This is a genomic window from Streptomyces sp. NPDC058701 (assembly GCF_042715295.1).
In the GTDB taxonomy this organism is placed as follows: Bacteria; Actinomycetota; Actinomycetes; order Streptomycetales; family Streptomycetaceae; genus Streptomyces.
On record NZ_JBHXSY010000016.1, the window covers coordinates 107,791 to 158,162 of the forward strand.

Annotated in this window: 45 protein-coding genes and 2 pseudogenes (1 of these 47 running past the window's edge); 21 read left to right on the plus strand and 26 right to left on the minus strand. The window is 73.0% G+C overall.

Annotated features, from left to right (window positions below; genetic code table 11):
- On the plus strand, positions 1 to 959 hold the 3' end of the coding sequence (locus tag ACFWW8_RS19380) for an AAA family ATPase (protein WP_386530184.1). 1,810 nt of this gene lie to the left of the window's left edge; the window shows 959 of its 2,769 coding nt (coding positions 1,811-2,769); its start codon lies off the left edge, out of view; its stop codon occupies positions 957 to 959.
- Positions 960 to 1,004: 45 nt separating this feature from the next.
- Here ACFWW8_RS19380 and ACFWW8_RS19385 read toward each other — a convergent pair whose 3' ends face one another.
- Positions 1,005 to 1,649 (minus strand): CatB-related O-acetyltransferase, encoded by a 645-nt coding sequence (locus ACFWW8_RS19385; protein ID WP_386530185.1) that lies wholly within the window; start codon positions 1,647 to 1,649, stop codon positions 1,005 to 1,007.
- A 126-nt stretch (positions 1,650 to 1,775) separates the two neighbouring features.
- Positions 1,776 to 2,612 carry an alpha/beta fold hydrolase gene (locus ACFWW8_RS19390; protein WP_386530186.1) on the minus strand — a complete coding sequence of 279 codons (837 nt, stop codon included), beginning with the start codon at positions 2,610 to 2,612 and terminating at the stop codon, positions 1,776 to 1,778.
- Between the two features lie 149 nt (positions 2,613 to 2,761).
- On the opposite strand from ACFWW8_RS19390, the gene ACFWW8_RS19395 reads away from it, so the two are divergent.
- The 4 genes from ACFWW8_RS19395 to ACFWW8_RS19410 all read left to right on the plus strand — a co-directional run bounded on the left by ACFWW8_RS19395 (position 2,762) and on the right by ACFWW8_RS19410 (position 6,034).
- On the plus strand, positions 2,762 to 3,538 hold the full coding sequence (locus tag ACFWW8_RS19395) for a TetR-like C-terminal domain-containing protein (RefSeq protein WP_386530187.1): 777 nt from the start codon (positions 2,762 to 2,764) through the stop codon (positions 3,536 to 3,538).
- Positions 3,535 to 4,707, plus strand: a complete 1,173-nt coding sequence (locus tag ACFWW8_RS19400; protein WP_386530188.1) for an MAB_1171c family putative transporter — start codon at positions 3,535 to 3,537, stop codon at positions 4,705 to 4,707. Before ACFWW8_RS19395 ends, ACFWW8_RS19400 begins: the two co-directional genes overlap by 4 nt.
- Before the next feature lie 296 nt (positions 4,708 to 5,003).
- Positions 5,004 to 5,456, plus strand: coding sequence for a helix-turn-helix domain-containing protein (locus tag ACFWW8_RS19405; protein ID WP_386530189.1), 453 nt, complete (start codon positions 5,004 to 5,006; stop codon positions 5,454 to 5,456).
- Positions 5,453 to 6,034: a toxin gene (locus tag ACFWW8_RS19410; protein ID WP_386530190.1), complete on the plus strand. Its 582-nt coding sequence runs from the start codon at positions 5,453 to 5,455 to the stop codon at positions 6,032 to 6,034. The genes ACFWW8_RS19405 and ACFWW8_RS19410 overlap by 4 nt, the downstream gene beginning before the upstream one ends.
- A gap of 13 nt (positions 6,035 to 6,047) precedes the next feature.
- Here ACFWW8_RS19410 and ACFWW8_RS19415 read toward each other — a convergent pair whose 3' ends face one another.
- The 5 genes from ACFWW8_RS19415 to ACFWW8_RS19435 all read right to left on the minus strand — a co-directional run bounded on the left by ACFWW8_RS19415 (position 6,048) and on the right by ACFWW8_RS19435 (position 14,514).
- Complete coding sequence (locus tag ACFWW8_RS19415) at positions 6,048 to 9,698, minus strand: aminotransferase class I/II-fold pyridoxal phosphate-dependent enzyme (protein ID WP_386530191.1); 3,651 nt, start codon at positions 9,696 to 9,698, stop codon at positions 6,048 to 6,050.
- The gene (locus ACFWW8_RS19420) at positions 9,695 to 10,633 is read right to left on the minus strand and encodes an NAD-dependent epimerase/dehydratase family protein (protein WP_386530192.1); all 939 of its coding nucleotides are present in this window, start codon (positions 10,631 to 10,633) and stop codon (positions 9,695 to 9,697) included. The genes ACFWW8_RS19415 and ACFWW8_RS19420 overlap by 4 nt, the downstream gene beginning before the upstream one ends.
- Before the next feature lie 440 nt (positions 10,634 to 11,073).
- Positions 11,074 to 11,922: an endo alpha-1,4 polygalactosaminidase gene (locus ACFWW8_RS19425; protein ID WP_386530193.1), complete on the minus strand. Its 849-nt coding sequence runs from the start codon at positions 11,920 to 11,922 to the stop codon at positions 11,074 to 11,076.
- A gap of 419 nt (positions 11,923 to 12,341) precedes the next feature.
- Positions 12,342 to 13,109: an NPP1 family protein gene (locus tag ACFWW8_RS19430; protein WP_386530194.1), complete on the minus strand. Its 768-nt coding sequence runs from the start codon at positions 13,107 to 13,109 to the stop codon at positions 12,342 to 12,344.
- Between the two features lie 772 nt (positions 13,110 to 13,881).
- Positions 13,882 to 14,514, minus strand: coding sequence for a TetR/AcrR family transcriptional regulator (locus tag ACFWW8_RS19435; protein WP_386530195.1), 633 nt, complete (start codon positions 14,512 to 14,514; stop codon positions 13,882 to 13,884).
- A gap of 64 nt (positions 14,515 to 14,578) precedes the next feature.
- Between ACFWW8_RS19435 and ACFWW8_RS19440 the strand changes: the two genes are divergently transcribed.
- The 6 genes from ACFWW8_RS19440 (at position 14,579) to ACFWW8_RS19465 (ending at position 21,325) form a co-directional block, all read left to right on the plus strand.
- A complete protein-coding gene (locus ACFWW8_RS19440; RefSeq protein ID WP_386530196.1) occupies positions 14,579 to 16,198 on the plus strand; it encodes an FAD-binding oxidoreductase in 1,620 nt (539 codons plus the stop codon).
- 207 nt (positions 16,199 to 16,405) lie between these two features.
- Positions 16,406 to 18,127 (plus strand): PP2C family protein-serine/threonine phosphatase, encoded by a 1,722-nt coding sequence (locus ACFWW8_RS19445; RefSeq protein WP_386530197.1) that lies wholly within the window; start codon positions 16,406 to 16,408, stop codon positions 18,125 to 18,127.
- 140 nt (positions 18,128 to 18,267) lie between these two features.
- Positions 18,268 to 18,555, plus strand: a complete 288-nt coding sequence (locus ACFWW8_RS19450) for a WhiB family transcriptional regulator (RefSeq protein ID WP_386530229.1) — start codon at positions 18,268 to 18,270, stop codon at positions 18,553 to 18,555.
- A gap of 232 nt (positions 18,556 to 18,787) precedes the next feature.
- Positions 18,788 to 19,162, plus strand: a complete 375-nt coding sequence (locus ACFWW8_RS19455; protein WP_386530198.1) for an STAS domain-containing protein — start codon at positions 18,788 to 18,790, stop codon at positions 19,160 to 19,162.
- 179 nt (positions 19,163 to 19,341) lie between these two features.
- Complete coding sequence (locus tag ACFWW8_RS19460; RefSeq protein WP_386530199.1) at positions 19,342 to 20,661, plus strand: aldehyde dehydrogenase family protein; 1,320 nt, start codon at positions 19,342 to 19,344, stop codon at positions 20,659 to 20,661.
- Between the two features lie 124 nt (positions 20,662 to 20,785).
- Entirely contained in the window at positions 20,786 to 21,325 is a 540-nt protein-coding gene (locus tag ACFWW8_RS19465; protein WP_386530200.1) for a DoxX family protein, read from the plus strand.
- A gap of 97 nt (positions 21,326 to 21,422) precedes the next feature.
- Here the strand turns inward: ACFWW8_RS19465 and ACFWW8_RS19470 are convergent, their stop codons facing one another.
- Complete coding sequence (locus ACFWW8_RS19470) at positions 21,423 to 21,770, minus strand: PRC-barrel domain-containing protein (RefSeq protein ID WP_386530201.1); 348 nt, start codon at positions 21,768 to 21,770, stop codon at positions 21,423 to 21,425.
- A 183-nt stretch (positions 21,771 to 21,953) separates the two neighbouring features.
- Positions 21,954 to 23,684 (minus strand): thiamine pyrophosphate-dependent enzyme, encoded by a 1,731-nt coding sequence (locus ACFWW8_RS19475; protein WP_386530202.1) that lies wholly within the window; start codon positions 23,682 to 23,684, stop codon positions 21,954 to 21,956.
- 365 nt (positions 23,685 to 24,049) lie between these two features.
- Between ACFWW8_RS19475 and ACFWW8_RS19480 the strand changes: the two genes are divergently transcribed.
- Entirely contained in the window at positions 24,050 to 24,874 is an 825-nt protein-coding gene (locus ACFWW8_RS19480; protein ID WP_386530203.1) for a DUF2382 domain-containing protein, read from the plus strand.
- 329 nt (positions 24,875 to 25,203) lie between these two features.
- Here the strand turns inward: ACFWW8_RS19480 and ACFWW8_RS19485 are convergent, their stop codons facing one another.
- From ACFWW8_RS19485 to ACFWW8_RS19495, 3 genes are all read right to left on the minus strand, one after another.
- A complete protein-coding gene (locus ACFWW8_RS19485) occupies positions 25,204 to 26,310 on the minus strand; it encodes a glutamate--cysteine ligase (protein ID WP_386530204.1) in 1,107 nt (368 codons plus the stop codon).
- Between the two features lie 64 nt (positions 26,311 to 26,374).
- Complete coding sequence (locus ACFWW8_RS19490; protein ID WP_386530205.1) at positions 26,375 to 27,049, minus strand: HAD family hydrolase; 675 nt, start codon at positions 27,047 to 27,049, stop codon at positions 26,375 to 26,377.
- A gap of 13 nt (positions 27,050 to 27,062) precedes the next feature.
- Complete coding sequence (locus ACFWW8_RS19495) at positions 27,063 to 28,028, minus strand: LLM class F420-dependent oxidoreductase (RefSeq protein ID WP_386530206.1); 966 nt, start codon at positions 28,026 to 28,028, stop codon at positions 27,063 to 27,065.
- Positions 28,029 to 28,648: 620 nt separating this feature from the next.
- Between ACFWW8_RS19495 and ACFWW8_RS19500 the strand changes: the two genes are divergently transcribed.
- The 6 genes from ACFWW8_RS19500 (at position 28,649) to ACFWW8_RS19525 (ending at position 33,964) form a co-directional block, all read left to right on the plus strand.
- The gene (locus tag ACFWW8_RS19500) at positions 28,649 to 29,815 is read left to right on the plus strand and encodes an ATP-binding protein (RefSeq protein ID WP_386530207.1); all 1,167 of its coding nucleotides are present in this window, start codon (positions 28,649 to 28,651) and stop codon (positions 29,813 to 29,815) included.
- Entirely contained in the window at positions 29,812 to 30,213 is a 402-nt protein-coding gene (locus tag ACFWW8_RS19505) for a roadblock/LC7 domain-containing protein (RefSeq protein WP_383932434.1), read from the plus strand. Before ACFWW8_RS19500 ends, ACFWW8_RS19505 begins: the two co-directional genes overlap by 4 nt.
- Positions 30,210 to 30,587: a DUF742 domain-containing protein gene (locus tag ACFWW8_RS19510; protein ID WP_386530208.1), complete on the plus strand. Its 378-nt coding sequence runs from the start codon at positions 30,210 to 30,212 to the stop codon at positions 30,585 to 30,587. Before ACFWW8_RS19505 ends, ACFWW8_RS19510 begins: the two co-directional genes overlap by 4 nt.
- Positions 30,562 to 31,155, plus strand: coding sequence for an ATP/GTP-binding protein (locus ACFWW8_RS19515; protein WP_386530209.1), 594 nt, complete (start codon positions 30,562 to 30,564; stop codon positions 31,153 to 31,155). Before ACFWW8_RS19510 ends, ACFWW8_RS19515 begins: the two co-directional genes overlap by 26 nt.
- Positions 31,156 to 31,163: 8 nt before the next feature.
- Complete coding sequence (locus tag ACFWW8_RS19520) at positions 31,164 to 32,507, plus strand: cytochrome P450 (protein ID WP_386530210.1); 1,344 nt, start codon at positions 31,164 to 31,166, stop codon at positions 32,505 to 32,507.
- A 104-nt stretch (positions 32,508 to 32,611) separates the two neighbouring features.
- Positions 32,612 to 33,964, plus strand: coding sequence for a tryptophan dimethylallyltransferase family protein (locus ACFWW8_RS19525; protein WP_386530211.1), 1,353 nt, complete (start codon positions 32,612 to 32,614; stop codon positions 33,962 to 33,964).
- An 85-nt stretch (positions 33,965 to 34,049) separates the two neighbouring features.
- On the opposite strand, the gene ACFWW8_RS19530 is transcribed toward ACFWW8_RS19525, so the two are convergent.
- The 10 genes from ACFWW8_RS19530 to ACFWW8_RS19575 all read right to left on the minus strand — a co-directional run bounded on the left by ACFWW8_RS19530 (position 34,050) and on the right by ACFWW8_RS19575 (position 46,184).
- Positions 34,050 to 35,387, minus strand: a complete 1,338-nt coding sequence (locus ACFWW8_RS19530) for a flavin-containing monooxygenase (RefSeq protein WP_386530212.1) — start codon at positions 35,385 to 35,387, stop codon at positions 34,050 to 34,052.
- Positions 35,388 to 35,963: 576 nt separating this feature from the next.
- Entirely contained in the window at positions 35,964 to 36,830 is an 867-nt protein-coding gene (locus ACFWW8_RS19535) for an NAD(P)H-binding protein (RefSeq protein WP_386530213.1), read from the minus strand.
- Positions 36,827 to 37,441 (minus strand): hypothetical protein, encoded by a 615-nt coding sequence (locus ACFWW8_RS19540; RefSeq protein ID WP_386530214.1) that lies wholly within the window; start codon positions 37,439 to 37,441, stop codon positions 36,827 to 36,829. The genes ACFWW8_RS19535 and ACFWW8_RS19540 overlap by 4 nt, the downstream gene beginning before the upstream one ends.
- A 125-nt stretch (positions 37,442 to 37,566) precedes the next feature.
- Positions 37,567 to 38,088, minus strand: a complete 522-nt coding sequence (locus ACFWW8_RS19545; protein WP_386530215.1) for a MarR family winged helix-turn-helix transcriptional regulator — start codon at positions 38,086 to 38,088, stop codon at positions 37,567 to 37,569.
- 16 nt (positions 38,089 to 38,104) lie between these two features.
- The gene (locus tag ACFWW8_RS19550) at positions 38,105 to 40,084 is read right to left on the minus strand and encodes a helix-turn-helix domain-containing protein (RefSeq protein ID WP_386530216.1); all 1,980 of its coding nucleotides are present in this window, start codon (positions 40,082 to 40,084) and stop codon (positions 38,105 to 38,107) included.
- A gap of 59 nt (positions 40,085 to 40,143) precedes the next feature.
- Positions 40,144 to 41,568, minus strand: a complete 1,425-nt coding sequence (locus ACFWW8_RS19555; RefSeq protein WP_386530217.1) for an MFS transporter — start codon at positions 41,566 to 41,568, stop codon at positions 40,144 to 40,146.
- Between the two features lie 156 nt (positions 41,569 to 41,724).
- Positions 41,725 to 42,510 carry a 3-hydroxybutyrate dehydrogenase gene (locus ACFWW8_RS19560; RefSeq protein WP_386530218.1) on the minus strand — a complete coding sequence of 262 codons (786 nt, stop codon included), beginning with the start codon at positions 42,508 to 42,510 and terminating at the stop codon, positions 41,725 to 41,727.
- A gap of 82 nt (positions 42,511 to 42,592) precedes the next feature.
- Positions 42,593 to 42,943, minus strand: a complete 351-nt coding sequence (locus tag ACFWW8_RS19565; protein WP_386530219.1) for a UBP-type zinc finger domain-containing protein — start codon at positions 42,941 to 42,943, stop codon at positions 42,593 to 42,595.
- On the minus strand, positions 42,940 to 44,496 hold the full coding sequence (locus ACFWW8_RS19570) for an ATP-binding protein (RefSeq protein ID WP_386530230.1): 1,557 nt from the start codon (positions 44,494 to 44,496) through the stop codon (positions 42,940 to 42,942). Before ACFWW8_RS19570 ends, ACFWW8_RS19565 begins: the two co-directional genes overlap by 4 nt.
- An 11-nt stretch (positions 44,497 to 44,507) precedes the next feature.
- On the minus strand, positions 44,508 to 46,184 hold the full coding sequence (locus ACFWW8_RS19575) for an FAD-dependent oxidoreductase (RefSeq protein ID WP_386530220.1): 1,677 nt from the start codon (positions 46,182 to 46,184) through the stop codon (positions 44,508 to 44,510).
- A 234-nt stretch (positions 46,185 to 46,418) separates the two neighbouring features.
- Here ACFWW8_RS19575 and ACFWW8_RS19580 point away from each other — a divergent pair, with 234 nt between their 5' ends.
- Entirely contained in the window at positions 46,419 to 46,823 is a 405-nt protein-coding gene (locus ACFWW8_RS19580) for a hypothetical protein (protein WP_386530221.1), read from the plus strand.
- 231 nt (positions 46,824 to 47,054) lie between these two features.
- Positions 47,055 to 47,576 (plus strand): hypothetical protein, encoded by a 522-nt coding sequence (locus ACFWW8_RS19585; RefSeq protein WP_386530222.1) that lies wholly within the window; start codon positions 47,055 to 47,057, stop codon positions 47,574 to 47,576.
- Between the two features lie 22 nt (positions 47,577 to 47,598).
- On the opposite strand, the gene ACFWW8_RS19590 is transcribed toward ACFWW8_RS19585, so the two are convergent.
- From ACFWW8_RS19590 to ACFWW8_RS19600, 3 genes are all read right to left on the minus strand, one after another.
- Complete coding sequence (locus tag ACFWW8_RS19590; protein WP_386530223.1) at positions 47,599 to 48,687, minus strand: agmatine/peptidylarginine deiminase; 1,089 nt, start codon at positions 48,685 to 48,687, stop codon at positions 47,599 to 47,601.
- Positions 48,688 to 48,890: 203 nt separating this feature from the next.
- Complete coding sequence (locus ACFWW8_RS19595; protein ID WP_386530224.1) at positions 48,891 to 49,226, minus strand: agmatine deiminase family protein; 336 nt, start codon at positions 49,224 to 49,226, stop codon at positions 48,891 to 48,893.
- 301 nt (positions 49,227 to 49,527) lie between these two features.
- Complete coding sequence (locus ACFWW8_RS19600; protein ID WP_386530231.1) at positions 49,528 to 49,680, minus strand: hypothetical protein; 153 nt, start codon at positions 49,678 to 49,680, stop codon at positions 49,528 to 49,530.
- On the opposite strand from ACFWW8_RS19600, the pseudogene ACFWW8_RS19605 reads away from it, so the two are divergent.
- A pseudogene (locus ACFWW8_RS19605) lies at positions 49,678 to 49,863 on the plus strand (transposase); the annotation flags it as partial. The gene ACFWW8_RS19600 and the pseudogene ACFWW8_RS19605 overlap by 3 nt on opposite strands.
- Before the next feature lie 288 nt (positions 49,864 to 50,151).
- On the opposite strand, the pseudogene ACFWW8_RS19610 reads toward ACFWW8_RS19605, so the two are convergent.
- Positions 50,152 to 50,372 (minus strand): annotated as a pseudogene (locus ACFWW8_RS19610) (MerR family transcriptional regulator); the annotation flags it as partial.

Below are 50,372 nucleotides of genomic sequence, written 5' to 3' on the forward strand. Positions count from 1 at the left end.
GGCGCAGCCTGGCCGAGGTGGAGGCCCGCAGCGGCGCGTGCTCCCGGTCCCTCGCGTGGGCGGACAGGGCCCTGGAGGCCTCGCTCGCCGCCGGCCTGTCCCTCGGTCCGGCCTGCTACACGGCCGCCCTCGCACAGAGCACGGGCGGTTCGTTCGCCGCCGCGCTGCGGTACGCGGCCTGCGGGGAGCGCGCCGCGCGGGAGGAGGGCGACGTACTGCACCGGGAACGCAACCTCTGGGTCGCGGGCGCGGTCCGGCTGCAGACGGGGGACGTGGACGGGGCCGTCGCCGCCTTCGCCCAGCTGGTCCGGGCCGAGGGCGGTCGGCGGCCCGCCGACCCCTCGGTGTTCCGCTGGCAGCCGGACGCCGTCGAGGCGTTCGCCGCGGCGGGCGAGACCGGGCCTGCGCACGACCTGCTGCTGAGGCACGAGGACGCGGTACGGGAGGACACGGCCACCGGGGCCGCGTGGACGCGGGCGCGGGCGTTCCTGCTTGCACGCGCCGGTGACACCGACCGGGCCGTCGTCCTCCTGCGGCGGGCCGACGGGGTGTTCCGCCGCAGCGGGCTACCCGTCGAAGAGGCGCGTACGCACCTGGCGCGGGGGCGGGTCGAGCGCGCCCGGCGGCGCCAGGCGGCGGCCCGCGGCGCGTTCGAGGAGGCGGCCGCCCTCCTCGCGGAGGCCGGGGCGGCGCCGCTGCTGGCCACCGCGCGGGAACACCTGGACCGCCTGGGCGGCAACGGCCGGCCCGGGGACCGCCCGGCAGGCCGGGCGGAGCTGACCGAGTCCGAACTGCGGCTGGCCGACCTGGTGCGCGGCGGCGCCAGCAACCAGCACGCGGCGCAGCAGATGTACCTCTCCGTGAAGACGGTCGAGGGCATGCTCAGCCGGATCTACCGCAAGCTCCGGATCCGCTCCCGCACCCAGCTCGCCTGCGTCCTGGCCGACCCGCCCGGGTGAGCCGTGGCGCGGGCCGGGGTGCGCGTCCGGGTGCGCGACCGAGGCTCAGGCCCGGGGCGCGGCGGCCTCCAGCGCTTCGACGGTGCCGGACATGACGGTCCGCAGGTGGGCGGTGAGGTGCTCCGCGGGCCAGTCCCACCACGCGACGGACAGCAGGCGGGCGACGTCCGCGTCGCTGTAGCGGGTGCGGAGGAGCCGGGCCGGGTTGCCGCCGACGATGCCGTAGTCGGGGACGTCGTCGACCACCACCGAGCCGGAGGCCACGACGGCGCCGTGCCCGATGCGCACGCCGGGCATGACCGTCGCCCCGTGTCCGAACCAGACGTCGTTGCCGACGACGGTGTCGCCCCGCCCCGGAAGCCCGGTGATCAGGTCGGCGTGCTCGGACCAGGAACCGCCCATGATCGGGAACGGGAAGGTGGAGGGTCCGTCCATGCGGTGGTTGGCACCGTTCATGATGAACCGCACGCCGGTGCCCAGGGCGCAGAACTTCCCGATGACGAGCCGCTCCGGCCCGTAGTGGTAGAGCACGTTGCGGGTTTCGAACGCGGTCGCGTCGTCCGGGTCGTCGTAGTAGGAGTACTCCCCGGCCTCGATCAGCGGCGAGGTCACCAGCGGTTTCAGGAGCACCACGCGCGGCTGGCCGGGAATCGGGTGCAGCACCGTCGGGTCGGCGGGCAGGTGGTTCACGGCGGTCGCTTTCGACGTCGGACGGGGCCTCGACGACAGTACCCCCGGGCGGGCGCCCGGGCCCGGGCGGCGGTGCCGGGGCCCCGGGGGGTGCGTCCTACCCCGCGCCGTGCCCCGCGGTCTGCCTCACACCGCGCCCTGCCCGGCGGCCGGCCCGCGCAGGAAGTCGACCAGCAGCGCGTTCACGGCGTCGGGGCGCTCCATGCTGGGGAGATGGCCCGCCCAGGGGAGTTCGAGGTGGCGGGCGTCGGGCAGTTCGTCCGCCAGCCGGACGGCGATCGCCCGGAAGTCCGGGAGGTCGTAGCGGCCGGAGACGAGCAGGACGGGCGCCGTGATGGCGGACAGCTCGGTCCCGGCCGGGCGCGACCCCGCGCCGTCCCCTCCCCCGTTCCCGTCCGCTGCCTCTTCCTTCCCCTCCTGTCCTCCCGACCCCTCCCGCTCGGCGGCCGCCAGCTGGACGGCGAAGGCATGGCCCTGCATCCGGCGCACCTTCTCGCGGGTCGCCCCGTCGGCTTCGGGACCCAGCCAGGTGTCCACGTTGAGCGCGGTCGCCCCGGCGACGTCGCCGGCTTCGATCAGCGCATCCTCGCGCGCGCCGAACGCCCTCAGTTCGGCACCGGGCTCGTGCCCCGCCAGGGCGGTGCACAGCAATGCCAGCGAGGTCACCCCGCGCGGTCTGCGGGCCGCGATCTCCAGCGCGACCCTGCCCCCTCCGGACGCCGCGACCAGCGCCGCCCGCTCGACGCCGAGCAGGTCCAGGAGGTCGGTGACGTCCCGGGCGTCGTCGTACGGCCCGGCCGGTACCGGACTCTGGCCGAAACCGCGGAGGTCGCAGCGCACCACGCGGTGCCCGGCGTCGACCAGGGCGGGGATCTGCGGGTCCCACATCCGCCGGTCGCACACCGTGGAGTGCAGCAGGACCACCGTCGGACCGCTCCCGGCCACATCGTGCGCAAGTGTCATCGGGCCACTCTAGGCATTCGCGACCGGGCCCACACCCGGGTTTTCCCCGCGCCCGGCAACGCTCCCCGCTGGCCGGATCGCACCGGTCCGCCGGGGGCCCACGAGCGGCTCCACGTACGGCCGTTGTCGTCGCCGGGTACGGTTCCGGCATGGACGTTTCCGCATCAAGTTCGACCGCCGACCACGCGACGCGGGCCGCGGTGATCAAGGACACCGCGCGTCAACACCTGGTGAAACTGGGGGCCGGGGGCCTGTCGGTGGCCGCCGTCGCGCGCGACAGCGGCCTTGCCTCCGCCGATGTCGAAGCCCTGTTCCCGCACCGCGACGACCTGTTGACGGCGCTGGTCATCGACGCCTACAACGCGTCCGGCGCCGCCATGGAGCGCGCCGACGCGACCGCGGCTGACGCCGGGGCGTCGGCGGGCGCCCGGCTCCTCGCGGTCACCCGCGCCCTGCGGACGTGGTCCTTCGACCACCCCGCCGAGTTCACCCTGATCTACGGCTCGCCCGTGCCGGGCTACCACGCCCCGCACGACACGGTCCCGCCCGCCTCCCGCACGCCCGCGGTGCTCGGCGGCATCGTGCGCGCGGCCCTGGAGGGCGGCGAGCTCACCCCGCCCCGCCGTGCGGTGCCGGGTCCCCCGCTGCTGCTGCCGGCGGCCGTCGAGCTCTTCGGCGGCACGCCGGGGGCTCCGTTCTCGGACATCATCGAACGCGGCATCGTCCTGTGGAGCAACCTGATCGGCCTCCTGGTGTTCCAGGTCTTCAGCCGCACGCACGACAGCGTCCGGGACGAGGCCGCGTTCTTCGACTACGCCATCGCCGTCGCCGCGGAGAGCATCGGCCTCGAAGTCCCCCCGGGCGAGACCACCGACTGCCCCGGACCGTCCGCCGCATCGCGGCACGTGCAGAAATCCAGGACGTGAACACCACCAGAACCCTCTGCTTCGTCATAGCGGCGCTCTCGTCGTACGTCGCGCTCGCCTACCGCCTCTCCCAGGCACGGCGCGGTTGGCGGGACAGCGCCTATCGCGCGCTGATCGCGACGCTGTTGCTGCAGTGCCTCACCTTCACGATGGGCGCCGTCGCGATGGGCGGCGAGAGCTTCCTGGGGGTCGGGAACCTCGCCATCCTCGTCATGCACCTGGCGGCGGTCGCGTTCTGCGTCAGCGCGCAGGTCATCCTGCTGCGGTGGGCCGCCGCGGACGAGGTGGCCGTGCGCAGGACGCGCTACTGGGTGGTCACCGGCATCACCCTCGACCTGCTCCTGACGGCGCTGTTCCTCCTCGCCGACGGCCCCGGTCTGCCCGCCTCGGAGTTCGACGGCACCAGCCGGCCGCTGACCCTCACCTACCTCCTGGTCTTCGTCGTGTCCCAGGCGGTTCCCTGCGTCACCATCTTCCGCCAGTGCGGCCCGTACGCCCGGATGACCGACAACGCCTCGCTGCGTCAGGCCCTGCGGATGCTCTCCGTCGCCGCGGTGATCCTCTTCCTCTACTGCACGGCCAGGACGGTCAACATCCTCACCGCGGCGGCCGGTGTCGACATCGGCGCCTGGAAGGTCGCCGCCTCCGTCTTCAGCGCGTCGGGGATCGTCCTGCTCTCGCTCAGCCTGACCATGCCGTCGTGGGCCCCGGCGGCCACCCGGCTCCTGGTCTGGGCCCGCACCTACCGCGCGTACCGGGCGCTCTACCCGCTCTGGCGGGACCTGTACGAGTCCTCTCCGGACATCGCCCTGGAACCGCCGGGCGCCTCGGTGTCGGACCTCGACTACCGGCTCCACCGGCGGATCGTCGAGATACGGGACGGCTGGCGGGACCTGCGCCCGTACATCGACCGCACGGCAGGGGACGGAACCGGCCAGGGCGGCGCGAGCGATGCGCCCGGCAGGGAGCCGAGCGAGGAGTCGCGGCAGGCGTTCACAGAAGCGGCGCAGATCAAACGGGCCCTGGTCGCCAAACGGACCGGCACCGTCCCGCACGACAACAAGGACGCCGGCGATTTCAACGACCGCGATACGGACAATTTCACCGCGGAAGTGGCCTGGCTCACCCAAGTGGCGGCCGCCTACAGTAAGCTCCACAGCGCGAGTTGAGAGCTCCCGCCCGGTTTGCATCCCCCGTCAAACCGGGCGGGTCCCCCGTTCCCCCCGCTTGCGCGGGCCAGAACGAGGGGCTCCCGCCCGGACTGGTCCGGCCCATCCCCCGAGGGCCGGGCCAGTCCGTTTTCACCGCCGCCAACTTGGCAACCCCCGTGAGTCAAGTTAGCTGGCAGCTATCGGCGAGACCCAACGTTGGCGGAGTCACGGCCAATTGTCAACTGACCGCTAATCTGTGAAACTGACGCATAGCCAAGGGCTATGCCGAGGAGGTGACGGGAGGAAGATTCACCATGACCGAGACCGATGCCGAGAGTGACGACCGGCCCCTGCTCGCAGTGCGCCTCGACGACCTGTTCAAGACGGTTCGTCCCAAGGGCAAGCACTGGACCAATGCCGAGGTGGCGGAGGAACTGAAGCGGGCCAGCCCCGAACTCAAGGTCGGGGGCGTGTACCTGTCGCAGTTGAGGACGGGGAAGCGGGCCAATCCCTCGCCCGACCTCCTGGCCGCCCTGGCGCGCTTCTTCGGCGTCTCGGTCGCCTACTTCTTCGACGACAAGGTCGCCGAGTCGGTGCTGAGCGAGATCGCCGCCATCGAGGCGTTGCGGCAGTCCGGCGTCCGGGCCGTGGCGATGCGGGCCGCGGGGATGAAGAAGGAGAACCTCCAGGCCATCACGGCCATCATGGACCAGTACCGGCAGATGCAGGGCCTTCCCCCCGTCACCGACTCCTCGGCCCCCTCGTGAGGGGCGCCTGGAAGGAGCGGTCGGCCGGCCAGGACCGCCGCAGCCAGCTCAAGAAGCTCCGGAAGGCCGGTGCCCGGCGGCTCGCCGACCTCGGGCTCCCCGAGGTGGCCGACGTGAACGAACTGTGCCGCCACCTCGGCGAGGTGCGCGACCGTCCGATCACGCTGGTCCCGATGCAGATGCCCTCCTCGCATCCCTGCGGCATGTGGGTCGCCGCACGCGACGAGGACCTCATCTTCTACGACGCCAACACGACCGGCGCGCATCAGGAGCACATCATCTTGCACGAGCTCGGGCACATCATCTGCTGCCATCGGGGCGCGGGCGGGCTGGACGAAGCCGCCTCCCGCCTGCTCTTCCCCAACCTCGACCCCGAGCTCGTACGCGACATGCTGCTGCGCGCGACGTACGACGACGTCCAGGAGCAGGAGGCGGAGATCATCGCCTACCTCCTCTCCCAGCGGATGGGCAACGCCGAGCAGCGGCACGCCGCGCCCCCCGCGCCGGATGCGGGCGAAGCCGACGGCGACCCGGGCAGGACGGCCATGCTCAGCCGGATCGAACGCACCCTCATCTGAGATGGCGCGACCGTTACCCGGTGGCCGCCACCTCCTCGGCCAGGATCGACACGGCCCGGCGGATGTCGTCCTCGCCGTGCTCGCTCGTCACGAAGAAGCGCAGCCTCGACATCCCCTCCTCCACGGCGGGGTGGAAGATCGGGTCGGCGATGACACCCCTGTCGAAGAGCCGGCCCGCGACCCGCAGGGTCCGCGCCGAGTCTCCGAGGATGCAGGGCACGATGGGCGTCTCGGCGCTGGAGCCCGTCGACAGTCCGGCAGCGGAGGCCAGGCCCAGGAACAGGGCGGAGTTGCGGCGCAGCGCGCGGACCCGGTGCGGCTCCCCGGTGATCAGCTCGGTGGCGGCCAGTGCCGCGGCGGCGTTGGCCGGGGTGAGACCGACGCTGTAGACGAACCCCGGGAGGGTGTGCCGCAGCCAGCGCACCATGCGGACCGAGCCGCCGAGGTAACCACCGCAGCTGGCGAAGGATTTGGACAGGGTGCCCATCCACAGGTCGACGTCGGAACGGTCGACGCCGAAGAACTCCCCGACGCCTCGGCCGCGTTCGCCCACGGTGCCGATGCTGTGCGCCTCGTCCACCATCAGCAGGGCGCCGTGGCGCTTCTTGATCTCGATCACGGCGGGCAGGTCGACGAGGTCCCCGTCCATGCTGTACGCGCCCTCGACGGCGATCAGCACCCGGCGGAACCGGGGCCGGTTGATCCGCAGCAGGTGTTCGAGCTGATCGGTGTCGTTGTGGGCGAACGGCCGCCGTGCCGCCCCGGACAGGGCGCAGCCCTGCAGGATGCTGTCGTGGGCGAGCGCGTCGTGCAGCACGAGGTCCCCCGCGCCGACCAGGTGCCCGATCGCGGTGACGTTCGTGGCGTGGCCGCTCACCAGCGTCATGCAGTCCCCGACGCCGAGGAAGCCGGCCAGGGCCCGCTCCAGCCGCACGGTCAGATCGCGTTCGCCGGAGAGCACCCTGCTCGCGGAGACCGAGGAGCCGTACCGGTCCACGGCACGGTGCACGGCTTCGTTGACGGCCGGATGGCCGGAGAGTCCGAGGTAGTTGTAGCTCCCGAAGGACAGGTATGCGCGTCCGCCGATCACCGTCGTGTCGCGGACGGTGCCCTCGTGGACGCGGAAGTACGGGAACTCCTCCCCCGTGCCGGTGATCGCGCTCAGCCGCTCCTCGAACCGGCCCACCTCCGGGAAGGCGTCGACGGTCGCCGTCTCGGCGCCCCAAGGGGGCAAGGCTTCGGCGGGCAGGGCTCCGGCGGGTTGGAGTTCAGCGGGACGGGGTTCAGCGGGCCGGGGTCCGGCCGGATCCACCGGTCCGGTGCGGTCCACGCGTGCGGCGTGGTCCGGGTCGACCAGTGTGATCAGCCTGCCGACGGTGAGACCGGGCGAGAGCAGCTCCTCGGTCCGGAAGCCGGGTATCCGCTTGCCGATGCCGGCTTCCAGTTCCAGCAGCATCAGGGAGTCGAAGCCGAGATCGGTCACGAGTGTCATCCGCTCGCTCAGGTCGGAGAGCGGGAAGACCCCGGTCCGGGAGACCTCTTCGAGCACGACGGACGCGGCGGACACGACCGGTTCGACGAACGCGACGGGCGCGACGGGCACGGAGCCGGCGGGTGCGGCGGGCGCGGAGCCGGCGGGTGCGGCGGGCGCCGAGGCGGGGCGTGCCCCGGCGGAGCGCTGCGCCGGCACCCGTTCGGGCCGGTCCACCGGTGCGGTACCGGCGCCCTCGGCCCTCGCGCGCGCCGCCTCGTCCACGACCCAGTGACGGCGCGGGGCGAGGGGACTCGGCGGCAGGGTGTACGGGGGCCTGCGCTCCGTCACCGGTCGCAGGCCCCTGCCGGTGACGGCGCGCACCGCGAGCCGGGCCGGATCGACGAACCGTTCCTCCTGCGGCGGCGCCCCGACCGCCCGTGCGACGGCATCCGTCGGTGCGACGGCCGCCTCCGGTCCGCCCGGGTGGACCGTGCCGACCGCCAGCCCCGGCCCGAGCTCGCCGGTCCGGCCCGCCGTCAGGGCCTCCGCCGCCGCTGAGAGTCCGGCGACAGCGGCGTCGGCGTCCTGGGCGACGAGGGCGAGGCGTTCCGTGAAGGCCGCCCGTCGGGCCAGGGTGTCCGCCACCCCGGCCGGCGAGAGCCCGTCCTCGGCGATGGTGCGTGCCAGGTCCCGCGCGTACCGGGCCAGCCCGTTCCGGTCCCGGGCGCTGAGGACCAGGAGCTGCGGCCCCGCGGCGGGTGCCGGGGGCTCCGGCGGCCGGTGGACCGCCGCGACGGATTCCTCCACCACCAGGTGGACGCCGGTACCGCCGAAGCCGAAGGCGCTCACCCCCGCCCGGCGCGGCAGGCCGTCCGTCGGCCACGGGGTCGGCTTCGTCGGGACGGTCAGCCGCGCGGCGTCCATCGCGCAGGCGTCGGCGGGGTCGAAGTCGGGCTGCGGGGGAATCACACCGCGCTGCACGGCCAGTACGGACTTGATGAGCCCGGCCATTCCTGCGGAGTTGAGCGAGTGGCCGACCACCGCCTTCACCGCGCCGAGGTAGGCCGGTGCGGCGTGGTCCGCGCGCAGTTCGCGCAGGACCGCCAGCTCGACGGGGTCGCCGACCGACGTGCCGGTGCCGTGCGCCTCCAGGTAGCCCACCGCGCCCGGAGCGAGGCCGGCGTCCCGGTAGGCGCGGCGCAGGGCGCGGAGCTGACCGGCCGCCTGCGGGTGCATCCCGCCCTGCACGGTTCCGTCGTTGGCCGTTCCCACCCCCCGGATCACCGCGTAGACCCGGTCGCCGGCCGCCAACGCGTCGGCCAGGGGCCGCAGTACCAGCACTCCGGCGCCTTCCCCGAGGACGAAGCCGTCTGCCTGCGCGCCGAACGGCCGGCAGCTTCCGCTGCGCGAGAGGGCACCGATCCGGCAGAGGCCTATCAACAGGTCGGGGGTGAGCACCAGTTGGGCGCCCCCGGCGAGCGCGATGCGTGAGCGGCCCGCACGCAGCGCGTGCACGGCGTTGGCCACAGCCATCAGCCCGCCGGAGCACGCGGAGTCCAGGGCGTAGCTCTCGCCGTGCAGGTCGAAGACGGAACTGATGGTGTTGGGGCCCATGTTGAGCAGAAGTCCCGCCACGGACGAGCCGTGCAGCCCGTCGACGGCGCGGACCGCGTCCGGCAGCAGCGGATCGGCCACCCGCGCGCCGAACTCGCCGCCGGCCAGCTGGCGCGCGCGTATCCGCAGGGTGCTGAGCTCGCGGTAGCCGCTCTCGGTGAGCGCGGTGATCACCGAGGTCTCCTCGCGGTCGAAGCCGTCGGCTTCCCACCCCGTGTCCTGGATCGCCTCGCGCGCGAGGTCGATCAGCAGCCGGTGCTGGGGGTCCATCGCCCTGGCCCGGCGCGGCGGGATGCCGTAGTGGGCCGCGTCGAACAGGTCGACCCCGGGCAGCAGCGCCATGGTGTCCGTGTAGGCGGACGAGGTGTCCCTGAGGCTGTCGCCGAGGAACGCGGCGGTGTGCCACCGCGTGTCCGGGATGCGGGAGAACTGTGCCCGCGGGGCCGTCAGCAGCCTCCAGAACTCGTTCACGTCTCGCGCCCCGGGGAACCGGCACGCCATCCCCACGATGGCGACGTCGTCCCGCCGCGCTCCGTCCCGGTCCGCCGCGGGACCTCTCCCCTGGAGTGAGGTCATCCGCCCGCCCGCCGCTCGCGCCACCAGTCCACGGTCGCCTTGACCTGCTCGTCGACGGGGGTGGCCCGTACCGCGAAGGCGCCCTCGTACGCACTCGAATCCACGACGAAGGGCCGGTCGAACTGGTAGCGGACCTCCCCCAGTTCGCGGATCAACGGCGAGACCAGCGCGGCCACGGCCAGGATTGCGGACGGGAGTCCGCGCACGGCGACCGGACCGCTTCCCGCCTCGGCGGCGAGGCGGTCGGCCATGCTCCGTACGGACTGCGCGGGGGCCGTCGGCACGTGCCAGGGCCGCCCCCAGGCCCGCTCGTCGCCCGCGACCCGGGCCAGGGCCTCGGCCACGTCGGGGAGATAGGTCCAGCTGTGCGGTGCGTCCGGGTCGCCCAGGGTGGAGACCGGCTTTCCGCGCAGGATGCGCGGTACGACCCGCCCGGCCAGGTGGCCGCCGTCGGTCACGCCGGGGCCGAAGAAGTCCGAGGCCCGCACCTCGACGGCCCTGATCCGGCCCTGCTCGTGCAGTGTCCGCGCCTGCTCCCACACCGCGGCCCGCACCTTCCCCTTGGGGCCGGTCGCCGCGAGCGGCAGCTCCTCGGTAAGGGGCCCGTCCACGGGACCGTAGCCGTAGAGGTTCCCCAGCAGGACCAGTACGGCCCCGGTCGCCTCGGCCGCGGCACACAGCGACGAGGCCAGCGGCGGCCAGTCCACCGCCCATCGCCGGTAGGGCGGCGCCGCGCAGCTGTGGATCGCCACGGCCCCGCGCGCGGCCTCGATCAGCCGCTCGGTGTCGGTCGCGTCCAGCGCGACGTGCTCGATCCCGGGTTCCGGACTCCGGCCGGAGGTGGTGACGACCCGTACTGCATGGCCCTGCTCGGCGAGCAGCCGGGCAGTGGCGGCCCCCGCGGGCCCGAATCCAACAACGATATGAATGCTCACGCCCGCACACTAGCGCGAACGACCGACATCGAAGTGCGCCCGAATCAGCGCCGGTTGACCCCGGGAAGCCCCTACGGCACCAGGCCCGACCATCGAAATCCAGCCTTCCCGTGCACCGTTGCCAACCGTAACGAACCCCTTCCCGTCGGCCCGTCGATCCGACCGTCCGAGCAGCCCGCACACCCGGACCGCACCCCGGGGCGGCACCGCCTCGCACCCGCTCACATCACGCCACGGTCGCGGGTTCGCGCAGCTTTCCGCGGGGCCGTGCGGCCCTGGTCGGAGGCTCCGGCGGCGTTCGGCTGGGGTGGGCACGCGAACGGGGAGGGAGGTCGGTTCGACACGGGTCGACTTCCGACGTCCTGGACCGACCCGGCCGAAGGAGCTGACGGGCCCCGCCCGCGGAGGGGGGAGGCGGGGCCCGTCCGCCCGCCGGCCCGTCAGCAGGACCGGTAGCGGTAGCCGCCCGAGCCGGCCGCGGAAACGGCAAGGTCACGTTGGACGACGGAGAGCTTCCCGCCCCAGGCGGAGCACGCGCGGCTGTAGCCCGAGGACTCGTACTCGATGACGAACACGCGGTTCGCGTACGCCTGCGCGAAGTCCCCGCACTCCTCGTACTGGCCGCACTCCTCGGCCACCGCGAAGTCGAAGCCGACCTTCTTCCGGTCGGGAAGCATCTCGACGGTGTTCTTCTGGCCGATGGCCAGGCCCTCGGCGTGCGCGCGGTCGGCCAGGAGCTCGGCGAAGGCAACGTTGTTCGCCTTGGTCAGGCGGCCCTTGGAGCGGCCGAAGGAGTCGAGGTTGTCGGGTTCGACGGCCTGGTAGCCGCTGCGGGCGCAGCCGGCGACCCAGTCACCGACGACCTTCGCGAGGCGGGTGCGCTTGTCGGCCGTGGACGTGTCGAGGAGGGCCTCGCCCCAGTCCTCGTCGAGGACGGGCTTCTTGGCGCCGTCGCGCAGCACCAGGTCGGGGTGGTTCCTCTGCCACCAGCCGAGGGAGTCGGGCTGGGCCTGGAAGGCGTTGACGTAGCAGATGTTGTACAGGCCCGGGGCGGGCTGGGCGGAGCGGTCGCGGGAGACCACCCGTACGCCCTCGGGCGGTGTGTACGCCCCGCCGATCTGGTAGTCGAAGGCGGCGTTCGGCGTGGGGAGCCGCGGCGTGGCGCTCGGGCCGGCGGACGCCTGGAAGAGCGTCAGGCCCGCTCCGAGGGCGGCGACCGCGCCGACGGCGCCGGCGGTGGCGAGGGGGCGCTTGCGGCGCAGGAAGGGGGGTGCGGAGTGCTTCGGCACACGTTCTCCAGTGCGGGGTGCGTTTTCGTGTGCGCATCCTGCGTCAGGGATCGTGAGGAATTCATGAGGCGGGCCGATTCCGGGGTCCGGCGCGCCGCCCCCCGGGCACGCCGCGCCGCCCCCGGTCCCGGTACGAGGCGGAAGCGGGCTCGCCGCGCGCGTCGGACGGTGGCGTCTGGTGGCCTCGTCATCGTGGAGGCCGGTGAGCTGAATCCCGGCGTCCGTGGAGCAGATGAGCGAGGTGCTGAACGCGGCCCGCCGGCCCCTCTCGTCCTACTCGGCCGGGCGCCGGGAGCCCGGGCGGCGGGGCGCCGGGAGCCCGGGCGGCGGGGCGGCGGGGCGGCCGGGCGGCGGGTAGGCGGGTAGGGGCCGACCGGCCGCGACCCGGCAACGCGCAGGGTCGCGCACGGGTCGGACGGTTACGCGTACGGGTCGAAGGGGATGCCCGCCGGCTTGGCCTTCGCCAGGTGTGACGCGAAGGACCCGTCCTTCAGGCCGAAGTGCGCACTGCCGAAATCGGCCTGGACGAGCTTGTCCCGCAGGTTGGCGGGGTATCCCGACCAGCCGACGAGCGCGGGGAACTGCCAGGCGCGGCGGTGGTTCTCCGCCGGCTCGTCGTTGGCGTTCGCCGCACGGAAGCAGTGCGTGCCGACGCCGTCCTTGTGGTAAACGATCTTGGGATGGGTCCCGTCCCAGCGGATCTGGTCGCGCGCGTGCAGGTTGAAGTCGCCGTGCGCGGAGGTCGCCACGTACTTCGCCTCGTTGCCCTGGATCCACACGACGACGTGCTCCCAGTCGTGGCGGTGGCCGCCGAGGCTGATGCCGGGGATGGCCTGGTCCTTCTCGAAGTACAGGCCGTAGATCACGGCGCACCAGCCGTTGTTGCAGGCCCAGCGGGAGTATCCGTTGGTGTTCTCGAGGTCGGAGGCGTCCCTGCAGTTTCCGTTGAGGGCGCCGGTGGGGTTGAGACCGGTGTTCAGGACTCCCCCGGGCCCGATGGCGGGCGTCGGGTAGCACCCGTCCGTGTCGTAGTCGAAGGCGGGCTGGAAGGTCAGCTCGATCGCCTCGGCCCGGGACGGAAGCGCCGGGGGTGGGGCCGCGAAGGCCACCTGAGGGACGGCGACGACCAGCGCGAGGGCGGCGCCGACGACGACTAACGATCTCTGAATGGGACGGTTCGTCCACACAACAGGCCTCCTGTGCAGTCCAGTTCGAGCGCGGCGAGCGAGCGCACCGCGGTCACCGGCCACCGGCGACCGGCACGCCGGGAGCATCATTCGCGAACCGGAGCGGCACGGCAAGGGCCCGAGCGGCGCCACTTCCTTCCCGGGCGCACATCAGAACAGGGGCGAGGAGGACTGGAGTTGATGAAACGTCAGCGCAGTATGAAGCGTCAGCACAGTACCGTCACGCCCCTAGACCCCAGGGGCCGGGCAATGGGAGGCCGTACGCCCCCACGACAGCGACCGCACGGAATCGGATCACGTCGCACCGGTGCGTCGGAGGCGGAGACGTGGCACGCCTCGGAGCGGTACGCCCGACACGGGAGAGCCCCGCGGCGCGGAACGCGCACGCGGGGGCGGCCGTCGCGCGGCCGGCGTCAGACGGTGTTCATCAGGATGATGGCCAGGAGGTCCAGGAGGATGACGGCGACGACGATGCCGATCGTTAGCCAGGCCCTGCGTGATTCGTCCATGCCTACGCGCCACCTCCCGCTCGTCCGCACCCCCGGGCACGGTCCGGCGGCCGCCCGGGAGGCACCGCCGGTCTCCCGCCATCATGACCCGGTTCCGCCCGCTCGACGAACGGGACCTGGAGGCACTGGGGCCCGTGTGGCGCAAGCTCAAGGGCGAGGGCGTACAGCGCGGGCGGTACGCGGGGGACCTCCCGGGCGGAGCCCCCGGCCGGGCCGCACGTACTCCTCCGACCCCGGCCAGGCCTCGCCTCCGGCGCCCGGGGTCAGCCGGAGTGGCCGTCGGAGGTGAGGCCCCCGGCAGCCGCGAAGAGGCGCGCGCAGCGCTGCGTCATGGCCGCCGGGGTCTGCTCCGGGTGCTTCACCCACCAGCGGACGAGGGTGGCGACGAGGTCCCGCCAGACGTACGTGAGCGCGTCGGCGTCGAGCGGGTCGGTGGACCCGGTCGTGCGCAGCAGCTCGGCGGTGCCGTCGGCGGCGAGCCGGTCGATGGCCGCCCAGTACTCCGCCGCCCGCCGCGCGGCCTCGCCGCCGGTCGGCAGGGTGGTGTCGTACAGCACGAACCAGGCTTCACGCTGCCCTTCCAGGGCGGTGAAGATGCTGTGGAGCACGCGCAGCGGGGTGTGCGCCGCGGTCCCGTCCGGCCCCATCGCGGCGCGGATGGTGTCCAGGAGCCGGTCGCCGACGGGGATCAGGCAGGCGAGGTACAGGTCCTCCTTGGTGCCGACGTACTGGTGCAGCAGCGTCTTGGTGACGCCGACACGCGCGGCGATGGCGGGGAGCGACGCGGCCGCGTAACCGCGGGTGCCGAACTCCTGCGTGGCGGCGTCCAGCATCTGTTGCCGGCGGTGCTGCCGCGGGACTCCCTTGGTGCCGGCTTTCGAAGGAGGGGTTGCCATGGGCAGATATTATCAGTAGGTAATTTACCCCTAGGTAAATTACGGCGACCCCCTGGAGCGCACCATGGCCGGCACCCCGACCCGTCCCTCGTCCCGCACCCGCTCGTGGTGGGGCTGGGGCTGGGCGGACGCGCATCCCGACGACGCCGAGTGCACCGCGATGAGGACCCTGGTCCCCGGTACCCTCGCCCGCCCGCTCCCCGTGCCCCGGGTCCGCGACCTGGGCATCGGCGCCCCGGCCGTCGAACCTCCGCGGAGCCTCGCCCACCTGGTCGCCACCGACCCCGGCGACCGCGCCGCGCACGCCATGGGCAAGGCGTACCGGGACGTCATGCGCGCCCTGCGCGGGCGGCCCGGCCGCATACCCGACCTCGTCGCCCGCCCGACGGACGAGCGGGGCGTGGCCGACCTGCTGGACTGGGCCGGTGAGCGGCTGGTCGCGGTCGTCCCGTACGGCGGGGGGTCCTCGGTCACCGGCGGCGTGGAGTACCGCGGCGACGCCCACCGCGCGGTGGTGTCCCTCGACCTGACCGCCATGGGCCGCGTCCTGGAGGTCGACACCGAGGGCCGGGCCGCCCGCATCCAGGCGGGCACGCTCGGGCCGAGCCTGGAGGACCAGCTCCGGCCGCACGGCCTCACCCTGCGGCACTTCCCGCAAAGCTTCGAGTTCTCCACGCTGGGGGGCTGGGTCGCCACGCGTGCGGGTGGTCACTACGCCACCGGCCGCACGCACATCGACGACTTCGTGCAGTCGCTGCGCGTCGTGACCCCGGCCGGCACGAACAGTTCCTGGCGGCTGCCCGCCTCCGGTGCGGGCCCCTCGCCGGACCGCCTGTTCCTGGGTTCCGAAGGGGCCCTCGGCGTGATCACCGAGGCCTGGGTCCGGCTCCAGGAGCGGCCTCGCCACAAGGCGTCCGCCGCCGTCGCCTTCACCGGTTTCCACGACGCGCTCCGGGCGGTGCGGGCCCTCGCGCAGTCCGACCTCTCCCCCGCCAACTGCCGTCTGCTGGACGCCGGTGAGGCGGCGCTGGCGGGGGCGTCGCGGGACGGGTCCGCCGTACTGGTCCTGGGGTTCGAGTCCGCCGACGAACCGGTGGACGTCCGGCTCGAACGGGCCGTCGACCTGGCCCGTTCGTACGGCGGCCGCCACGGCGGCGGGACCGGGGGGACGGGCGGGACGGGAGGGGAGGGCGCGGCAGGCGACGGCGCCGTGGGCGCCTGGCGCTCGGCCTTCCTGCGGATGCCCTACCTCCGCGACGGCCTGGCCCGGATGGGGGCCGTCGCGGAGACCTTCGAGACGGCCGCGACCTGGGACCGGATTCCCGGCCTGATCGACGCGGTGCGCACGGAGGTCGGGGAGGCGGCGCTCAAGGCCACCGGGCACCCGGCGACCGTCAACTGCCGCCTGACGCACGTCTATCCAGACGGCGCCGCACCCTACTTCACCGTCTTGGCCGCGGGCCGTGCCGGCGACGAGGTCGCTCTCTGGGACGACCTGAAGGCGGTCGCGGGCGAGGTCCTGCACCGGCACCGGGCCACCATCACCCACCACCACGCCGTCGGCCGGGACCACCGCCCGGGCTACGACCGCCAGCGCCCCGAGCCCTTCGCCCTCGCACTGCGGGCCGTGAAGGGGGCGCTCGATCCGCGGGGCATCCTCAACCCGGGGGTGCTCGTGGGCTGAATGCGGCCGCGGGCGGGCCCGCCACCGGCCGCCGCGGGTACCCGGGAGACCGGGCCGCGGCCTGACCCTCGGTCCGCCGGGGGGGGCGGCGCGCCGCCTCATCCGCAGGCGGGGGTACCGCATGACTTGTACGGTCGACGAGAAGCACGAGCGGACATCATGCGACATGGCGCCCCCATGCTGCCTTCTGCCGGCCAGTGAGGACTGATGACTCCCTCGATCCCGCAGGATCCGGACGCGCTCAAGCAGTTCCTCGCCCGGGAGATCGCGGCGCTGCGCGCGACGGCCGGACGGGACGCGGGGGTGAGGCTGAGCGACGGACATCCCCCTCTCACTCCGACGGACCACCCGGCCGGGTCCTGTGCCTGCGGCGGAAGCGAGGGGCCGGAGCACTCCTGCGGTGACGGGCCGGAGGGCCACGATCCGTTGGCCTGCCTGTGCGCCACGCTCCCCGCCATTCCGGTGTCCGCCGCCCTGCTCGTACCCGTGCGCGACGATTCCGGCCGGACCGTCGACTTCACCGTCAGGGCCGGCAACCACGTCCGGTCCGCCCAGTGGATGGAGGCCCCCGACCACCACGTCGGCAGACGGCTGCGGGAGGTCCAGCCCGGAGCTGCGGCCGGCGGCCTGATCGACGCACTGGCCGACGTGCTCGGCACCAGCCGCGCGATGCGGGAACGGGCGGTCGACTACACCGAGCAGCGCGTCGACGGGCTGCACCGCACCCAGCTGCTGTACGACGCGGCCTCCTGCGGGGACGGCGTACTGGCGACGTGGCGGCCCGCCCGCAACCGGATGGAGCTCCTGTCACTCGACGCGCAGTACATCGCGTCGATGGGCTGGGGCACCTGGGACCTGTTGTCCGGCGCCACCACCTGGTCGGAGGGCCTGGCCTCCCTCTTCCGCACCGACCCGGCACGGCCTCTGTCCCTGGCGGAGATGTGCGACGCCGTCCTGCTGGAAGACGTACCCCGGTTCGCGAAACTGCTGACCGCGCTGCTCGACGGGGAGGAGCCGCCGGGAACCGAGGTGCGCTTCGGCGTGGTGGGCGAGATCCGCACCCTGCACCTGGTGGGCCGCCCCGTCGTCGCCACGGACGGCCTGGTGTGGTCGGTGCACCTCATCGCGCGCGATCTGACGGCGCAGGTCCGCAGCCGGCAGCGGCTCGCCGCGAGCCGCCGGCAGTCGGAACGGCTGCGCGAGGAGGCCGCGGCCGAACGGCGGGTGGCCGCCGCCCTGCGCGAGGCGCTGCTGCCCACGCACTCCGCCGAACTCGCCCGGCTCGGCCTGTCCGTGGCGGCCTCCTACGTGCCGGCGGAATCGGACGCGGCCGTCGGCGGCGACTGGTACAAGTGCCGCCTGCTGCCGGACGGACGGATCCTGCTCGCCATCGGTGACGCCTCGGGCCACGGGCTGGGGGCGGTCGCCCGGATGGCGCAGCAGCGCCACGCCCTCGCGGGGCTCGCGCACGCTCCGGGCACCCACGCCGGCGAGCTGACCACGTGGCTCAACGAGCTGCTGTGCGGCGATCCGGCGGCCGAGACGGCGACGGCCATCATCGGGCACATCGACGCCGAGCGGACCTTCCGCTGGGCCTGCGCGGGGCATCCCGCGCCCCTGCTGCTCCGCGACGGGCGGGCGTCGGTCCTCGACACGGGCCACCGCGGCCCGCTCTTCGGCATGCTGCCCGGCTACGACTACTCCACGGCCACCGTCACCCTGCGACCTCGGGACCTGCTGCTGCTGTACACCGACGGCATGGTCGAGCGGCGCGGGGAGGACATCACCTCCGGCATCGAGGCGCTGCGCACGGTGGTGGAGGCGTGCGAGGGGCTCACGACCCAGGAGGCCCTGGACCGCATCATGGCCGCGTACACGCCGGAGACCCACGAGGACGACACGTGCCTCGTGGCCGTTCGCCTCGGCTGACCGCCTCGCCCCCGCCTCAACGGCGCTCTCCGGCCCCGTTTCCGGCCGCCTCACTCGACCCGCGTTTCGAACGCGCTTTTGTGGCCAGACGCTTCGAGGAAGCATGCGTTCGATGACCTGGCCGTAGGAGAGCAATGGGGATCGCGAGGGTGTCGCACCTGCCCGGGCGGGCGGAGCACCACTGGATCTGGCAGGCGCAAGCCGCGTGCCGCGGCGTGGGAGCGGACGCGTTCTTCCACCCGGAGGGCGAGGGACGCTCTGACCGGGCGGCGCGCGAGGAGGCGGCCAAGGCCGTGTGCGCGGCCTGCCCCGTCCTCGCGCAGTGCCTGGAGCACGCGCTGCGCGTGGCGGAACCGTACGGCGTCTGGGGCGGACTGACGGAGCGGGAACGCCACTCGGCCGTCCGCTCGGAATCCGCCGCGGCCTGAGGGGTGTCGTCACACGCGCTCCGACCGCCCCCTGCGGGCGTACGCCCCGGACACCGCGCGGCCCGCCCTCCGGGCGTGCGGAACGGCTTCGACGACGCCCCCGGGGGTGCCTCGTCCGCTCCGCCGGTCGGCGGCCGAAACGGAACCGCCGGACCCCGCCCGGACGGGAAGGACCTTCGGGGTCTGGCCCCGTCCGTGACCGTCGGGCATGCTCGCCGTCATGGGAGATGACATGAGAGACACGACGGGAGTCGGCGGCCGAGCCGACATCGCAGCCGATGCCGGAAGCAGCCCACTGGGCTACCAGCACGCGTCGGGAGCGGCCTGGGTGGTCGAGGCGCGCGGGGAGCTGGACCTCGACACGCTCCCGCCGTTGGAAGCGGCCCTCAGCCAGGCAGCGGCGTCCCATCACATCGTGATCCTGGACGCGGCCGGCGTGACCTTCGCGGACTCCACCTGCCTGTCGGTGCTGCTGCGCGTGCGCCAGCTCGCCGATCTGCGGGTCGCCCGCCCCTCGGCCCAGCTCGCCCGCCTGCTGTCCCTGACCGGCGCGGACCGGGTCGTCACCGTCCACGCCGACCTCGACACGGCGACCGCCGAGACCTGAATCGGGTACCGCACCGGCGGGCGGGCGCGGCCCGCCGGTGCGGTCAGGTCCGCCCGCGGGGAATACCCCCGCCGCGATAGTTGCTGTATACATCGACTGTTGCGGGCGCATCCCGCAGCGCGTCGCACACCGAGCGCCGGCACCCCTCCCGGCGCTGCACGACGCCCCTGGAGAAACGCATGTCGGACCACTCGCCGGAACAGCCCGCAGACGTCGTCGCACGGCTGCGCGCCACGTTCGCCACCGACCGCACGAAGCCCCTGGCCTGGCGTACGGCCCAGCTCACGGCCCTGCGGACGCTGCTGACCGAGCGGGGCGACGAGCTGGCGGCCGCCCTCCGCGCCGACCTCGGCAAGAGCCGCAAAGAGGCGTACCGCACCGAGATCGACTTCACCGTGCGGGAGATAGACCACACGCTGGAGCACCTGGAGGAGTGGCTCCGGCCGCAGCCGGCCCCCGTACCGGAACGCCTGAGCCCGGCGACCGCCCACACCGTGCTCGACCCGCTCGGCGTGGTCCTCGTCATCGCCCCGTGGAACTACCCCGTCCAGCTGCTGCTCGCCCCGGTCGTCGGCGCGCTCGCCGCCGGCAACTGTGTCGTGGCCAAGCCGAGCGAGCTGGCGCCCGCCACCTCGCGCGCCGTCGCCGACCTCCTGCCGCGCTACCTGGACGGCGACGCGGTCGCCGTGGTGGAGGGCGCCGTGCAGGAGACCACCGACCTCCTCGCCCAGCGGTTCGACCACATCTTCTACACCGGCAACGGCCAGGTCGGCCGGATCGTCATGCGGGCCGCCGCCGAGAACCTCACGCCCGTCACCCTCGAACTCGGCGGAAAGTCGCCCGCGTTCGTCGACCGCGGCACGGACCTGGCCGTCGTGGCGGCCCGGTTGGCGTCCACCAAGTTCATGAACGCCGGCCAGACCTGCGTCGCGCCCGACTACGTCCTCACCGACCCCGAGACCGCCGCGCGGCTGGAGAAGGAGCTCGCCGCCGTCCTGCGCGCACTGTACGGCGACGACCCCGCGGCCTCCCCGGACTACGGCCGGATCGTCAACGAGCGGCACTTCGACCGCCTGACGGGCCTGCTCGACTCCGGCCGCACCGTCGTCGGCGGCGCCCACGACCGGGCCGAACGCTACATCGCGCCGACCGTCCTGGCCGGCGTGGCACCCGATTCCCCCGTCATGCGCGAGGAGATCTTCGGCCCGATCCTGCCCGTAGTCGAGGTCGCCGGGCTCGACGAGGCCATCGCCTTCATCCGCGACCGCGACAAGCCCCTGGCCCTGTACGCCTTCACCGAGTCCGCCACCACGCGCGAACGCCTGACCCGGGAGACCTCCTCGGGCGGCCTGGCCTTCGGTCTGCCCGTCGCCCACCTGACCGTCTCCGACCTGCCCTTCGGCGGGGTGGGCGAGAGCGGCATGGGCAGCTACCACGGCCGCTACTCCCTGGACGCCTTCAGCCACCGCAAGGCCGTGCTGGACAAGCCCCTGGGCTGACGCGCCGGAACGGGCGCCCGCGCCCCCCACCGGAAATCCGGCCCGCGCGGGAACAGCAGCGGGACCCGGCAGATCCGTCGGCCCGCGCCGGGATGGACGGGCCGGAGCCGGGCACGAGCGGGACATGGCTGTCCTTCGAAAGCTCGCCCGCCCCCTGCTGGCCGCCCCGTTCGTCACCGACGGACTGCGCACCCTGCGCCGTCCCGAGGCGGTGGCGGAGCAGGCCCAACCCGTCGTCCGCGCGGTCGGTGACCGCGTCCCCGCACTCGCCGGGGATCCGCTGAAACTGGCGCGCCTGAGCGGCGCCGTCCAGATCGGTGCGGGCCTGCTGTTCGCGACGGGGCGCGCGCCCCGCATCGCGGCGCTCGCGCTGGCCGCGACGATGGTGCCGACCGCCCTCGCCGGCCACGCCTTCTGGACGGTGGAGGACCCGGAGGAGCGCGCCCGGCAGCGCGTCCACTTCCTGACGGACCTCTCCGTCCTGGGCGGTCTGCTCATCGCCGCCGCCGACACGCACGGAAAGCCCTCGCTCGCCTACCGCTCCCGCCACGCCCTCGACCACAGGCACCCGGTGCGCGCCGTCCGCCGCCCCGTCGAAGCGGCCGCCGCCGTGACGGCCGCCCGCGTCAAGGCCGTGACGCGCCCCCTCACCCACGCGCTCTGAGGCGGCCCCCCGCCGTCCCGGCGCGGCCGACCGCCGCACATGGCACGGCCCCGGTTCCCGCACCGCGTACGGGAACCGGGGCCGTGCGGCGTGCGGGTCAGCTCCCGTCGCGCCCGTAGTAGTCGCCGACGCGGCCGCGGTAGCCGGGGTCGCCCCGGTGCTTCTCCCTGTCGTACTCCGGGGCGTTCTTGATCTGGTCCTTGGTGCGGCTGACGTGGACCGTCCGCTCCTCCATGTCCACGCGGCCGACCGTGCCGGCGGGCAGCAGGACCTCCTTGCCGAAGATCCACGGACCCGTGTCGACGACGATGTACGCGGAGCCGACGTCCTGGGTGTGCTCGTCGACCGTGCCGATGTGGCCGTCGGCCGCCTCCACCTTGAATCCGATCAGGCTGGCTCCCGCCGTGGAGCGGGATTCGGGGCCGTAGCTCCAGAGTTCTGACATGGCTCCTCGTTTCCGTAATGCCCCGCGCACCGGGGCGGACATGGTGTTCCCTTCCCGTCCCGCGCACCGTCGGTCGACGGCCCTACGCCACCTGCGGGACCCGCCACCCGGACGGCTCCGCGGCGAACGCCGCACCACGGCCCCCGGGCGCCCTGCCCGCGGGGCGCCTCCCGGCGGGCCCGGTCAGCCCGCGCCGCCCGGGAGGGCCTCCTTCACCTTGGCCATGGCGAAGCCCCACCCCTGCGCGACCGTCGGCTTGCCCGGTACAGCCACCTCCTCGGGGTTCGTCAGCACGTCCAGCAGCACCGGCCCCGGGGTGTCGAAGGCCCGGCGCACACTGTCGTGGAGGTCCGCCGGGTCGGTGACGCGGATCCCGGTGATCCCGAGCGCGGTGGCCACCGCGGCGAAGTCGGGGTTGTCGAGCTCCGTACCGAACTCGGGCAGACCGGCCTGCTCCTGTTCGAGCTTGACCATGCCCAGCCGGCGGTTGTCGAAGACGACGAGCTTGACCGGCAGCCGGTACGTCCTGATCGTCATGAGGTCGCCGAGCAGCATGCTGAGCCCCCCGTCACCGCAGAAGGCGACGACCTGACGGTCGGGCGCCCAGAGCTGGGCACCGAGGGCCTGCGGCATGGCGTTGGCCATCGAGCCGAGGTTGTACGAGCCGATCAGGCGCCGGGCGCCGCGCATGGTGACGAAGCGGGAGAGCCACACGGTGGCCATGCCCGTGTCGGAGGTGAAGACGGCGTCCTGGTCCGCGTACGCGTCGACGGCGGCGGCCAGCGCCTCGGGGCGGATCTCGTGGTCGCGGTTGTCCAGCGCGGCCCGCAGCCTCCCGGTCCAGCGGTGCTCGTGCGCCGGGTCGGCCAGCCGGCGCTGGCCCTCCTGCCAGTGCGCGAACCGCTCCCGGGCCTCGTCCAGGTGCGCCCGGTCCGGGACCGCCTTCAGCAGCGGGAGCAGCGCCCGCAGCGTGGCGCCCACGTCACCGGCCAGACCCACGTCGACGGGGACCCGGCGCCCCAGGTGCTCCTCGCGGGTGTCGATCTGGACCACCTTGCAGTCCTTCGGGTACCAGTCCCGGTAGGGGAAGTCGGTGCCCAGCATGAGGAGGGCGTCGCCGTGGTCGAGGGCGTGGCCTGCGGCGGGGTTGCCGATGAGGCCGGTCTGACCGACCTGGAAGGGGTTGTCGTCGTCCTCGAACCCCTCCTTGGCCTTCAGGGTGAGCACCATGGGAGCGGCGAGCAGTTCGGCGGTGCGCAGGACCTCGGTCCGGGCGTCGCGTGCTCCGCGCCCCACGAGCAGGGTGACGCGGGAAGCGGCGTTCAGGAGTTCGGCGGCCTCGGCGAGCGCGGGGTCGTCGGGGCGGGTGACGGCGCGGTCGAGGGCGATGCGCGCGGGGCGGTCCTCACCCGTTTCCAGGTCGCCGATGTCGCCGGGGACGGTCAGGACGGCCACCCCGCCCTGGCCGACGGCCGCGCGTACGGCGGACTCCAGCATCCGGGGCATCTGCTCGGGGGAGGTGACGGTGGCGCGGTAGACGGCCACGTCGCGGAACAGCAGGTCGTTGTCGACCTCCTGGAAGTAGTCGCTGCCCATCTCGGCGAGGGGGACCTGGCCGCAGATCGCCAGGACCGGGGTGTGGCTCTTGGCGGCGTCGTAGAGCCCGTTCAGGAGGTGCACCGAGCCGGGGCCCACGGTGCCCGCGCACACGCCTATCGTGCCGGAGAGCTGCGACTGCGCCCCGGCGGCGAATGCCGCGGCCTCTTCGTGCCGGCAGCCGACCCAGCTCAGGCCGTCCGTGGTGCGGATCGCGTCGGTCAGGGGGTTCAGGGCGTCCCCGACGACTCCGAAGACGTGCTGGACGCCCAGGTCCTTGAGTGCGTCGACGATCACGTGGGCGACGGTGCGTGCCACAGGGGTGCCTTTCCTTGCGGGGCGGGTGTGCGGAGCGGTCCGGGTACGGCCGCCTGCCCCGTCGGGTGCCCCGTCGCCGGGCACTGATGCGGGCGGCGGCCCGGCCCCTTCGCTGGCCGGGTCGGGGTCCGGGCGGCCGCGCGCGACACTCGGCCGCTCACCCGTTCGGCGCATGCGGTGGCTTTGCGTGACGGGGCCGGTACACAGGGGCGCCACGGCGTCCGGGGCACTCCGGCGCTCCTGTGGGGCGCTGCGGCGGGTTGCGGAGAAGCGGCGCGGGGTGCGGGCTAGAGGAGGGCACGGGGTGAGCGCGGGACACCGACGTCTCCGCGGATCGCGTGCCGTACGCACTGGAGGATTCACCGATGAGCGCTGGAAACGGTTTCCTGAGCACCGAGCAGCTGATCAACCTGACGGCCTACGACACCGACGGGGAGAAGATCGGCAGCGTCGGTCAGGTCTACCGCGACGACGCGACGGGCCGCCCCGAGTGGGTCACCGTCAAGACCGGCTGGTTCGGGATGAAGGAGTCGTTCGTCCCCCTCGCGGGCGCCCGCAGCGACGGCGAGGCCCTGCACGTCCCGCACGCCAAGGGCATCGTCAAGGAGGCCCCGCGCGTCGACGCCGACCAGCACCTGGACGCCGACGAGGAGGCCCGGCTCTACCGGCACTACGGCCTGACCGGCTCGAACGGCAACGGCAACGGGCAGGGCAAGGGCAAGGGCAAGGGCCACCGTACGGCCGTGGACGCCCCCGGCATCGCGACCGGGACGTACGTCGACGACCGGGGCGAAGGGCGCCGCGACGACGAGCTGATCCGCTCCGAGGAGCGGCTGCGCGTGGGCACGACCAACGAGGAGGTCGGGCGGGCCCGCCTCAAGAAGGTCGTCGTCACCGAGAACGTCACCACCACCGTCCCCGTGAGCCACGAGGAGGTCCGCGTCGTGCGCGAACCCGTCCGCAAGGGCGAGCGCGTACGGAGCGACATCGGCGACGGCGAGAGGGAAGTGACCCTGCACGCCGAACGGGCCGTGACCCGCAAGGAGACCGTGCCCGTCGAGCGCGTGCGCCTGGAGACGGAGAAGGTCACGGAACAGAAGGAAGTCTCGGACACCGTCCGCAAGGAGCAGGTCCGCTTCGAGGACGACCAGAACCGCAAGGGCGAGCGCCGGGGCGGCCCGCGCCGCTGACGCGACGCGGCAGCAGGCCAACGCGGAACGGGCCCGAACTCGACGAGTTCGGGCCCGTTCTCACGCGCACGGCGGTACCCAGCTCAGCGCGGTAGTGCGGGTCCGCCACGTGCTCGTCCGGGCGGATTTCACGGCGTGCGCGAAATCCACTCCGCACTCCGCTTGCCCCGTACCCGGCATCCCCTTCACGCGGATCGGGCGCCGGGCCGACGCGCCGGCCCGAAAGCCGAACGGCGGTGGCCCGTCATGATCAACCTCCGCACCCGCGTGTTCCCCGCTCCCCCGCGCACACCTCCCGGATTTACGAATCCCCTACGCGGCCCCTCACCTCACCCCTCGGCCCAGTCGGACGCGGTCGCGTCGGTGATCAGGCGGACGAGCCCGGGCAGCCCGTCCCCGGTCAGGGCGCGGCGCTGGCGGTCCGCGGGCGTGCCCTCGCGCAGGAGCCGGTGGACGAGGGCGCTCACCTGCCGGAGGTCGCCGGCGTCCTCCAGGGCGGGCGTGATGTGAAGCAGGAGCGAGCACAGCACGTCGCCGCTGCTGTGCGGGCGGCCGAGCGGATCGAGCAGAGTGCCGTTCAGGCCGTGCCTGGCCGCGTGCCAGTTCCCGGCCTGCAGCAGCTCCGCCGGGCACCCCTCCAGCGGGGCGCCCGCCTTCTCCTCGGCGATCGCCGTGGCGACCAGCGCGCGGACGATGCCGGCGAGCATGACCGCGTCGTCGGCCCCGAGTTGAACGTCCGGACAGCGCACCTCGACGGTGGGATAGCGGTCGGAGAGCCGGGCCTGCCAGTACACCTGACCCCGGTCGGCGATCACCCCGGACGCGACCAGCGCGTCCAGCCGCCGCTCGTAGTCGGCGTGCCCGTCGAAGTGCGGCGGCGGCCCGCTGACGGGCCAGCGGCCGAAGACGATGGTCCGCCAGCTCGCGAAGCCGGTGTCCCGGCCCTCCCACACGGGCGAGTTCGCCGACATCGCGAGCAGGGTCGGGAGCCATCCCCGGATCCGGTTCAGGACGGCCACGCCCGTCTCCGGGTCGGGCACCGCCACGTGCACGTGCATGCCGCTGATCAGGTGCTCGTCGACGAGCTGCCGGGCCTCCCCCTCCATCCGCAGGTAGCGCGGTGTACGCGTCACCGGTACGGGGCCCGTCCCCCGCAGCGGCGCGGCGCCCGTGGCGGCGATCCGGCAGCCGTTCGCCTCGGCGGCCGAGGCCACCGCGTGGCGCAGGCGCAGCAGGTGGCCCCCCACCTCCTCCAGGGTGGAGCAGATGGGGGTGGCCACCTCGACCTGTGCCTGCAGCAGTTCGTCCTGCACCTCGGCGCGGTCCGCGAGGGGGCCGAGGCCCGCCGTGCGGCGGACGTCCTCCACCAGGGGCGCGGGCAGCCCGCCGACCGGCTCCACCAGCAGGTACTCTTCTTCGACACCAAGCGTGATCACGTTCTGCGGCTACCCGGATACGTCATGATCACCCTCGGCCGGACGGCCCGCCCGTCCCGAAGGATCAGGCCGCCGGCACCCGCGAGAAGGGGCTGTCGCCGAGACCGGCCAGCAGGTCGGCCGGGTCGCGGTAGACGGCGACCGCCCCCGCTTCCACCAGGTCGGCCCGGGGGATCCCGCCGCACAGCAGGCCGACGGCACTCACACCGGCCCGGGCGGCGGCCTGCATGTCCCAGACGGAGTCGCCGACGAACACCGCGCGCCCGGCGGGTACGCCCGCCCGTTCGAGGGCCTGCAGCACCGGGTCGGGTGCGGGTTTGCCCTGCTCGACGTCGTCGGAGGTCGCGGTGCCGGTGAGCGCGTCGTCCGCTCCGATGGCCCGGCGCAGGGCGTCCAGCTCCCGGTCCTTGGCGGAGGTGACGAGCAGAACCTTCCACCCGGTCTCCGCCAGTTCGCGCAGCACGTCGGCGGCGGAGCCGAAGGCGGCGAGCCGGTCGAAGTAGGTGGCGTAGAGGGTGTCGTGGGCGGCGCTGATGCGGTCGTCCCCGGAACGGTCGCGGTCCTCGCCGCCCAGGAGGTGGTCGAGGAGGTCCATGCCGGGGAGGCCGATCGCCCGGTGGACGGCGTGCATGGGCACCCGGTGTCCCGCCTGGCGCAGGGCTTCCCACCAGGAGGTGACGTGGAGGTGGTTGGTGTCCGTGAGGGTTCCGTCGACGTCGAAGAGTGCGGCGCGGTTCATGGCTGCGGCCACCTCACAGGTTCCGGAGGGCGGGGAGCAGCTTGGCCTCGGCCCATTCGAGGAACGGCTCCTGGTGGTCGCCGCCGATCTGGACCAGGGCGACCTCGGTGAAGCCCGCCTCCGCGTAGGGGCGCACGGCGTCGACGAACGCGTCCACGTCGTCGCCGCACGGGATGGCCTCGGCGACGTCCTGCGGACGGGTGTGCTGCGCGGCCTGGTCGAATCCGGCCGTGCCCGGGAGCTCGGCGTTGACCTTCCAGCCGCCGAGCGCCCAGCGGAACTGGTCGTGGGCGCGGGCCACCGCGGCGTCGCGGTCGGGGTCGTAGCAGACGGGGAGCTGGCCGACGCGCGGTTTGCCCGCGCCGCCGTGCGCGTCGAACAGCCGCAGCAGCTCCGGCTTCGGCTCCGTGGCGATCACGAGGTCGCCGTACCGGCCCGCGACCTCGCAGGAACGGGGCCCGGACACGGCGATCCCGATCGGGGGAGCCTCGTCGGGGAGGTCCCACAGCTTGGCGTTCTCGACGTCGAAGTGCGCTCCGTGATGACTCACGTACTCCCCGGTGAACATCCGCCGGATGATGTCGGTGGCCTCCTCCAGCATTTCCAGGCGTACGTGGGCCGCGGGCCATCCCGAGCCGACGATGTGCTCGTTCAGCCGCTCCCCCGAGCCGAGTCCCAGCCGGAACCTGCCCTCGGAGAGGATCTGCACCGTGGCGGCCTTCTGCGCGACGACCGCGGGGTGGTAGCGGAAGGTGGGGCAGGTCACGTACGTCATGAGCGGGATCCGGGACGTGGCCTGGGCGGCCGCGCCGAGCACGCTCCAGGCGTACGGCGCGTGCCCCTGCGCATCCAGCCAGGGGAAGGAGTGGTCGGAGATCACGGAGAAGTCGAACCCCGCCCGCTCCGCGCCCACCACGTGGGAGACCAGCTCCCGCGGGCCGGCCTGCTCGGTCATCATCGTGTACCCGATACGCACCATGGGGAGCGCCTAGCCGCCATCGGGCCGGGTGAAACCTTCCGGCGCCAGGAGCCTCCGGACGGCGCAGCGACAACGCCGGTCCGGCCGTACCCCGCGACGGACGGGGACGGGTCCGGGTATCCGTCTCCCTCTGCGAGCGAGAGCAATTCCCAGCCATCCGGTGAATGTGCCCGCACCCATTGCGTCGCGCGGCGCGCCCGGGGGTGCGGCACTTCGATACCCGGGTCGTCCCACAGCCCGGACAAGAGCGCCCGAACGGACGGCGAAGCGCAGGCGTCCAGGCTGCCGCGGCCGGACCGCGAAAGCCGCGGACCCCCCTTTGCGGACACCCGGCCGAGGCGTGCGCCCGTCGGATCGCGCGGGCTCTCCGTACGCCACCTGAGGTCGGTGAAGCCACTGGAGAACGGGCCAATACCCACCAGTAAGGCCCTCATTGACGGTCAATCACCTCAACAGGCCCGGTGATACGATCATCGTACTTGCGGAGCGGCGGATGGACTTTCGACGACATCTCCGACCACGGCGACCATCCGGACGGTGCCCCCGGTACGGATGGTCCGCCGGTCCACCCGCATTGACGGAATGCAGCAACTGGCCGTCAGTCGCCTGAAGAGAGTCTTATGACGTCTTACATACAGAACCCAGTAATCTGGGCGCTTCTCGTCGCCGTCATCGGTGCGGTCTCCGTCATTGTTCGCCAGCGCAGGGCAGCGCGGGCTTTTAGGCGCGAGATCGAAGAGATGAAAGCCCACTACACCCAGCTGGAGAACAGCTTCTCGAAATCCGTCGAGTCCGAGAAGGAGCAGGCGCAGGACGCGACGAAATCGGTCCTCAAGTCCGCGATGCGGACGCTCCAGGGTCTCGCCGCGGAACAGCAGTCGGTCATCTCCGGTCTGCAGACCAAGTACGGCGAGTCCGTGATCCTCCAGGACCTCCTGGAGATCGACCACACGAACTCGCAGTTCGGGCGGCGCGCCCAGTCCATCGCCGTCCTGTGCGACGGCTGGCTCGGACGGCAGCGCGAGGTCGCCTCGGTCTACGACGTCGTCCGCAGCGCGCAGGGCCGGATCCGCCACTTCCGACGCGTGGAGATCCTCTCGCAGGTCGACTTCGGAATCACGAACCGGGCCGTGGAACCCGTGGCACTGGCCCTGGCCGAGCTGCTCGACAACGCCACCAGCTATTCCAGCCCGGACACCGTGGTCGAAATCAACATCCGCACCGTGCCCAAGGGCATCTGCATCATCGTCGACGACGCCGGTGTCAGCATGAACGACGAGGAGCGGGCCAAGGCCGAAAAGCTCCTGTCGAGCGAGCGGGTATCGGGCGTCTCCGGACTGGGCAGTCCCCCGCAGTTCGGCTTCGCGGTGATCGGCGTGCTCTGCGAGCGCTTCGGCTTCGAGGTGTCCGTGGACTCCAACTCACCCTACGGAGGGGTCCGTGCCGTCCTCCTGCTGCCGCACGAACTGCTCACCGCCATGCCCGTGAAGAAGGCCCCCGCGCCGGCGGTCCCCGCCTCCGCCGCGGAGCCGGCCGGCCCCCAGTCCGCGATGACGACGTCCTCGACCGTCGACGGCCTGCCCCGGCGCAGCCGCAAGCGGCCGATGGCGATCGTGCCCGGCAGCGCGTCGGGCACACCGTCGGCGAACCGCTCCGAGGCGGAGGCAGCGGCGATCATGGGCGCCTTCCAACGGGGTACGGAGATCGGACGGGCCACCCGCCCGGACTCGGCGAACCCGTCGAGCAGCACACGTGATGCGAGCAGCGAAGGACATGAGGTCTCGTGAACAACGATCTGTCATGGATGCTGGACAGCGCCCTGGAGATACCCGGGGCGCTGCACGCGGTCCTGGTCTCCGCCGATGGTCTGCTGATGGCCCGGACGAAGGACTTCCACAAGGACAACGCCGACACGGTGGCCGCCGCGATGAGCGGCGTGCAGTCGCTCAGCCGCTCCCTCGGGTTCTTCATCGAGAGCGGCCAGCTGCAGTGGCGGCAGACGCTCGTCGAGTTCGACGGCGGCTGGGTCTTCCTGATATCCGCCGGGGAGGGCGCATATCTCGGGGTCTCGGCCTCGCCCGACGTCGACATGCAGGACATCACGTTCCGGATGCAGCAGCTCGTGGGGCAACTGGGCAAGGCCCTGACGACGCCGCCGCGCGAGAACCTCGGCGTCCGCTCGTGAACGGCTTCGACGATCTGGAGCCCGAGACCGCGGAATTAGTGCGTCCGTACGTCATCACCAAGGGACGCGGGCTGCCGGACGAGGAGAAGCTCTCCCTCATCACCCTGGTGACCGCGGCGGGCGACCGGCTCCAGCGTCCCACCCAGCTGTCCCCGGAGGAGCAGGGCCTGCTGGACCTGTGCACCGCCGGCTTCCTCTCGGTCGCCGAGATCGCGGGGCACACCCGGCTTCCCATGGGCGTGGTGAAGATCCTGCTGTCCGCCCTGACGGAGGGCGGCTACCTCATCACCCGTCCTCCCGTGCAGCGCGCCCCGCTCACGGACCGACGCATCCTCGAGGAGGTACTGAATGGGCTCCGCACCAAGTTTGGCTGAGCAGGCGTACGTGCGCGGCGGGGCGACACAGACCGCCGTGAAGATCCTCGTCGTCGGTCACTTCGCCGTCGGCAAGACCACCCTCATCGGGGCGATATCGGAGATCCCTCCGCTGTCCACCGAGGAGACGATGACGCGCGCCGGCGAGTCGTTCGACGACCTCAAGGGCATCCGGAGCAAGACCACCACCACCGTGGCCATGGACTTCGGCCGCCTCACCATCAGCGACCGCGTGGTCCTCTACCTCTTCGGAACGCCCGGTCAGCTGCGGTTCGTTCAGATGTGGGAGGACATGGCGCGCGGCGCGCTCGGCGCGCTGGTGCTGGTGGACCCGGAGCGGCTGGCGGACTCGTTCGCCGTGATCGACCTCATCGAGCAGTACGGCCTGGACTACGCGATCGCCGTCAACCGCTTCGACGGCACTCCGATCCGGGAGGAGCGGGCGCTGCGCGAGGCCCTGGACCTGCTCGACGACACCCCGGTCGTCACCTGCGACGCGCGCGACCCGAAGTCGTCCGCCGACGCGCTGATCACCCTTGTCCGCTATTTGCTGGACCGCTCCCGCTAGGAACAGACATGGACGCTCAACACACCGCCCCCGTGCCCCCGCCCGGGTGCCCGGCCCACAACAGCGGCGGCCGGGTGCCGCTGCACGGACCGGGGTTCGCGGCCGATCCGCAGGCGTACTACGCCTACATGCGCCACTACGGTCCGACCGCGCCCGTGGAGCTGGCCCCGGGGGTGGAGGCCACGCTCGTGACCGACTACTCGACGGCACTGCAACTCCTGCAGGACTCCAGCTCGTTCCGCAAGGACGCGCGCCGCTGGCGGGACCTGGCCGAGGGCCGGATCAGCCCGGACAACCCGGCCGTGCCGGTACTGGCGTACCGGCCCAACTGCATGTTCAGCGACGGCCCCGAGCACCTGCGGCTGCGGCAGGCGGTCACGGACAGCATGGCCCGGGTCGACTCGCGCAAGCTCAGCCAGAGCACCGCGCAGGTCTCCAACTACCTGATCTCGCAGTTCGGTCCGCGCGGTTCGGCCGACCTCCTCGCCGACTACGCCAAGCAGCTGCCGCTGTTCGTGTTCAACGAGCTGTTCGGCTGCCCCGCCGACATCGGCGACCGGGTGTTGTTCGGCATCACCGGCATGTTCGACGGAGTCAACGCGGAGCGGGCGTTCGAGGTGCTGTTCGGGGCCGTCGGGGAGCTGGTGGCCCTCAAGCGCGCCAAGCCGGGCGAGGACGTGACCTCGTGGCTGATGCAGCACGAGGCGAAGCTCACCGACGAGGAGATGGTCCACCAGCTCGCCCTGCTCCTGGTGGCGGGCAACGAACCGCTGCGCAACCTCATCGGCAACACCCTGCACCGGTTGCTCACCCACGACGCGTACGCCCACAAGGGCGGTCTGATCGACGAGGCGATCGACGACACGCTGTGGGAGAACCCGCCGATGCAGAACCTCGCGGCACACTATCCCGCGGCCGACATGGAGTTCGCCGGGCAGAAGCTGCGGGCGGGAGACCTCGTCCTGGTCAGTTTCGCGGCGGCCAACACCGGGCCGGCACTGACGGCCGCGCGCCAGGCCGGCAGCAACCGCGCCCACCTGGCGTGGAGCGCGGGCCCGCACGCCTGCCCGTCGAAGGAGCCCGCCCGGCAGATCACGGTGACCGCCGTGGAGAACCTGCTCAACCGGCTCCCCGACGTCGAGCTCGCCGTGCCGGAGGACAGCCTCGTCTGGCGTCCCGGCCCCTTCAACCGCGGACTCACCACGCTGCCCGCCCGCTTCACCCAGGTCGCCGCGGCGCGGGGGGCCTCTCCCGCGGCCCGAGCGCAGGCGCCCGAGCGTACCGACACGGGTGGCGGAAGGCGTGAACGGGCTGGAATGTGGAGCCAGTTCCTCACCTGGATCACAAAGTGATCCACGCAACTCCCGTTAACTCCCCCACCACAGCATGAACGTTTCGCCTCAAGGGTAGTGAGCACCGCGTTGTTCCATCCGGCTCATGAGGCGAAGGAGGTGTCGTGGACCAGCTGTCCGACGACGCCACGGTCATGCACCACCCCCCCGAACGCGGCCCCTCCGATGCCCGCCCCACCAGGCGGGCATCTCCCCGGGCCCTGCGGACGGGGCCGGGAGGGCCGGTGACGGCAGGCTCCCGGCCCGTCGCCCCGAAACCCTCCGCCGGGGAGACGCTCGGCGGCCATACGGCGAGACAGGTGCTGCGGCTGTGCGAGGCGGCGGGGTTGAACGGGGCCGACTCCGCGGGCTACGCACGGACGCTGCTCTCGGTGCTGGGCCCCGTCGGCGAGCGGCCGCTCGACCTGCCGCCCCCCGAACGCTCCTTCCTCTCCGACGACCACACGCCGGTGGAGTTCTCACTCTCCTTCACGGCGGACGCGGAGCCGACCCTGCGGGTGCTGCTCGAGCCGGGGTACGGCGCCGGCAGCCTGGAGCAGAACGGGAGCACCGGGCTGCGGGTCGTGCGCGACCTGGCCCGCAGGTGGGGGTTCGACACCACGCGGCTGGACGAGCTGGAGGACCTGTTCTTCCCGCCGGACCCCGAGGGGCCGCTGGCGCTGTGGTGCGCGCTGGAGCTGCTTCCCGGCGGCGTCCCCAAGGTCAAGGTGTACCTGAACCCCGCCGCGTCCGGCCGGGAGCGTGCCGCGGCAACGGTGCGGGAGGCCCTGCGCCGGCTCGGCCACCGGCAGGCGTTCGCGTCGCTGCCCGAGGGCGACCGCCACCTGTTCTTCGCCCTGGACCTGGGCGACTGGGAAGAACCCCGCGTGAAGGTCTACCTCGCGCACCACGACCTGTCGGCGCCGGAGGCCGCCGGTCTGTCCCGGGTGCCCGACCCGTCCCGCGCGGCCGGCGGTCCGGACCGGACGACCGGGTCCGACCCTGTGGCGGAGTGCGCGGCTGCGGCCGACTCCGCAGCCGAGGTGCGGAGGTTCTTCGGCATGGCGGCCGGGCACGACGTCGACGACGAGACCCCCGCGGCGGGGGACGGGCCGGACCCGCGCCTCGGTCGCCGGCCCGTCCAGTCCTGCCACGCCTTCACCGAGACGGGGACCGGCCGGCCCAGCGGCTTCACCCTCTACGTCCCGGTCCGCGACTACGCCCCGCACGACGGCGAGGTCCTCGACCGTGCGGTGGCCGTGCTCGGCCGGCACGGCATGGACGCCGCCCCGCTGGTGCGTTCGCTGGCCGCCGTGACCTCCCGGCGGCTGCACGACGGCGTCGGGCTCATCGCCTACCTGGGGCTCGCCCACCAGAAGGGGCGGCCGGCGCGGGTGACCGCGTACATCTCCTCGGAGGCGTACCGGGTGAAGCCCCCCGTCCCCGCGCCGCCCGTGCGGATCGGAGCCGTCGGCTGAGGCTCCCGGGGCCGGGCCGCGGCAGCAGGCGCCCCAGGCCGTCTTCGCCGGGCAGCGCGGACCCGGCACGATCCCAAGAGACGCCCTACGCGTCCTGCAGCTCCCGGAGCTCCCGGAGGTACGGGCCGACGTCGACCTGGATGGAAGTTCCCGCGGTCCGCCCGTACCGCTCCTCGATGCGGCTCAGGTACGCGCCGATCTCCTCGTGCATGACGTCCGCCGGCGGGAGCGCCACGTCGCCGTCGATGATCCGGGCAACCCACCGGGACTGTGCTTCCACCAGGCGCGTGATCGATCCCACGGGGCGGATCAGGCCGACGAAGTAGAGGCCGGTCCGGTCGGGTGCGACCACGCGACGGTAGAGCTCGACCGCCCCCTGTCGCGGGCCCGCCGGACACCCGGCGGGCAGGAAGGGGAAGGCCATCCGGAAGCCGGTGCAGTAGACGATCGCGTCCGCCTCGGCGGCGGTTCCGTCGGTGAAGCGCACGAGGCCGCCGTCCAGCGAGTCGATCGCGGGGCGCGGGACCACCCCTCCGTGCCGTATCCGGCTCAGGATCTCGTCCGAGATGGTCACGGCCGAGGAGAAGACGGGGTGGTCGGGTTCGGGCAGGCCGTAGTCGGACAGCCGGCCCCGTGCCACGCGCAGGGCCTGCTCGACGAAGAGGCGCTGCTCGGGGAAGGACATCTCGTTCCACCACGGCGCGTCCGCGATCAGGTCCACGGACATGCCGAAGAGCTGCTTGGGCACGATGTGCAGCCCCCGCCGGACGGACAGGAGGGTCCGCGCGGCGTGCCGGGACAGGTCGGCGGCGATGTCCACTCCCGACGCCCCCATCCCGACGACGACGACCCGCTGCCCGGCGAAGTCGGCGCCGTCGTGGAAGTCCATCGAGTGGAGGATCCGCCCGGTGAAGGAATCGGCGCCCGGCGGGAGTGAACTCGGCAGGGCCGCCTCGGTGTTGTGGCCCGAGGCGATGACCACCCGCTCGAAGCGGCGCGTCGTCTCCGCCCCCCGCGCGTCCCGGCTGATGACCGTCCAGGCCCCGTCGCGGTCCTGCCGTACGGAGAGCACCTCGGTGCGCAGCTCGATGCGGGGCAGCAGCCCGGCCCATTCGGCGAAGGACCGCAGGTAGGCGGCGACATCGCGGTGGCTGGGGTAGAGCGGCAGCTCGGAGGGCATCGGGAAGTCCGCGTATCCGGTGAGCTGTTTGGCACTGTTCAGGTGCAACGACCGGTAGGCGGGCCCCCGTTCACCCGCTCCCGGCTGGCGCCAGATCCCGCCGACGTCCGGCGCCTTCTCGAGGCAGACGAAGTCGATCCCCCTGGCCGACAGGGCATGCGCGGCCGCCAGCCCCGCCAGCCCCGCACCGACGACACACACGGTTGCCGCCGTGGGCAGGCCGCCGGTACGTGACCCGTTCAAGGATCCCTCCACAGAACACCCTCCGTCGTCGCGGCGGGCGTTGCCCCCGCGTACGGGCGCCCGGACGCCTCACCCTACCCACCGCCCCCGAATGCGAGGACTTCGAGGTCACCGGTCAAGTGGGGTGCGGCGGAGACCACTTCACGACGGGGCGCCCGGACGACCCCTGGATGGTGGCGGGGGCGGGTGGGGGTCGGACAAGGGTTTTCCCCGTATCGGGTTCATCTCCGCGTTGCCTACTGTCTGCTCACCGGCGATCCCCCCTTCTTGGAACCCGCGGTCCCCACCCACCCCCCACACCGTGGAATCGCGACCACCCCCCAACCAGGGGGAGAAACCGGTACCGCCACGTCCCGACCGCCGTGCGACGCCCACCCGGGCGGGCGGGCGGGACGACACGGCACACGGTGGGGACCGGGACGGAACCGACCACCCCGCCCCGGTCCCCTACCGCCGAACACGTCCCACGTGTACCGACCGGCCGCTCCACCAGCGTGGCCCCTCCACATCGCCGGCCACGCCGCCCTCCTCATCGCCGCCCAACCCACCCTGACCCCGCTCAGACCGAAGCGGTCGTCACCGGAAGACGTCGAGGTGCTCTCCGAGGAAGGCTTCGAGGGTGCGCGGCGGCCGGCCGAGTATGCGGGCCACGGTGCCGTCGGGCTGTTCCGGGTGGGTGGCGGCCATGCGCTGGATCTCCACCACGTGGGCGGCGAGCCAGTCGGGCATGCCGGCGGTGGAGGTGAGGTGGCGGTGCAGGTCCGCGCCGCTCAGGTCGATGTACCGCACGTCCCGTCGCAGCAGGATGCCGAGCAGGGCGGCGAGTTGGGGGTGGGAGTACGTCCGGTCGCCCGTGAGGGTGTAGGTGTGGCCTGCGAGTTCGGGCCGGGTCAGCGCGGCGGCCGCCACGTCGGCGATGTCGCGGCAGTCGATGTAGTTGCGGGCCGCGTCCCCCATCGTGCCGTGGAAGACGCCGCCCGCGGCCACCCTGGGCGCGAACAGGAGCAGCTTCTGCAGGAACGCGTAGGGGCGCAGGACGGTGGCGGTGATCCGAGAATTCCGGAGGGCCTCCTCGACTGTGTGGTGCCCTCGGGCTACGGCCACGGGAGAGCCGGGGCCGGCGCCGGGCGCGGAGATCTTGACGATGTGCCCGATGCCGCTGTCGGCGGCCGCGGCGATCACGTTGGTCTCGTGGGCGACCTGGGCGGGGCCGTTGGCCATGGTGAGGAACAGCCGGGTCGCGCCGGTGAAGACGGCCCGCAGGGACGCGGGGTCGGCGGCGTCGGCGGCCAGCACCTCGGTCCGTGCGAGAACGGCGCTGTCGAACCGGCTCCGGAGCCGTCCGGGGCTGCGGCTCAACGCCCTTACGGGCACGTCGAGTTCGGCGAGACGGTGCAGGAGCGCGCTTCCGGTGGCGCCGGTGGCGCCCATGACGACGATCATTCGGTGTCCTTCCGTCGTGGTCCCGTGCGCGGGTCGCGCGGGACCGGCGAGGTGGCGGGTGGAGCGGTGTGGCTGCGGAGTGCGCGACCGCGGAGTGCGCGACCGCGGGACGGCCTCCGGGATAGCGCGCGCCGCGCGTGGCTCCGCGCCACCGCCAGGTGGTGATGGCGGCGGCGAGCGCGGCGGACAGCGGAAGGTCGAGCCGGAGGCGTTCGGGCCACGGCGAGCCGGACGCGAACGTGAAGGGGAGGGCGAACGGAGCCCGAAGCGGCCAGGCTGCCAGGGCCCTCGATGGCGAGGTGGGCGACGACGGCCCCGCCGACGGCCGCCATCAGGCCCGCCCCCGCCGCCAGGACGGGCTTCGGGACGGAGGCGGACCGGCGGGGCCGGGCGCCCGTACGCCGGAGCCGGGCGCCGGTGAGGGCGGCGACGAGTGCCGAGGTCCCCGCGATGGAGGTGAGGGCCGCGACGGCCAGGTCGTCCCGCCCGGAGACCAGTCCCCCGACGCCCGCGGACAGGGCGGGGGCGGCGTACGCCACCAGCACCTCGCGCCAGAGGACGAAGCGCGGCGACGGCCGCTCGGTGATCGGGACGCTTCTTCGTGTATCCACGACGCATTCTCCTTGGCACGATAATTAGTGACCTAACTACATGGTCATGCGAACCCACACGGCAGCGCAGCACGTACGGGCTGCGCACAGGGAGGCGGAACGGAGCGGGGCGGGCCGGGCGCCGGCTATCGCTCGGTCAGCGCCCCGATGCCCCGGGTGACGCGCGCGAGCAGGTCGAGGAAGACGGTCCGCTCCTCGACGCTGAGGTCGGCCACCATCGCCTGGAGGCGGTGGAAGTGGTCGGGGGCCAGGTCGCGCAGCTTCTGCGCGCCGCGGGCGGTCAGGACGACCACCGAGGCGCGCCCGTCCTGCGCGGACGGCCGGCGCAGGACCAGCCCGTCCCTCTCCAGGGAGTCGATCAGTCCGGTGACGGTCGCGCGGGAGACGCCGAGGCTGGCGGCCAGGAGCGACGGCGACTTCTCGCCCTCGCTGTCCTCCAGGTCCGCGAGGAGCCGGTAGCGCCCGGTGGACAGGCCGAAGCGGGAGAAGTGGACCTCGCTCGCCTGGCCGAGCCGGGCTCCGGCGGCCATCAGCCGTACCGCGACCAGAACGGCCTGCGGGTCGGCGTCGAGGCCGTAGTGCCGGATCTGGCGCCGGGCCTGGTCCAGCGTCGGGCTCTCCTCCGGCAAGGATTCGCGTGCGTCCATGGAAGAAATATGGCCCCTAACCACCCACCCCGTCAAGGCCATCGCGTCCGAGTGGCCGGCGGTGCGCTCCGCTGCCCTCGCGGATGCCGCCGATGCCCGCCGCCGAGACCCTGGCTATGCGCAGGGCGAGCTGGATCTCCAGCACCCGCTCCGGGGACTGCCAGTCGTGGCCGAGGAGTTGGCCGATGCGCTCCAGTCGCTGCACCACGGTGTTGATGTGCACGTGGAGGGCTTCCTTCGCCTTGGACTGGCTCATGCCCGCGGAGAAGTACGCCTGGAGGGTGTGCAGGAGGTCGGTGCCGCGCTTCGCGTCGTACGCGATCACGGGGCCGAGGGTCTGCTCCACGTAGCCTCCCAGGTCAGTGCGGTCGCCGAGCAGGACGCCGAGGAAGCCCAGTTCGGCCAGGGCGGCCCCGGCGCCCGCGTGGCCCAGGGCCCGCAGGGCCCCCAGGCAGCGCCGGGCCTCCGCGTGCGCGTCGGCGAAGCCCTCGGCGCCGCTGACCGGCCCCGCGGCGCCGACGGTGACCGGGGCGGCCACGGCCTGTCCCACTTCGTCGGCGAGCGTGCGGGCGTCCGCGCCGGGGGCCTCGGACGGGGCGACCAGCACCACGTCGTCGTGGTGCAGTCCCGCGAGCCCCTTGCGGCTCTGCGCGGAACGGGCGGCCGCGGCCAGCAGCCGCCTGCGGGGCACCGTCCCGGCGTGGAGCAGGAACACCGCGTGCGGCCGGTCGAGGTCCACCCGCAGCCGGCGGGCCCGGGCGGCCAGGCTGGTGGGGTCCGCGGCCCGCGCGAGCAGGTCCCCGAGGAGTTCGCCGCGTACGCGGTCCTCTGCTTCGGCGACGGAGCGGCGCAGCAGCAGGAGCAGGGCGGTGACCACGCTGGCGCGTTCGAAGAGGCGGCGGTCCGCCTCTCCGAGGTCGGCGCGGCCGGTCAGGGCGATGCTGCCGAGGAGTTCGGGGCCCGCCAGGACCGCGCACACCCAGGTGCCGTTCACCGGTACGGCCCGTCCCCCGGCCCGGGAGGCGGCGACGGCCCGCGCCGGCGGGGCCTGGGGATCCGCTCCCGCCCGGGCGAGTTCGGCCCCGTCCGCGTCGTGGATGAGCGTCCCGCCCTGCAGGACGGCGCCGATGGCCGTCGCGACCTCCGCGATGTCCCCTCCGCGCAGGACGAGGTCGGTCAGCCGGTCGTGGGCGTCCGCGGCCCGCCGCATGGCCTCGCTGTGCGCCTCAATGGTCCGCGAGGCCTCGTTGAGGTCGACCAGCGCGGTACGGGTCTCGTCCAGCAGCCGGGCGCTGTCGATGGCGATAGCGGCGTGGTCGGCCAGGGAGGAGAGCAGGGCGACCTCGTCCGGCGCGAAGGTACGGGCCGTGCGGTCCGCAGCGTACAGGACGCCGATCACCCGGGTTCCCAGGCGCAGCGGTACGCCGAGGATGGCCCGCAGGCCCTCGTCGGTGACGGCGGCGTCGATCGTCGCGGTGTGCTTGAAGCGCGGGTCCTCGCCGTAGTCGCCGGTGGTGTACGGGCGGGCGGACTCGGCGACCAGCCCGCCCAGGCCCTCGCCCATGCCCAGCCGCACCCGCTGGAACGCCGCCGAGATGCATCCGTCGGTCACCCGCATGTACGTGTCGCCCGCCTCCTCGTCGTTGAGGGACAGGTAGGTGACGTCCGTGCCGAGGAGCAGCTTGGCCCGGTGCGTGATCGCCCGCAGCACGGCGTCCAGGTCCCTGAGCGCCGCCAGGTCGCCGGCGGTGTCGAAGAGCGCGGCGAGCTCGACCTCGCGGCGCCGGTGCTGGCTGAGCGTACGCCGGATGCGCAGCGCCACCTGGGCGGCTTCGGCGATGTCGGCGGCCTCCGACGCGTCCGCCGCGGCGTCCCGGGCCGTCTCGGCCACCCGCGCGAACCGGTCGGCCGGCGCGCCCTGCTCCAGCAGGTCCAGCAGCTGCCGCAGGGCGGTCCGGGCCGGTCCGGTACCGGAGTTCGTCGCGGGGGTGGGCATGGGCGCTCTCCGTGGCTCGGGAAGCCCGCCGCCGGCGGGGCGCGGCGGGCGGCCGGAGCTCACCTGTCGGCGGGGATCGAATCGTGCGCGGGCCGGCGGCTGCCGGGGACCGCCGGGCCGGCCGGCTCGTGGTCCTGCGCCAGGTTACGCCCGCGGGTCTCCCTGGCCACCAGGACGGTCAGCGTGGTGACGAGCGTCGCGACCGCGAGGTAGACCGAGATCGGCAGGGACGAGCCGTAGCCGTCGAGCAGGGCGACGGCGACGATCGGGGCGAGCGCGCCACCGATGATGGAGGCCAGCTGGGACCCCATCGAGGCCCCCGAGTAGCGGACCCGGGTGTCGAACATCTCGGAGATGAAGGCGGCCTGCGGGCCGTACATGGCGCCGTGCAGGACGAGCCCGATGGTGACGGCCGCGGCGATCGCCGGGAAGGACTTGGTGTCGAGCATCGCGAAGAACACGAACGCCCAGCCGGTCATGCCGATCGATCCGATCAGGGTGACCGGGCGGCGGCCGATGCGGTCGGACAGCGCGCCCCACGCGGGGATGGTGACGAAGTGGACGGCGGAGCCGATGAGGGCGGCGTTCAGCCCCTGGCTCTTGGACAGCCCGAGGTGGGTGGTGACGTAGACGAGCAGGAACGCGGTGAGGATGTAGTACGAGATGTTCTCCCCGAGGCGGGTCCCGATCGCGGTGAGGACGGACCGCCGGTGCGACCGGAACACGTCGGTGATCGGCAGCTGCTCCTTGACGCCCGCGGCGGCCGCCTCCTCGGCGGCCTTCGCCCGGGCCTCCAGGAAGACCGGGGACTCGGAGACCGACACCCGGATCCACAGGCCGATCACGACCAGGACGCCGGAGAGCAGGAACGGGATGCGCCAGCCCCAGGCGAGGAACGCCTCCTCGGACTGGACGCCGGCCAGCAGGGCGAGCACGCCGGTGGCCAGCAGGTTGCCGCCGGGGGCGCCGGCCTGGGGCCACGACGCCCAGAAGCCGCGGTTCTTGTCGTCCCCGTGCTCGGAGACCAGCAGGACGGCGCCGCCCCACTCGCCGCCGAGCGCGAAGCCCTGGACCAGGCGCAGCAGGGTCAGCAGGATCGGGGCGCCGACGCCGATGCTCGCGTGGGTGGGCAGCAGGCCCATGGCGAAGGTGGCCCCGCCCATGAGGAGCAGGCTGAGGACGAGCAGCTTCTTCCGGCCGATCTTGTCGCCGTAGTGACCGAAGACCAGTCCGCCCAGGGGGCGGGCCGCGAAGCCGATGGCGTACGTCAGGAAGGCGAGGAGGGTGCCGACCAGCGGCTCGCTGCTGGGGAAGAAGAGCTTGTTGAAGACGAGGGCGGCGGCGGAACCGTAGAGGAAGAAGTCGTACCACTCGATGGTGGTGCCGATCAGGCTGGCGCTGATGACGCGGCCGATGCCGCCTCGGGAGGGCCGGGTCGGCTCGGGGGAACGGGTCGGCTGGGACGGCGGGGTCGGCTGGGCCATGGCGGGGCGACCACCTTTCGGCTGGGAGCGGTCGGGAGGGCAGGGGTGTGCGGGGCGGACGGGCGCCTGCCGGGAGGGGAGGGCAGGGGCATACGGGGACGGCGGGCGGCTGCCGGGAGGGGAGGGCAGGGCGCACGGCAGGGCCGCCCGGGGGCCTCAGGCGGCGGTCCAGCCGCCGTCCACGGGGAGCGAGACGCCGGTGACGTACCCGGTGTGCGGGCCGCAGAGCCATACGGCGACGGCGGCGACCTCCTCCGGCTCGATGAGTCGTTTGACCGCGGAGCGGCCGAGCAGGACCTCGCCGACCACTCGTGCGGCGTCGATGCCGTGCGCGGCGGCCTGCGCCGCGATCTGCCGCTCCACGAGGGGGGTGCGCACGTAGCCCGGGCTGATGCAGTTGCTCGTCACCCCGTGCGGCGCGCCTTCGAGGGCCGCGACCTTGCTGAGTCCTTCGAGGGCGTGCTTCGCGGTCACGTATCCGGCCTTGAACGCGCTGGCCCGCAGGCCGTGCACGCTGGAGATGTTGACGATCCGGCCCCAGCCCCGCGCGCTCATGTGCGGCAGGGTCCGCCGCATCAGCAGGAACGGCGCCCGGACCATGACGTTCTGCATCAGTTCGAAGAGGTCCGGGGGGAACTCCGCCAGCGGCGCCACGTGTTGCAGCCCCGCGTTGTTGACCAGGATGTCGACCTCGGCGGGGAGTTCCTCCAGGAGATCGGCCCGGGCGAGGTCGACGGCGTGCGCCCGGCCGCCGACCTCCGCGGCGGTGGCCGCGGCTGCCCGGGCGTCGACGTCCACCACGTGGACGAGGGCCCCGGCGGCGGCGAGCGCCGCGGCGCAGGCCCGCCCGATCCCGCTGCCGCCGCCGGTCACCATGGCGGTGCGGCCCGCCAGGTCGGCGGCCGGTGTCCCCCCGGACGGGAGGGTGAGTGCGCTTGTCATGGCGGGAAGCATGCGTGACGCGCACGCGCCGCTCCCATGGGTGCGACCACCACAGTCGGGTCCGGCCCCGTGGTGGGAGCACCTACTGCAGCAGCTTCCTCCAGTCCTGCGGAACCCGGTCGGCGGGTCCGGGCGCCGGCTGGTCGGCGGGGTGCTCCGCCGGCGGCGCCAGTTCGGGGCCGGACTCGTACAGCTCGTTCGTGCCGTAGTCCCAGAACCACGGCTCGCCCGGTTCGAAGCTCTGCACGAGCGGATGGCCGGTGGACTTCCAGTGGGCGGTGGCGTGCCGGCCGGGCGAGGAGTCGCAGCAGCCGATGTGGCCGCACTGGGCGCAGCGCCGCAGGTGGAACCACCAGCCGCCCGCGGCGTCGCAGTCGGCGCAGCCGGTTCCCGTGGGCCGGGCGCTCGGGTCGATTCCGTCGGTGACGGTCATGCGGGCTCCTCCTCAGCAGCGGTTACGGACCGGGCCACGGGCGCGGCCACGGGTTCCGGGTCGGGTTCCGTCTCGGGTTCCGGGTCGGGTTCCGTCTCGGCGGCGGCTCCGGCAGCGGTTCCGGCCCCGGTCCCGGGTTCCGGGTCGGTCAGCGGCAGAAGCACCTGGAACCGGGTGTCTCCCGGCGCGGACTCGACCTGGAGGCTGCCGTGGTGCTTGTTGACGATGATCCGCCAGGAGATGTCCAGGCCGAGTCCGGTGCCCTCACCGACCGGCTTGGTGGTGAAGAAGGGGTCGAAGATGCGGCTGCGGATGTCCGCCGGGACGCCGGGCCCGGTGTCCCGGAACTCCACCAGCAGCCGGTCGCCCTGCCGGGCCGTGCGGACCGTCAGCGTGCCGTCGAGGCCGGTGCTGCGAAGAGCGAACACGGCGTTGTCGATGAGGTTCGTCCACACCTGGTTCAGCTCCGCCGGGTAGGCGGGCACCTTCGGGAGGGTGCGGTCGTACTCCTTGACCACCCGGACCCCGGGACCGATCTTGCCGGACAGCATCAGCAGGGTGCTGTCGAGGAGTTCGTGGACGTCGACGACCCGGTGGGGGGCACGGTCGAGCTGGGAGTACTGCTTGGCGGCGTCCACGAGGTGGGAGATGCGGGTGGTGGAGTCGCCGATCTCGTCCATCAACAGCTCGGTCTCGACGGTGTAGTTGAGCCACCCGATCGCCCCCGGCAGCATGTCCTGCGCCACGGTCGCGGCGACGTGCTCCAGCCAGTCGGTGTCCAGTCCGGCCTGCACGAAGGTCGGCGCGACCCTCCAGCCCTCCGCGATGCCGTGGTCGTCGAGCCAGTCGGCGAGCTCGTCCTCCCGGTCCGAGGCCTCCAGTGGGCTCAACACCGGTGCTTTGGCCACGCGTTCGGCCGTGCGGTCCTGGATCTCGATGAGGTCGGCGAGCGCCTCGCGCGAGTAGGAGCCCTGGGCGATGACGGCCAGCTTGTGCCGCATCCTGCCCACCCGTTCCCGCAGCGTGGCGGTGGCTCGGACGGCCGCCGCGGCAGGGTTGTTGAGCTCGTGGGTGAGTCCGGCGGACAATGACCCGAGCGCCAGCAGCCGTTCGCGCTGCCCGATGGCCTGCTGAGTGCTCTTCGACCCGAAGAACAACCCCTCCAGGAGGTGTGCGGCCATCGGGAACCACTCCCGCATGACGTTCGAGAACGACTGCGCGGGCAGCACGAAGAACCGCGTCGGCTCGGTCACCCGCATCGAGTTGTTGTACGTCTGCGGCACCCGGTCCCCCAGGTAGGCCTGCATGGCCCCGGAGTACACCCCGCGCTGCGAGGTCCGGGCGACCTCCACGTCGTCGCCGCCGACCCGGCGGGACAGGACGACGGTACCCTCGATCATCACGTAGAAGCAGGTCGCCGGGTCGCCCTCGGTGTACACCGGGCCGGCTTCGAACCGCTCCACCGCCCCCTCGGCGCACAGCCGCCCCAGCTGCTCCGGGGACAGCTTCTCGAACAGGAACAGCGAGGCGATCTCCTGCGGGACGCAGGGCATGACCCGGCCGCTCACGACTGCTCCAGGTACCGGTGGACGAGCATGACGGCCATGGCTCCCTCTCCGACGGCGGACGCGACGCGCTTCGCCGACTCCGCTCGCGCGTCGCCCGCGACGAACACGCCGGGAATGTTGGTCTCCAGGTGGTAGGGCGGCCGTTCCAGTTCCCACTCGGCGGGCGGCCGCCCGTCCGGCGTGAGGTCGGGCCCGGCCAGGATGAAACCCCGCTCGTCGCGCAGTACCGTGCCGTCGAGCCAGTCGGTCAGCGGGGCCGCTCCGATGAAGACGAACATCCATTGCGCGTCGACGATTTCGGTCGAGCCCGTGTCGACGTCGCGCAGCGTCAGCTGTTCCAGGTGCCCGTCGCCGTGCGCCGACTCGATGACGGTCCGGGTCCGGACCGAGATGTTCGGTGCTTCCTCGATCTGCTGGACCAGGTAGTACGACATCGATGCCCTCAGCGACTCCCCGCGCACCAGCAGCGTCACCGACTTCGCGCCCCGGGCCAGGTACATCGCCGCCTGTCCGGCGGAGTTGGCGCCGCCCACGATGTACACGTCCTGCCCCTGACAGGACGACGCCTCGGTGAGCGAGGAGCCGTAGTAGACCCCGCAGCCGGTCAGGTCGTCACAGCCGGGCGCGTGGAGCTGCCGGTAGGACACGCCGGTCGCCAGGATGACGCTGTGCGCGGCGACCGCGGAGCCGTCGGAGAAGCGGACGACGCGGGCCGCGCCGCTGGCCTCCAGCCCGGTGACCTCGCGCGCGGTGAGGATCTCGGCGCCGAACCGGCCGGCCTGACGGCGGGCGCGTTCGGTGAGCTGCGCGCCCGATACGCCGTCCGGGAACCCGAGGTAGTTCTCGATGCGGGAGCTCTGCCCTGCCTGCCCGCCCGTCGCCGACCGCTCGACCAGGACCGTGCGCAGCCCCTCGGAGGCCCCGTACACGGCCGCGCCGAGGCCGGCCGGGCCGCCGCCGATCACGACGAGGTCGTAGAAGTCGGCGGCGGGGTTCGTGGCGAGCCCCACGTGGGCGGCCAGGTCGGGCGCCTCCGGCTCGACCAGTACGGTGCCCTCCGGGGTGATCACCAGGGGCAGCCGCTGCCCGTCGGCCCCGGCCGCCTCCAGCAGCCGCCGGCCCTCGGGCTCGTCGGAGGAGTACCACCGGTAGGGCACCTGATTGCGGGCGAGGAACTCCCGTACGGTCGAGGAACGCGCCGACCAGCGGTGGCCGACGACCTTGGTGGCGGGCACCGGCCGGTGGTCGCTGGAGCGCCAGGCCGCCAGGAGGTCGTCCACGACCGGGTAGAGCTTCTCCTCCGGCGGGTCCCAGGGCTTGAGCAGGTAGTGGTCGAGGTCGACGACGTTGATCGCGTCGATCGCCGCGTTGGTGTCGGCGTACGCGGTCAGCAGCACGCGCCGGGCGCCCGGATACACGTTCAGGGCCTGTTCGAGGAACTCGATGCCGTTCATCCGGGGCATCCGGTAGTCGGCGAGGATCACGGCCACCAGGTCGCCGCGCAGCTTCAGCTCGCGCAGCGCCTCCAGGGCGGACTCCCCCGACTCGGCGCGCACGATCCGGTACGCGGCGCCGTAGCGGCGGCGCAGGTCGCGGGCGACGGCGCGGGAGACGCCCGGGTCGTCGTCCACGGTCAGGATGACGGTCCGAGCTGCGTCGGCGACCTGTGCCATACGTCTCCCGCCCCGAGAGGCCGATACCGGGGCGCGGCGGGCCGCCGGCGCCGGTTTCCGCCCATCGTATGTTCGATCGTCCGGGTTCGCCCGGGACGCGTCGGCCCGTGCGCTGCGAGTACACCCCGGGTCGCGCAGGGTCAAGCCGCCGGGGCCGCGACCCGGGCCGTGCGGCACCGGCGGCGGGCCGGCGTGCGTCGTACGCTGGGGGCAGGACCGGACCGGGAGGCTTGCGTGGCGGCCCGTCAGCGCTTTCACCTGGACCAGGACGGGCACTCGATCACCGTCCTGTGCGACCTGCCGCGCCACCGCGTCGAGGTCCTCGTCGACGGGAAGGTCGTCTCCTCGGTCCGCACCGGCCGCGACCCGGTCACCCTCGTGCGGGGCGAGATCACCACCGAACCTCCGCAGCCGTTCACCGTCCGGCTGGAGCATCCCGACGACCCGGGCGGGATTCCCCTCTGCGTGCTGGAGAGGGAACGCATGCGCTATCTCATGCCGACCGTTGCGCTGACCCCGCAGGAGGAGTGGCCCGCCGAGCCCACGCCGTCGCCCCGCACCCCCGGGGAGCTGCTCGCGCGGTGGCGCGCCCGGTACCGACACCGCCGGTCGGGCCGGACCGGGAGCGGGCCGTCCTGACGGCAAGCCGGTCGTCCCCGAGACCGGTACTTCTGATCGGCCCTCCGTATCGCCGCAGACGACGCCCGTCAAGGGACGGTCCGGGGGGAAATTCTGACTGAAATGTCAGTCAAGGTCGCCGAAGGACTCCCGGGTCGGCTGGGCAGGTTCGTTCGGATCGTGTCGGCCGGACCCGGCACGATTCCGACAGGGACGGCCTGGAGGTGTCCCCGCCTCGTTAGGGTTCGCCGGGTGAGTGACATCCATGAACTGACGGTCGCCGTCGACCTGCGCGACGAGATCTCCGCGACGGAGCTGGCCGAGCTGCGCTGGCACCTGGGGATCGGGCCCCGGCCGGAGCGCCTGTCCATCGTCACGGAGTTCCCGGTCGTGGTCGTGGACGACTCGGGGGCCCCGGTGGTCGAGGACGATCCCCGGCCCCTGCTGGCCGGGAACGGCGCGGCGGCCCGGGTGGGCGGGGTGCTCGGCTCGGCACTCGAACCCCGCACGGATCCGCCGCGCCGGGGGTGGGCGCTGACGTGTCGGCAGGAGGTCCACCCGGACGAGTTCGAGGAGGTCGGGGAGCTGCTCGGCTGGCTGGCCGCACGGGCCCACGCGACGCACCGGCTCGCGGACGGAGCGGACCGAGCTGGCGGCGCTGACGGATCGGACACCGCGGGCGGCGCCGTCCGGATCGGATTCCTCAGGTTCCACGAGGACGAGGTCCCGGCCGCGCTCCGGGTCGAGGACGGGCGGGTCCGCTGGCCGGCCTGAGCGCGGCCCGCCGCCGTACGGCCTACGGCACCGGCTGCTGCTGGGTGACGCAGTGGATGCCGCCGCCACCCGCGCCGAGGCGGTCGATGTCGAGCCGCTCGACGACGCGTCCGGGGAACAGGCGGGTCAGCGTGGCCCGCGCCGCGGCGTCGGCCTCGGCGTCGCCGAACCGGCCGCTGATGACGGCGCCGTTGCACACGTAGTAGTTGGCGTAGGAGGCGAGGAAGTCCGGGTTGCCGGAGCGGATCCGGTCGTAGTCGGGGCCCTGGAGCCTCTCGACGGCCATCCGGGCGCCGCCCGCTGCCGTCGCCCCGGACAGGATCTGGAACTGCTGGCGCGCGTCCTCGGCGTGGACGTCGGTGTCCGAGGCCGGCGGCATCTGGACCAGGGCCTTGCCGGGGGCGAGGAAGCGGGAGGTCGCGTCGACGTGGTCGTCGGTGATGTCCTGGCCGACCACGCCGTCGAACCAGATGACCTCGGAGGCGCCGTAGGCGGTGCGCAGCGCGGCCTCGATCTGCGCCTGCGACGTGTTGGGGTTGCGGTTGCGGTTGCGGTTGATCAGGCTGCTGCGGGTGGCCATCAGGGTGCCCGCGCCGTCCTGATCGACCGCGCCGCCCTCCCCCACCAGGCTGGCGCGGGTGAACGGGACGCCCACGTACGCGGCGATGCGGCCCGCGACCAGGGCGTCCTTGGCGTGGGCCTGCTTCCGGCCCCAGCCGTTGAAGTTCAGGCCGACCGCGTCGAGGCCGTCGGTACGGAAGACCGGGCCGGAGTCACGCATCCAGCAGTCGTCGACGGGGATGGTGGCGACGACGGTGACGGTCGAGCCGCACAGGGAGCGCGCTTCGGCGGCGCTGCCGGAGTTGGCGCACATGGAGACCGGCTCGTACGTGGCGATGGTGCGGGCGATGAGCGCGATGTCCTCCTGGACTCCCCTGAGCGTGCCGCCCCAGATGGAGGTGCTGTCCGGCCAGGCCATCCAGGTGCGGGTGTGGCGGACGTCCTCGATGGGAACGCGGAACGTGCCCGGCGCGGGGGTGGTTCCCGCCGCCGCCAGAAACCGGCGCCTGCCCATGCCCTCGGCGGGCGGGTGTGCTGCGTGATCGTTCATGAGGGGTCTCCTTGGCGATCGGACGGTGTCCAACTCCCGCCGTCGGATTCGGCGTTGACCGCGGTGCGGCGGCCGGTCCGGAGGGGGCGTCTGCCCGTACGGGGTGGGGAGGTGTTCTTCGTCGCGCTCTCTCTGCCGTGCGGGATGCGGAGCAAGAAGCGGGCGGACCGCGGGGGGTCCGCTGGGAACGGCCGGCGTCCCGGTCAACCGGCGGTGGCCGTGGGGGACGCGGTGCGCGCGGCAGGGATCTGCTGCGTGATGCAGTGCACGCCTCCACCGCCGAAGGCGAGGGCGAGCACCCGTACCCCGACGACCTTGCGGCCGGGGTAGGCGGTGGCGATCAGGGCGAGGGCGTCCTCGTCCTGGGCCAGCCCGGCGACCGGGACGACCACGCCGCCGCTGGCGACGTAGTAGTTCAGGTACGACACCTCGATCTCGCCGTCGGCGACCTCGCTGAAGGCCGTCTGCGGTACGTCGATGATCCCCAGCCGGCGGCCGCGGGCGGCGGCGGCCTCGATCACCACGCGGTTGGCGCGCATCAGGGCGCAATTGGGATGGTTGGGGTTGTCGGGCAGGGAGACGACGACCGTGCCCGGCGCCCGCCGTCGACGTGGCCGTCAGTCTCGGGGTCGGTGTCGAGCAGGCCACTCGCCTAGCGACAAGGCGTACGCGGTCTCACGCGAACCGCCCCCTCACAATCGAACATCAAGGTGAAACTCCGCGACGGCTCCCCAAGATCTTTGCGAGAACCGAGTTCTGAGAATGCCTCAGCGCTTTCCTCAGGACCGCGGTTGCGCTCAACACGGCGTACGTCAGCGAAGGGTTGGCCTGGACCCCGGGTCAGGGCGAGGTGACGAGTGTGACGCGGCGGAGGTATTCGTCGTACTCGCAGTCGGCGTCGGGATCGCCGACGGTCGGACCCATCACGGGATCATCCGCCTCGCCGAAGAGGAGGGCGGGAACCCTGCAGTCGGTACCGGAGAACGAGCTCACGGAACGGTGCTGGTCGTGGTGGACCAGCCGGCCTCGATCGGCGCCCTGCCCCTGGCAGTCGCGAGGGACATGGGCTTCCCAGTCGCCTACTTACCGGGCCTGACGATGCGGCGGATCGCCGACCTCTACCCGGGTGAGGCCAAAACGGACGCGAAGGACGCGTTCCTCATCGCCGACGCCGCCGGGCGATGCCTTCAACGTCATCTCCATTGGATCGCCGGTCTGTCGGTCGTGGTGGCGATCGTGGTGCGGCGTTCGCGACCACAGGGCGGTGGTCGGCGTCGACATGGCGATTGGGAGGTGCTGGCTTTGCGCCCGCAGACTGGTGTCAGCGGCCAGCTCGGAATCCCCACGTACGGCCAGTTGTGACGTCACTCTTGGTTACGTCCCGGGCTCGACGTCTGACCCGACCGGTCACATGCGGATGGACGTGACCGGTTGTCGGGCCACGGCAGTGCCAGGCACGGGCGATCAACTGTCCGCGGAGTGGGCGTCGGCAAGGGCCTCGCCGAAGAGTCGTCCGGCGAGTTCCACGCAGCGCATCCGGGCAGGAGAGAAGTCGTAGGGCATCTTGGTGATCGCTGCGGCGGCACTCATCTCTGTGCCCTCCTCCCCTTTCAGGTCGGCGTCGTAGATCTCGAAGATCTTCTCCTCGGCCGCGTCGAGACCAGCTGCCTCGATGGCCTGATTCA

Excerpts from the sequence above, each read along its gene's own strand:
- ACFWW8_RS19390 (WP_386530186.1), bottom strand. The coding sequence starts at position 2,612 with ATGACACTTGCGCACGATGTGGCCGGGAGCGGTCCGACGGTGGTCCTG.
- ACFWW8_RS19395 (WP_386530187.1), top strand. The coding sequence starts at position 2,762 with ATGGACGTTTCCGCATCAAGTTCGACCGCCGACCACGCGACGCGGGCC.
- ACFWW8_RS19405 (WP_386530189.1), top strand. The coding sequence starts at position 5,004 with ATGACCGAGACCGATGCCGAGAGTGACGACCGGCCCCTGCTCGCAGTG.
- ACFWW8_RS19415 (WP_386530191.1), bottom strand. The coding sequence starts at position 9,698 with ATGACCTCACTCCAGGGGAGAGGTCCCGCGGCGGACCGGGACGGAGCG.
- ACFWW8_RS19435 (WP_386530195.1), bottom strand. The coding sequence starts at position 14,514 with ATGGCAACCCCTCCTTCGAAAGCCGGCACCAAGGGAGTCCCGCGGCAG.
- ACFWW8_RS19440 (WP_386530196.1), top strand. The coding sequence starts at position 14,579 with ATGGCCGGCACCCCGACCCGTCCCTCGTCCCGCACCCGCTCGTGGTGG.
- ACFWW8_RS19445 (WP_386530197.1), top strand. The coding sequence starts at position 16,406 with ATGACTCCCTCGATCCCGCAGGATCCGGACGCGCTCAAGCAGTTCCTC.
- ACFWW8_RS19455 (WP_386530198.1), top strand. The coding sequence starts at position 18,788 with ATGAGAGACACGACGGGAGTCGGCGGCCGAGCCGACATCGCAGCCGAT.
- ACFWW8_RS19460 (WP_386530199.1), top strand. The coding sequence starts at position 19,342 with ATGTCGGACCACTCGCCGGAACAGCCCGCAGACGTCGTCGCACGGCTG.
- ACFWW8_RS19465 (WP_386530200.1), top strand. The coding sequence starts at position 20,786 with ATGGCTGTCCTTCGAAAGCTCGCCCGCCCCCTGCTGGCCGCCCCGTTC.
- ACFWW8_RS19470 (WP_386530201.1), bottom strand. The coding sequence starts at position 21,770 with ATGTCAGAACTCTGGAGCTACGGCCCCGAATCCCGCTCCACGGCGGGA.
- ACFWW8_RS19480 (WP_386530203.1), top strand. The coding sequence starts at position 24,050 with ATGAGCGCTGGAAACGGTTTCCTGAGCACCGAGCAGCTGATCAACCTG.
- ACFWW8_RS19490 (WP_386530205.1), bottom strand. The coding sequence starts at position 27,049 with ATGAACCGCGCCGCACTCTTCGACGTCGACGGAACCCTCACGGACACC.
- ACFWW8_RS19495 (WP_386530206.1), bottom strand. The coding sequence starts at position 28,028 with ATGGTGCGTATCGGGTACACGATGATGACCGAGCAGGCCGGCCCGCGG.
- ACFWW8_RS19500 (WP_386530207.1), top strand. The coding sequence starts at position 28,649 with ATGACGTCTTACATACAGAACCCAGTAATCTGGGCGCTTCTCGTCGCC.
- ACFWW8_RS19515 (WP_386530209.1), top strand. The coding sequence starts at position 30,562 with ATGGGCTCCGCACCAAGTTTGGCTGAGCAGGCGTACGTGCGCGGCGGG.
- ACFWW8_RS19520 (WP_386530210.1), top strand. The coding sequence starts at position 31,164 with ATGGACGCTCAACACACCGCCCCCGTGCCCCCGCCCGGGTGCCCGGCC.
- ACFWW8_RS19535 (WP_386530213.1), bottom strand. The coding sequence starts at position 36,830 with ATGATCGTCGTCATGGGCGCCACCGGCGCCACCGGAAGCGCGCTCCTG.
- ACFWW8_RS19545 (WP_386530215.1), bottom strand. The coding sequence starts at position 38,088 with ATGGACGCACGCGAATCCTTGCCGGAGGAGAGCCCGACGCTGGACCAG.
- ACFWW8_RS19550 (WP_386530216.1), bottom strand. The coding sequence starts at position 40,084 with ATGCCCACCCCCGCGACGAACTCCGGTACCGGACCGGCCCGGACCGCC.
- ACFWW8_RS19555 (WP_386530217.1), bottom strand. The coding sequence starts at position 41,568 with ATGGCCCAGCCGACCCCGCCGTCCCAGCCGACCCGTTCCCCCGAGCCG.
- ACFWW8_RS19560 (WP_386530218.1), bottom strand. The coding sequence starts at position 42,510 with ATGACAAGCGCACTCACCCTCCCGTCCGGGGGGACACCGGCCGCCGAC.
- ACFWW8_RS19565 (WP_386530219.1), bottom strand. The coding sequence starts at position 42,943 with ATGACCGTCACCGACGGAATCGACCCGAGCGCCCGGCCCACGGGAACC.
- ACFWW8_RS19570 (WP_386530230.1), bottom strand. The coding sequence starts at position 44,496 with ATGCCCTGCGTCCCGCAGGAGATCGCCTCGCTGTTCCTGTTCGAGAAG.
- ACFWW8_RS19575 (WP_386530220.1), bottom strand. The coding sequence starts at position 46,184 with ATGGCACAGGTCGCCGACGCAGCTCGGACCGTCATCCTGACCGTGGAC.
- ACFWW8_RS19590 (WP_386530223.1), bottom strand. The coding sequence starts at position 48,687 with ATGAACGATCACGCAGCACACCCGCCCGCCGAGGGCATGGGCAGGCGC.
- ACFWW8_RS19595 (WP_386530224.1), bottom strand. The coding sequence starts at position 49,226 with ATGCGCGCCAACCGCGTGGTGATCGAGGCCGCCGCCGCCCGCGGCCGC.